The 42,340-nt window shown below is 60.1% G+C and carries 43 protein-coding genes and 1 tRNA gene (1 of these 44 only partly in view); 15 read left to right on the plus strand and 29 right to left on the minus strand.

Annotated elements, in window-relative coordinates; all coding sequences use genetic code 11:
- The 4 genes from HMPREF2785_RS09475 to HMPREF2785_RS09490 form a co-directional block, all read left to right on the plus strand.
- Nucleotides 1-1,644: the 3' portion of a pyruvate formate lyase family protein gene (locus tag HMPREF2785_RS09475; RefSeq protein WP_070615108.1), read on the plus strand. It extends 474 nt beyond the left edge of the window; the window shows 1,644 of its 2,118 coding nt (coding positions 475-2,118); the start codon falls outside the window, past its left edge; its stop codon occupies nt 1,642-1,644.
- A gap of 44 nt (nt 1,645-1,688) precedes the next feature.
- Complete coding sequence (gene grcA2, locus HMPREF2785_RS12285) at nt 1,689-1,940, plus strand: autonomous glycyl radical cofactor GrcA2 (RefSeq protein WP_034999039.1); 252 nt, start codon at nt 1,689-1,691, stop codon at nt 1,938-1,940.
- 3 nt (nt 1,941-1,943) lie between these two features.
- Nucleotides 1,944-2,819, plus strand: a complete 876-nt coding sequence (pflA, locus tag HMPREF2785_RS09485) for a pyruvate formate-lyase-activating protein (RefSeq protein ID WP_070615110.1) — start codon at nt 1,944-1,946, stop codon at nt 2,817-2,819.
- Between the two features lie 143 nt (nt 2,820-2,962).
- Nucleotides 2,963-4,036 (plus strand): magnesium and cobalt transport protein CorA, encoded by a 1,074-nt coding sequence (locus HMPREF2785_RS09490; RefSeq protein WP_070423200.1) that lies wholly within the window; start codon nt 2,963-2,965, stop codon nt 4,034-4,036.
- A 7-nt stretch (nt 4,037-4,043) separates the two neighbouring features.
- Here the strand turns inward: HMPREF2785_RS09490 and HMPREF2785_RS09495 are convergent, their stop codons facing one another.
- A complete protein-coding gene (locus HMPREF2785_RS09495) occupies nt 4,044-4,493 on the minus strand; it encodes a PaaI family thioesterase (RefSeq protein WP_070615113.1) in 450 nt (149 codons plus the stop codon).
- A gap of 50 nt (nt 4,494-4,543) precedes the next feature.
- On the opposite strand from HMPREF2785_RS09495, the gene gndA reads away from it, so the two are divergent.
- The 6 genes from gndA to HMPREF2785_RS09525 are packed head-to-tail and all read left to right on the plus strand — an operon-like array spanning nt 4,544 to nt 12,136.
- On the plus strand, nt 4,544-6,010 hold the full coding sequence (gene gndA / locus HMPREF2785_RS09500) for an NADP-dependent phosphogluconate dehydrogenase (protein WP_070451540.1): 1,467 nt from the start codon (nt 4,544-4,546) through the stop codon (nt 6,008-6,010).
- Nucleotides 6,011-6,037: 27 nt separating this feature from the next.
- Entirely contained in the window at nt 6,038-7,387 is a 1,350-nt protein-coding gene (locus HMPREF2785_RS09505; protein WP_070615116.1) for a DEAD/DEAH box helicase, read from the plus strand.
- 17 nt (nt 7,388-7,404) lie between these two features.
- A complete protein-coding gene (locus tag HMPREF2785_RS09510; RefSeq protein ID WP_070615119.1) occupies nt 7,405-8,778 on the plus strand; it encodes a hemolysin family protein in 1,374 nt (457 codons plus the stop codon).
- Nucleotides 8,775-9,827, plus strand: coding sequence for a hemolysin family protein (locus HMPREF2785_RS09515; protein ID WP_070484767.1), 1,053 nt, complete (start codon nt 8,775-8,777; stop codon nt 9,825-9,827). The genes HMPREF2785_RS09510 and HMPREF2785_RS09515 overlap by 4 nt, the downstream gene beginning before the upstream one ends.
- A gap of 11 nt (nt 9,828-9,838) precedes the next feature.
- A complete protein-coding gene (locus tag HMPREF2785_RS09520; RefSeq protein WP_070615122.1) occupies nt 9,839-10,702 on the plus strand; it encodes a 3-methyladenine DNA glycosylase in 864 nt (287 codons plus the stop codon).
- A 51-nt stretch (nt 10,703-10,753) separates the two neighbouring features.
- Nucleotides 10,754-12,136 (plus strand): vWA domain-containing protein, encoded by a 1,383-nt coding sequence (locus tag HMPREF2785_RS09525; protein ID WP_070615125.1) that lies wholly within the window; start codon nt 10,754-10,756, stop codon nt 12,134-12,136.
- Nucleotides 12,137-12,210: 74 nt separating this feature from the next.
- On the opposite strand, the gene HMPREF2785_RS09530 is transcribed toward HMPREF2785_RS09525, so the two are convergent.
- From HMPREF2785_RS09530 to secA2, 5 genes are all read right to left on the minus strand, one after another.
- On the minus strand, nt 12,211-12,786 hold the full coding sequence (locus HMPREF2785_RS09530; protein ID WP_070423253.1) for a MerR family transcriptional regulator: 576 nt from the start codon (nt 12,784-12,786) through the stop codon (nt 12,211-12,213).
- 128 nt (nt 12,787-12,914) lie between these two features.
- Complete coding sequence (locus HMPREF2785_RS09535) at nt 12,915-13,496, minus strand: bifunctional nuclease domain-containing protein (protein ID WP_070423208.1); 582 nt, start codon at nt 13,494-13,496, stop codon at nt 12,915-12,917.
- A gap of 5 nt (nt 13,497-13,501) precedes the next feature.
- Nucleotides 13,502-14,254: a transcriptional regulator FtsR gene (locus tag HMPREF2785_RS09540; RefSeq protein ID WP_070423209.1), complete on the minus strand. Its 753-nt coding sequence runs from the start codon at nt 14,252-14,254 to the stop codon at nt 13,502-13,504.
- 51 nt (nt 14,255-14,305) lie between these two features.
- The gene (odhI, locus tag HMPREF2785_RS09545) at nt 14,306-14,731 is read right to left on the minus strand and encodes an oxoglutarate dehydrogenase inhibitor Odhl (RefSeq protein ID WP_070423210.1); all 426 of its coding nucleotides are present in this window, start codon (nt 14,729-14,731) and stop codon (nt 14,306-14,308) included.
- 83 nt (nt 14,732-14,814) lie between these two features.
- Nucleotides 14,815-17,106, minus strand: a complete 2,292-nt coding sequence (gene secA2, locus HMPREF2785_RS09550; protein WP_070570269.1) for an accessory Sec system translocase SecA2 — start codon at nt 17,104-17,106, stop codon at nt 14,815-14,817.
- 116 nt (nt 17,107-17,222) lie between these two features.
- On the opposite strand from secA2, the gene HMPREF2785_RS09555 reads away from it, so the two are divergent.
- The 3 genes from HMPREF2785_RS09555 to HMPREF2785_RS09565 all read left to right on the plus strand — a co-directional run bounded on the left by HMPREF2785_RS09555 (nt 17,223) and on the right by HMPREF2785_RS09565 (nt 18,996).
- Nucleotides 17,223-18,449: a bifunctional alpha/beta hydrolase/OsmC family protein gene (locus HMPREF2785_RS09555; protein WP_083308964.1), complete on the plus strand. Its 1,227-nt coding sequence runs from the start codon at nt 17,223-17,225 to the stop codon at nt 18,447-18,449.
- A gap of 38 nt (nt 18,450-18,487) precedes the next feature.
- Nucleotides 18,488-18,856, plus strand: coding sequence for a YchJ family protein (locus HMPREF2785_RS09560; RefSeq protein WP_246819519.1), 369 nt, complete (start codon nt 18,488-18,490; stop codon nt 18,854-18,856).
- Between the two features lie 66 nt (nt 18,857-18,922).
- Nucleotides 18,923-18,996 (plus strand) — tRNA-Pro (locus HMPREF2785_RS09565).
- A 91-nt stretch (nt 18,997-19,087) separates the two neighbouring features.
- Here the strand turns inward: HMPREF2785_RS09565 and HMPREF2785_RS11650 are convergent.
- Together HMPREF2785_RS11650 and HMPREF2785_RS09575 are read right to left on the minus strand one after the other, a co-directional pair.
- The gene (locus HMPREF2785_RS11650; protein ID WP_083308957.1) at nt 19,088-20,497 is read right to left on the minus strand and encodes a zinc-ribbon domain-containing protein; all 1,410 of its coding nucleotides are present in this window, start codon (nt 20,495-20,497) and stop codon (nt 19,088-19,090) included.
- Nucleotides 20,498-20,905: 408 nt separating this feature from the next.
- Nucleotides 20,906-21,265 (minus strand): VOC family protein, encoded by a 360-nt coding sequence (locus HMPREF2785_RS09575; RefSeq protein ID WP_070615134.1) that lies wholly within the window; start codon nt 21,263-21,265, stop codon nt 20,906-20,908.
- 118 nt (nt 21,266-21,383) lie between these two features.
- On the opposite strand from HMPREF2785_RS09575, the gene HMPREF2785_RS09580 reads away from it, so the two are divergent.
- Nucleotides 21,384-21,665: a helix-turn-helix domain-containing protein gene (locus tag HMPREF2785_RS09580; RefSeq protein WP_070615137.1), complete on the plus strand. Its 282-nt coding sequence runs from the start codon at nt 21,384-21,386 to the stop codon at nt 21,663-21,665.
- Here HMPREF2785_RS09580 and HMPREF2785_RS09585 read toward each other — a convergent pair.
- The 3 genes from HMPREF2785_RS09585 to HMPREF2785_RS09595 form a co-directional block, all read right to left on the minus strand.
- Nucleotides 21,662-22,552: a 3-hydroxyacyl-CoA dehydrogenase gene (locus HMPREF2785_RS09585; protein WP_353887097.1), complete on the minus strand. Its 891-nt coding sequence runs from the start codon at nt 22,550-22,552 to the stop codon at nt 21,662-21,664. The two genes, HMPREF2785_RS09580 and HMPREF2785_RS09585, sit on opposite strands and share 4 nt — an antisense overlap.
- 46 nt (nt 22,553-22,598) lie before the next feature.
- Nucleotides 22,599-23,135 carry a gamma carbonic anhydrase family protein gene (locus HMPREF2785_RS09590; protein ID WP_070615189.1) on the minus strand — a complete coding sequence of 179 codons (537 nt, stop codon included), beginning with the start codon at nt 23,133-23,135 and terminating at the stop codon, nt 22,599-22,601.
- An 87-nt stretch (nt 23,136-23,222) separates the two neighbouring features.
- Entirely contained in the window at nt 23,223-24,167 is a 945-nt protein-coding gene (locus tag HMPREF2785_RS09595; RefSeq protein WP_083308959.1) for a CE1 family esterase, read from the minus strand.
- Between the two features lie 46 nt (nt 24,168-24,213).
- Between HMPREF2785_RS09595 and HMPREF2785_RS09600 the strand changes: the two genes are divergently transcribed.
- Nucleotides 24,214-24,996 (plus strand): class I SAM-dependent methyltransferase, encoded by a 783-nt coding sequence (locus tag HMPREF2785_RS09600; RefSeq protein ID WP_070615142.1) that lies wholly within the window; start codon nt 24,214-24,216, stop codon nt 24,994-24,996.
- 9 nt (nt 24,997-25,005) lie between these two features.
- On the opposite strand, the gene HMPREF2785_RS09605 is transcribed toward HMPREF2785_RS09600, so the two are convergent.
- From HMPREF2785_RS09605 to HMPREF2785_RS09685, 18 genes are all read right to left on the minus strand, one after another.
- The gene (locus tag HMPREF2785_RS09605) at nt 25,006-25,692 is read right to left on the minus strand and encodes a CE1 family esterase (protein ID WP_070451561.1); all 687 of its coding nucleotides are present in this window, start codon (nt 25,690-25,692) and stop codon (nt 25,006-25,008) included.
- 8 nt (nt 25,693-25,700) lie between these two features.
- On the minus strand, nt 25,701-27,299 hold the full coding sequence (gene der / locus HMPREF2785_RS09610; RefSeq protein ID WP_070615145.1) for a ribosome biogenesis GTPase Der: 1,599 nt from the start codon (nt 27,297-27,299) through the stop codon (nt 25,701-25,703).
- A complete protein-coding gene (gene cmk, locus HMPREF2785_RS09615) occupies nt 27,296-28,000 on the minus strand; it encodes a (d)CMP kinase (protein ID WP_070484761.1) in 705 nt (234 codons plus the stop codon). Before cmk ends, der begins: the two co-directional genes overlap by 4 nt.
- Nucleotides 28,000-28,929: a pseudouridine synthase gene (locus tag HMPREF2785_RS09620; protein WP_070423219.1), complete on the minus strand. Its 930-nt coding sequence runs from the start codon at nt 28,927-28,929 to the stop codon at nt 28,000-28,002. The genes cmk and HMPREF2785_RS09620 overlap by 1 nt, the downstream gene beginning before the upstream one ends.
- A gap of 45 nt (nt 28,930-28,974) precedes the next feature.
- Nucleotides 28,975-29,529 (minus strand): SMC-Scp complex subunit ScpB, encoded by a 555-nt coding sequence (gene scpB / locus HMPREF2785_RS09625; RefSeq protein WP_070615148.1) that lies wholly within the window; start codon nt 29,527-29,529, stop codon nt 28,975-28,977.
- 36 nt (nt 29,530-29,565) lie between these two features.
- Nucleotides 29,566-30,384 carry a segregation and condensation protein A gene (locus HMPREF2785_RS09630; RefSeq protein ID WP_070615151.1) on the minus strand — a complete coding sequence of 273 codons (819 nt, stop codon included), beginning with the start codon at nt 30,382-30,384 and terminating at the stop codon, nt 29,566-29,568.
- Nucleotides 30,384-31,253, minus strand: a complete 870-nt coding sequence (locus tag HMPREF2785_RS09635) for a ParA family protein (RefSeq protein ID WP_070615153.1) — start codon at nt 31,251-31,253, stop codon at nt 30,384-30,386. Before HMPREF2785_RS09635 ends, HMPREF2785_RS09630 begins: the two co-directional genes overlap by 1 nt.
- A gap of 61 nt (nt 31,254-31,314) precedes the next feature.
- Nucleotides 31,315-32,397 carry a hypothetical protein gene (locus HMPREF2785_RS09640; RefSeq protein WP_246821226.1) on the minus strand — a complete coding sequence of 361 codons (1,083 nt, stop codon included), beginning with the start codon at nt 32,395-32,397 and terminating at the stop codon, nt 31,315-31,317.
- 12 nt (nt 32,398-32,409) lie between these two features.
- The gene (gene xerD, locus HMPREF2785_RS09645; RefSeq protein WP_070423223.1) at nt 32,410-33,330 is read right to left on the minus strand and encodes a site-specific tyrosine recombinase XerD; all 921 of its coding nucleotides are present in this window, start codon (nt 33,328-33,330) and stop codon (nt 32,410-32,412) included.
- Nucleotides 33,331-33,978 (minus strand): NUDIX domain-containing protein, encoded by a 648-nt coding sequence (locus tag HMPREF2785_RS09650; RefSeq protein ID WP_070615156.1) that lies wholly within the window; start codon nt 33,976-33,978, stop codon nt 33,331-33,333. It lies immediately after the preceding gene.
- A complete protein-coding gene (locus tag HMPREF2785_RS09655) occupies nt 33,975-34,829 on the minus strand; it encodes a copper transporter (protein ID WP_083308960.1) in 855 nt (284 codons plus the stop codon). Before HMPREF2785_RS09655 ends, HMPREF2785_RS09650 begins: the two co-directional genes overlap by 4 nt.
- Nucleotides 34,830-34,832: 3 nt before the next feature.
- Complete coding sequence (steA, locus tag HMPREF2785_RS09660; RefSeq protein ID WP_092102479.1) at nt 34,833-36,041, minus strand: putative cytokinetic ring protein SteA; 1,209 nt, start codon at nt 36,039-36,041, stop codon at nt 34,833-34,835.
- A gap of 40 nt (nt 36,042-36,081) precedes the next feature.
- Entirely contained in the window at nt 36,082-37,812 is a 1,731-nt protein-coding gene (gene recN / locus HMPREF2785_RS09665; RefSeq protein ID WP_070615164.1) for a DNA repair protein RecN, read from the minus strand.
- Nucleotides 37,813-37,821: 9 nt separating this feature from the next.
- Complete coding sequence (locus HMPREF2785_RS09670; RefSeq protein ID WP_070451574.1) at nt 37,822-38,760, minus strand: NAD kinase; 939 nt, start codon at nt 38,758-38,760, stop codon at nt 37,822-37,824.
- Nucleotides 38,757-39,581: a TlyA family RNA methyltransferase gene (locus tag HMPREF2785_RS09675; RefSeq protein WP_070423228.1), complete on the minus strand. Its 825-nt coding sequence runs from the start codon at nt 39,579-39,581 to the stop codon at nt 38,757-38,759. Before HMPREF2785_RS09675 ends, HMPREF2785_RS09670 begins: the two co-directional genes overlap by 4 nt.
- Nucleotides 39,581-39,754 (minus strand): hypothetical protein, encoded by a 174-nt coding sequence (locus tag HMPREF2785_RS12000; protein ID WP_167594521.1) that lies wholly within the window; start codon nt 39,752-39,754, stop codon nt 39,581-39,583. Before HMPREF2785_RS12000 ends, HMPREF2785_RS09675 begins: the two co-directional genes overlap by 1 nt.
- 1 nt (nt 39,755) lies before the next feature.
- Nucleotides 39,756-40,739 carry an HAD-IIA family hydrolase gene (locus HMPREF2785_RS09680; RefSeq protein WP_070615166.1) on the minus strand — a complete coding sequence of 328 codons (984 nt, stop codon included), beginning with the start codon at nt 40,737-40,739 and terminating at the stop codon, nt 39,756-39,758.
- A 3-nt stretch (nt 40,740-40,742) separates the two neighbouring features.
- Nucleotides 40,743-41,723 (minus strand): tetratricopeptide repeat protein, encoded by a 981-nt coding sequence (locus HMPREF2785_RS09685; RefSeq protein WP_083308961.1) that lies wholly within the window; start codon nt 41,721-41,723, stop codon nt 40,743-40,745.
- Between the last annotated feature and the right edge of the window lie 617 nt (nt 41,724-42,340).

Consider the following 42,340-nt stretch of genomic DNA (forward strand, 5'->3'; position numbering starts at 1 on the left):
ATCCGCGCAGCACGCTCGTCCCACATCGTCACGGGCCTGCCGGACGCCTACGGCCGTGGACGCATCATCGGTGATTACCGTCGTGTGGCGCTATACGGCGTTGACTACCTCATCGAGCAAAAGCAGCTGGCCAAGGATGCGTCTTTGGAGAAGGGCTTCTCCGAGCACTGGGCCCGCTACCGCGAGGAACACGCCGAGCAGATCAAGGCGCTCAAGAAGCTCAAGAAGATGGCTGAAGACTACGGCTTCGACATCTCCGGCCCGGCAACCAACGCCAAGGAAGCCGTGCAGTGGACCTACTTCGGCTACCTTGCCTCCGTAAAGAGCCAGGACGGCGCCGCAATGTCCATTGGTCGCCTCTCCCCGTTCTTGGACGCATACTTCGAGCGTGACCTAGCCAACGGCACCTTGACCGAGGTTGAGGCGCAGGAGATCATCGACGCGCTCGTCATCAAGCTGCGCATCGTGCGCTTCCTCCGTACAGAGGACTACGACCAGATCTTCTCTGGTGACCCGTACTGGGCAACCTGGACCGACGCTGGTTTCTCTGAGGACGGCCGCCACCAGGTCACCAAGACCGCGTTCCGTCTGCTGCAGACGCTGCGCAACCTGGGTCCTGCTCCGGAGCCGAACATCACCATCTTCTGGGATCCGGCGCTGCCGGAGGGCTACAAGGAGTTCTGCGCCGCGATCTCCATCGAGACCTCTTCGTTGCAATACGAGTCTGACAAGCAGATCCGTGACCAGTGGGGCGACGACGCCGCTATTGCGTGCTGTGTCTCTCCGATGCAGGTTGGCAAGCAGATGCAGTTCTTCGGCGCACGCGTTAACGCTGCGAAGGCACTGCTCTACGCCATGAACGGTGGTCGTGACGAAGTTACCGGCAAGCAGATTACTGACGGTGACCACAAGCCGATCGAGGGCGATGGCCCACTCGACTTCGACGAGGTCTGGCAGAAGTACGAGGAGATGCTCGACTGGGTTATCGGTACCTACGTCGAGGCGCTGAACATCATCCACTACTGCCACGACCGCTACGCCTACGAATCCATCGAGATGGCACTGCACGACTCCGACATCGTCCGCACCATGGGCTGTGGCATCGCTGGCCTTTCAATCGTTGCTGACTCTCTGTCCGCGATTAAGTACGCGAAGGTCACACCGGTGCGCGACGAGACAGGCTTGATCGTCGACTACATCACCGAGGGCGACTTCCCGTTCTACGGCAACGACGATGACCGCGCGGACGACATTGCCGCAACCGTGGTCCACACCGTGATGCAGAAGATCAAAGCGATCCCGATGTACCGCGACGCTATTCCGACCCAGTCGGTACTGACCATTACCTCTAACGTGGTCTACGGCAAGGCAACTGGTTCGTTCCCGTCCGGGCACAAGGCCGGCACTCCGTTCGCCCCAGGTGCGAACCCGGAGAACGGCGCAGACAATCACGGCATGGTCGCTTCGATGCTGTCCGTGGGCAAGCTCGACTACAACGACGCATTGGACGGCATTTCGCTGACCAACACGATCACCCCGTCGGGCCTGGGCCGTAACAAGGAAGAGCAGATCACCAACCTGGTTGGTGTTCTCGACGCCGGCTTCATCATGGACAACGCCGATGCGGTAGTTAACCCCGCCTAATCAGACTTTCCCACTCACCTATTCACTCCGAAGGAGACGACATCATGACCACCCCTACTTTCGACGAGCGCCTCGCTTCCATGAAGGCTTCCCGTTCCGCGAACAACATGGACTCTGGCCTGTACCACGCCAACATCAACGTGCTTGACGAGTCCACACTTGAGGATGCAATGGAGCACCCAGAGAACTACCCGAACCTCACTGTTCGTGTCTCTGGCTACGCCGTGAACTTCGTGAAGCTGACCAAGGAGCAGCAGCGCGACGTCATCTCTCGTACCTTCCACCAGGGCGCGTAGTTTATGGCCCAAGACGGAACGAGCGGCGTCGTCACGCTATCGCCTGAAGCAGGCGAGCGCGTGCGCGGCGTCGCTGCCGGTTTAGGCGGACTTTCCACCGACGACCTTGAGATCACTCGCCCAGAGTTGTTTGAGGCTCGCCGTACTGGCGAGATCGGCCTCATCCACTCTTGGGAACTGGTCACTGCCGTCGACGGACCGGGCACCCGTATGACGATTTTCTTGTCGGGCTGCCCACTGCGGTGCAAGTACTGCCACAATCCGGACACGATGGAAATGAAGGAAGGCACACTCGAGCGTATCGACGACGTCGTGCGCCGCGTACTGCGATACAAGCCTGTCTTTAACGCTTCCGGTGGCGGGCTGACCCTTTCAGGCGGCGAACCACTGTTTCAGATCGCGTTTACACGACGACTGCTCAAGGCAGTGCATGACGCTGGTGTGCACACCACAATCGACACTTCTGGTTACCTTGGTGCACGCTTGACCGACGAGGACTTGGACAATATTGACCTGTTCCTTCTCGACGTTAAGTCCGGCGATCCGGACACGTACGAAAATGTCACCGCGCGCCAGCTGCAGCCGACAATCGATTTCGGTGACCGACTGCATGAGAAAGGCAAACCAGTTTGGATTCGCTTTGTCGTTGTCCCCGGCTTGACTGACGCCGAGGAAAACGTGCAAAAGGTTGCCGATATCGTTGCACGCTGGAAAGGCACCGTGGAGCGTGTGGAAGTGCTTCCTTTCCACAACATGGGTGCCGACAAGTGGGACAAGATTGGCCTCGACTACGAGTTGCAGGACGTCACTCCCCCATCTGCCGAATCTGTCGAGCATGTGCGAGAGGTCTTCCGCTCGCGGGGGTTGACGGTGTTTTAACCCTAGGATCACCCCCGTTAGACATTGGGGTGCGCACGCGTAATATCACCTTTGATATCCGTGCGCACCCATTTTTGTGTGCTCATTCATCCTGGGCTTTGCCGTGTTCGGCCTGCCCTACGACGTGAAAGGGGGCTAAAGCTATGCCGCCACGTATTTCAATTCCAGGACAGCGTCCTAAGAAGGTGCAGCCCCCGTCTGTGAACCAAATCCCGGTGCCTGTCGAGCGTCAGATCGACTTTTGCCGCGTTTTTGTCGACGGCAAACGCCAGCCGGGAAATGTGCGCATGACTCACGCACTTGAGGTGGCAGAACGCTACGACAACGCTTTCGTATGGCTGTCTCTGAAAGAGCCCACAACGGAGCAAATGGAACGCATCGCCGAGGTCTTCGATATTGAGGACCTGGTTGTGGACGATGTTGTCGCAGCACATCAGCGACCGAAGGTTGAACGCCACGACGAGCAGTTGTTCCTGGTTGTGCGTTCAGTGTCGTATCGTGACGACGAAGAGGTGTCGGACGCCCGTGAAATCATTTCCACCGGCGAAGTACAGATGATTATCGGCGAGAAGTTTGCCATCACGATTCGCCATAATGTCCGTCTCCCTGACCTCACCAACAAGCTCGAGGACGAAGAAGAGCTAGCGCTGCTCGGGCCTTCTGCTGTGGCGTGGGCGGTATCTGACTATCTGGTAGACAACTACCTGAAGGTCGCGGATTTCCTCGAAAGCGACGTCGACGAGCTGGAAAACGAAGTGTTTACGCCACGTCGCACGATCAACATTGACAAGATCTACACCTACAAGCGTGAGATTTTGGAGATGCGTCACGCGATCGACCCACTGTCGCCAGCGCTTCGCAACGGGTTGACGAACAACAAGGACTTTATGCGTAAGGCTCTGCGTACCTACTTCCGCGACGTCCAAGATAACTCCACGATCGTCAGCGACCGTCTTTCAGGCTTCGACGAACGTCTCACGTCCCTGCTGGACGCGTCGGTAGCGAAGATTACGATGCAGCAGAACTCTGACATGCGTACGATTTCGGCCGTTGTGGGCATGGCGGCGGTGCCGACGTTGGTTGCCGGAATCTACGGCATGAACTTCGAAGTCATGCCAGAGCTTGGCTGGCGTTACGGCTACCCCGCTGCACTTCTCGCAATGTTCATTGCTATCTCGGTGATGTGGTGGTGGTTCCGCAAGAACCACTGGCTTTAATCAGCCACTATTTGCTCAGGATCATCAGTTTGAGGTTGGTCACAGCGACCAACTTCTCCTCGCAGTACATGTTCACGCGCCACAGGTGGGTGCGGGCACCGATGTGGACCGGCTCCGCGGTGGCGTCGATACGCTGCCCCGCGCGCACGCTGCCCAGAAGGTCGGTGGAGTTGCTCATCCCCACTGCAGGCTGTGCGCTAGCTGCCACCGCCGCAATTGACCCCATGGTTTCACCGATTGCACAGTAGACACCGCCGTTGACGATGCCGGTTGGCTGCAGATGCTCCTCAGTTGCAACGAGGTGTGCATCCATCCGGTCTTTTGAGCAGTAATCCAGCACTAGCCCGAGTCGTTGGGCGAAATCAACGTTGAGGCTGTTGATCACAGCGAGTTCTTCTTCGCTCAACGGCGTGTCAAGCACTTCGTTGTACAGGCGAAAATCGAATTCTAGGTTCATGCTCGTCGATGATACGGATGATCTGTCCTCAGCCACGTAGAATTCGCACTATGACTGCAGATGCTTCAGAACCTCTTGCTCAAATCGGTGTCGTCGGTATGGCAGTAATGGGCTCAAACCTTGCCCGTAATTTTGCATCGAAGGGCCATACCGTCGCTATTTACAACCGCTCACCAGAGAAGACGCGGGCGGTTATCAACGAGTATGGCCATGAGGGAAACTTCATCGCCGCCGAGACCATCGAGGACTTTGTCGCATCTCTGCAGCGCCCCCGCAAGGCAGTGATCATGGTGCAGGCCGGTGCAGCAACTGATGCGGTCATCGAACAGCTCGCTGATGCGATGGAAGACGGTGACATCATCATCGACGGTGGCAATGCCCTGTTCACCGACACGATTCGCCGTGAACGTGAGATGGCCAAGCGCAATCGCCATTTTGTCGGCGCGGGTATTTCCGGCGGTGAAGAAGGTGCATTGCGTGGCCCGTCGATTATGCCGGGTGGCCCAGTCGAATCCTGGGAGACACTTGGACCACTCCTCGAAGACATTGCTGCAAAGGTCGATGGCACCCCGTGCGTGACCCACATTGGCCCGGACGGCGCTGGCCACTTTGTCAAGATGGTGCACAACGGCATCGAGTACGCCGACATGCAGGTCATCGGCGAGGCGTACCACCTGCTGCGTTACGCAGCAGGCCTGGAGCCTGCGGAGATCGCCGACATTTTCACTGAATGGAACAAGGGCGATCTGGATTCCTACCTCATCGAAATCACCGCGGAGGTGCTTCGCCAGGTCGACGCCCGCACCGGAAAACCGTTTATCGACGTCATCGTGGACGCTGCCGGCCAAAAAGGCACCGGACGGTGGACCGTCAAGGAGGCACTGGATCTTGGTGTACCGACCACAGCTATTGGCGAGGCAGTGTTTGCCCGCGCGCTGTCGTCGGCACTTGCACAGCGCGAGGCCACGACGGAAGCCGAACTTCCGGCGGGCGAGTTGAGTACCCTCGAAGCACTCGGCGTGGAGAAGACTGCGTTTATCGACGATGTCCGCCGAGCCCTGTACGCCTCCAAGTTGGTCGCCTACGCGCAAGGTTTCGACGAGATTAACGCTGGGTCCGCCGAGCACAACTGGGATATCAAACCGGGCGATCTCGCACGTATTTGGCGCGGTGGCTGCATCATTCGTGCGAAGTTCCTCGACCGCATTACCGAGGCCTACGAAAACGATCCGAATCTCCCGTCGTTGTTGCTCGATCCGTACTTCACCGGAGAACTGCAAAAGGGCCTGGTAGACGCATGGCGCCGTGTGGTTGTCGTCGCTACGCAGCTTGGACTCCCAGTGCCGGTGTTCGCTTCCTCGTTGTCCTACTACGACTCGCTGCGTGCCAAGCGGCTGCCAGCAGCACTGATCCAGGGACAGCGCGACTTCTTCGGTGCACACACCTACCGCCGCGTGGACATGGAAGGCACGTTCCACACCACCTGGTCCGGCGAGCGGGAAGAGTTGAGCTACTAAAACAACGACGCGCGTACACTGATCTGAATGACTACATTCGCCGACCTCGGCCTACCCCGTGAAATCGTCGCCACGCTGAAAAAGCAGGGCATCACGGAGCCCTTCCCTATCCAAGAGGCGGCTATCCCCGATGCCCTTGCGGGCCGTGATGTTCTCGGGCGGGGTCCAACAGGCTCGGGCAAAACGTTTACGTTCGGTTTGCCTATGCTTGCCCGTCTCGTTGGAGCCCCATCACGCCCGGGTCACCCGCGAGCGCTCGTGCTTGCGCCGACGCGTGAACTTGCAACGCAGATTCGCGAGCGTCTCGACGACTCCGCTGCCGCCCTCGGCCTACGCGTCCTCGATGTTGTCGGTGGCGTGAACATCAATAACCACATTCGTGCGTTGGCCTCCCCAGTCGATCTCCTTGTGGCCACCCCGGGCCGCGCCGAGGATCTCATCAACCAGAAGAAACTCTTCCTGGATCAGGTGGAGGTCACTGCTCTGGACGAGGCCGATCAGATGGCCGACATGGGTTTTTTGCCACAAGTTCGCAAGCTGCTCGACCGCACTCCCAAAAACGGCCAGCGTTTGCTGTTTTCCGCCACACTGGATGGCGACGTGCAAAAGCTCATCGACCGCTACATGCACAACCCAGTGACGCACTCCACTGCGCCGGTGGAGGCCGCTGTGGACACCATGGAGCATTTCCGACTTTTGGTCGGTGGCCGTGAGCAACGCAATGAGATCGCGATGCAGATCGCCGCACGTGACGGCAAGACCATCATGTTTATGCGCACGAAACACGGTGTTGACCGTCAGGTGAAGAAGCTGCGACGTGTCGGCATCAATGCCCAGGGGTTGCACGGCGATAAAACCCAAGGGGCGCGTACGCGTGCCTTAGACGGCTTCAGCGACGGCACCACCCCGGTGCTCGTCGCTACTGATATTGCTGCACGCGGTATCGATGTCGACGACGTCTCGCTTGTCGTCCACGTCGATCCGCCAGCCGAGCACAAGGCGTATTTGCACCGCGCAGGGCGCACCGCCCGTGCTGGCACGTCCGGCACAGTGGTCACGCTCGTCATGGACGAGCAAGCTAAGGAAGTCGCGCAACTGATGCGCAAGGCAGGCGTGAAGGCTCCGGAGGTCAGAGTGGCTCCAATGTCGGAGTCGTTGGTTACGATTACAGGAGCACGTGTCGCAGATGGAAAGCCACTGCCTCCGCCGGGGGCTCCGAAGCAGGCTCCTTGTGGTGGTGGCGGGCAAGGTTCCCGCGCTGGGCGTCGGTCGTCGCAACGATCGAGCCGCGCTGGACGTTCCCGTTCTACACGTGGGCAACGCGGCAACTCGCAGGGTCGTCGTGGAGAGAACAAACGAAGGAGTAACGGCCGCTAAGGCGCAGATCAACACACATGGACATATTCATATCCATACTTTCTCTTCTGGCGTTCGTATTGCTGACAGCCTCTACCGGGTTGTTCGTCGCAATCGAGTTCGCCATGACGGGGCTCGAGCGCTCCACAATCGATGCCCACGTTAAACAACGCGGGGATGCTACAGCCCGCGCTATCGCGCGTGATCACGCGAATCTTTCGTTCGTCCTCTCAGGCGCCCAGCTCGGCATTACGGTGACGACGCTGGCGGCAGGTTTCCTTGCCGAGCCTGTACTCGGTAAGTTCTTCACCCCTGCGTTGGAGGCCGTCGGACTTAGTGCGTCGGCCTCAACCACTGTCGCACTTATTTTGGCCCTTGTCATCGCAACGTTTTTGTCGATGGTTTTCGGCGAGCTTGTACCGAAAAACATGGCTATTACGGACCCGCTGGCGACAGCTCGCGTGGTCGTGCCACCGGTGCACTGGTTTAACACGGCGATGAAGCCGTTTATCAACCTTCTCAATACCTCCGCTAACTGGATTGTGCGCAAGATGGGTATCGAGCCTGCCGACGAGCTTGCCTCGGCCCGCTCTTCTCAAGAGCTTGGCGCCATGGTGCGCTCGTCGGCAGAGGCTGGTGGTTTGGATGCTGAGACCGCTGCAGTGATCGACCGATCACTGCGCTTCGGCGAGACCACAGCTGAAGAGGTGATGACGCCCCGTTCCACCATCGACTCCCTCGACGCGGAGGATACTGTTGTCGACCTGATCGCACTTGCTCGCGAAACTGGGCGTTCGCGTTTCCCAGTGCGGCGTGGCGATCTCGACGACACCCTCGGAGTCGTCCACATCAAGGACGCATTCTCCGTGCCACCCGACGAGCGTGCGACCACACAACTTGCCACGCTTGCCCGGCGTGTCCCAATCGTCCCGGGCACGCTGGACGGCGATTCCGTGCTGAACCGGGTGCGCTCTGCTGGTTCGCAGGTCGTACTTGTTGCCGATGAATACGGCGGCACCATGGGCCTGGTTACCATCGAAGACCTCGTTGAGGAGATTCTTGGCGAGGTGTACGACGAATACGATGACCGCGAAAGCGAAAAGGACTTTGTCCGTTACGGCACCTCATGGGAGGTTTCCGGGCTCGTGCGTCTCGACGAGCTCGAAGAGCACCTCGCCTACACAGCACCCGACGGCCCCTACGAGACGTTGGGCGGTCTGATCATGGCAACACTCGGTCGCATCCCGAAGGTTGGCGACGAGGTCGTCCTGCGCGAAACGTTCGGTTCGCTGCAGGAGGAGTTCCAATCGGCAGGCGCCGGATCATGGCTTGCCCAGGTCACCGCAATGGACGGCCGCCGTGTGGATAAAGCGATGCTGCGCCCGATTACCCCTGAGGAGGCCGACCGATGAGTATCTGGCTCGCTGTTGTCCTGATTGTCGCCCTCCTCGCTGCTAACGCATTCTTTGTTGGAGCCGAGTTCGCTCTCGTATCCTCGCGCCGCGACCGTCTCGAGTCACTCCAGGCCCAAGGCAAAACCAAAGCCCAGGACGTGATGTACGCAACCGAGCACCTTTCCATCTACTTGGCTGGTGCGCAGTTCGGCATTACTGTGGCCTCGCTGATATTGGGCAAGGTTGCCGAGCCGGCGATTGCAAAATATCTGGAGGAGCCGTTCCTCGCGCTGGGTGTACCGGCAGATATTCTGCATCCAATTTCGTTCGTTATTGCGCTTGCATTCATTTCTTTCCTGCACATTTTGTTCGGCGAGATGGTGCCGAAGAATATTGCCATCGCGGGGCCTGAGCAATCCGCAATGTGGCTGACCAGACCGATGACGGTTTGGATGAAGCTAACCCGCCCCGTGCTGGAAGCACTTAACTGGGTGGCTCGTAAGACATTAGCTGCGTTCGGTATCCAACAGCGCGACGAGTTGGATTCCACTGTCGACCAGGAGCAGTTAGCCACAATGATTCAGGAGTCTCGCAAAGAGGGGCTCCTGGATGCCGAGGAAACTGTCCGTTTGGCAAAGGCGTTGCGTCAGGATTCCCGCAGCCTCAACGAGGTGCTCATCCCGCTTGTAGAGGTAAAGACGATCCCCTACGACCCGCGCGGCATCCGTCTTTCGATCATCGAGCAGGCAGTGCAAGACACCGGTTTTTCACGCTTCCCGGTACTGATCAGCACTGGATCCCTGGCGGGCTACCTGCATGTGAAGGACATTCTGGACTTGATGGAGACAGATGAGAAGGATCCACGCGTGCCGCTTTCACGCATTCGACCGCTCATCACAGTCGACGGCCACGAGTCAATGGACGACGCTCTTACTTTGCTGCACCGACGTTCAGCGCACATGGCGGCAGTGCATGAGAACGGCCGCCTCGTCGGGATCGTCGCCCTCGAAGACCTCATCGAGGAATACGTGGGTACGGTGTCGGACTGGACACACGAAAACGAATAGTTAGCGTGCGTATGACCACAACCCTGCAACCTGAGGAATATCTCGCACGCATACACGAGCACGAGCAGCGTGCGGCTCCTTGGGCGGACGCCCGTGCGGCTCGGCGTGCGCATGGCGAGTACCACCCAGTATGGGACTTCCTCTTTGAGTACTACCCCGTTCGCCCATCGCATTTGAAGCGCTGGCATCCAGGGGTTGGGGTCGCTCTCGCGCAGGCTGCGGATACACCGCAAGCGTCTTGGCGCGACTACGTCACAGCACCTGACGGAACCGTGTCCTTGAATCTAGGCCTTTTCCTCCAGCATCGACGCAATGATGTGGAGATGGTTGGCCGGCTGCTGCGTGCCGTCGATACGCGTCCTGCTCACTTTGATTGCTTCGGCATGCACGAGTGGGCGATGGTGTATAAGACCGACCACCCACGTCACGATTTGCCACTTCGCCTTGGAGCAGAGGGCACCAACGGCGTGGTTGAGTCTCACCACATCAAGTGCTCACATTATGACGCGTTTCGTTTCTTCACCCCTGCAGCGCGTCCGCTGAATCTGACTGTTCTTACTCGCGAGTCTCAGCCTGATCACGACCAGGCTGGCTGTGTACATGTCAGCATGGATCTGTACAAGTGGGCGTTGAAGTTAGGACCGCTGGTACCTGGCGAGCTTTTCCTGGATTGCTTTGAGCTTGCGGCACGGGCTCGGCGCTTGGATATGGAAGCGTCGCCATACGACTGCAGAGAGTTGGGCTTTGATGTTGTCGCGGTAGAAACCGCTGAAGGTAAAGCGGAATACGTTGCGCGTCAACGGGCATTGTCTCAAGCCGCCGCTCCGCTGCGCGCCAGGCTTGTCGCGACCGTAGAAGCTGCGTTGGACAGCTAAGCTCGGAGCAGGTTTTCTCAATCGTTCGACGTTGAAGGGGCTACGACCACAATGGCTAGGCACGCAAGCGGTAAAAACAATTTCAGGCTAGCGGGTTGGCTTATCGCCCTGCTTGTCGCTCTCGCTGTGGCTGCAGTGCTTGCAGTGGTTTTGTGGCAGCGCGACGGCGCCGACTCGAGCGCTGCAGCTCCTGATTGCGTATCCGGTGATCTGGTTCTGCCGGTCGCCGCTTCCGATGAGAAAGTGGGCCGCGCGCTTATCGACGACTACGCAGCCGCCAACCCCGTTGTCCGGGACTACTGCATCAAGCCGCAGTATGTTGACTCGATCAAGGAAGCCGCAGTCTATATCGCTCCGAATACCTCGATTACGCATACTGCGTTGAAGTCGGCTGAGCGCACTGCAGCGGTTGCTGACCCCCAAGCTGTCCATAGTGAACCTGTAGGTGTCGCTGGCACCGAACAGGTGAAGTTGGAGGACGTGAAGACCGAGTCTGTGCTGTTCCCTGTTGAGGAAGAGCCTGAGGCTTCCGCGTTGGTGGCGGCAAAGATCGCCGGCAACGACAATGATGCTGTGAAGGCCCTCACCGATCAGCGTCTGGGTAGGCTGGCGGACTTCGCAGGAGCAGACGGCAAGCTTGTGGCGACTGCGGAGGACAGTGTTCCGGAAGGTCTTTCATTTACCTCAGTCGGCGCAGACATTGTTTACGCGGCGATCCCGTTGAACCAGAACGACGCAGTAAACGAGGATCAAGCGCGCGCTGGCCAGGACTTCGCACGTGCCGCAGCCGAGAAGTTCGATGGCTCCGAGAAAGATCAGCCGGTGATTTCGGATCTGGTCTGGGCTGCTGCCCTGCCTTCTGGTGGAGAGAAGCTCGGCGATCAAGCTGAGGCTGCAAAGGTGATCGAGCCGGTCAACACGTTGTTCCTGCTTGACACTTCTGAGGCAATGGCGCCGTTTATCGAGCCAGCCAAGGACGCGATTGGCAACACCGCGCTTGAACTTGCCGGTGCAGGGAAGGAAGTAGGTCTGTGGAACTACTCCTCACCGCTGACCCCTGGCGTGGTGAATGGTTTCCGCCAAAACATCTCCGTCTCCCCTGACGCGGAGTCGGTCAACGTGGCGGTGCGTCGCTTCCTTGTCGGCGGAGTCCCCCAGACCCGCGAAGCACTCCAGGCTGCGGCTGCTGCATACGGCAACGCAAATGCGCCAATGCGAATTGTGCTCGTTACCACCGGCACCGCTGATGCCGGAGATGACGCAGCATTTATTGACGGCTTCCGGCAGGCAGCGGGCACCAACCTGGACCTGACTGTGGTACGTGTCGGAGAAGGCGATCCGGATGCGGCACTCGAGCAGATCGCCAAAAAACAGGTCGATGCCAAGACTGCAGAGAACATCGCGGATGCGGTGAAGCAGGCCGCAGGGTTCTGACGGCTAACATCGGCAAGCAACAAAGGCCCGGACTGGAGGGAGTACCCAGCCCGGGCCGTTGTTGTGTGGCCTGTTTAGGAAGTCTTGCGACGACGGCGATCAGCCAGCTCGTCGAAACCAATGACGTTTGGAGCGTCGATCTCTTCTTCGACACGCTCGGACGGGAACGCAGAGATGGTGCCGGTGAGTTCCTTCATAATCTGCGGCACCGCGATGCCGAACACGCCCTGGCCGCCGCCAAGGAGGTCGATGATCTCTTCGTTGGAGCGGCACTCGTAGACGGTTACACCGTCGGAGACCAGGGTGATTTCCGCAATGTCGGAGACACCGCGGTCACGCAGCTTATCCACCGCGAGGCGAATGTTCTGCAGGGAAATGCCGGTGTCCAAAAGACCCTTGACGATCTTGAGCACCAAGATGTCCTTGAAGGAGTACAGACGCTGGGAACCAGAACCCTTTGCGCCACGGATCGACGGGCGAACGAGCCCAGTGCGTGCCCAGTAATCCAGCTGACGGTAGGTGATGCCTGCGACCTGGCATGCGATCGGTACGCGGTAGCCCACTTCGTCGGACGGGCCGACGTCGAAAAGCGATTCCTGCACCGCAGCCGAGGTGGTCTCCTGCTCGCCTACCTGGTTGAGATCGTTGATACTCACGTAATTACTCCCATGAAAGTTATATGAGGGCCTGCTGACTATTAAATGCCAAGCATAGGACCTGGGTCAAGAGTTTCACGCGCAACACGCCGAACTCTCAACCTCAACTTTACACTGAGACTTTATTTCGCCTCGTCTGCCCCATCGTCCCCATCAGTATCAGGAGTATCACCGGTGTCGAGGTCATCCACACCAAGATTGCGCATGAGCTCTTCAAAATCAGCGTCAGCCTGGGCGTCGCCGCTTGCTGAAACAGATTCCTGAGGATCAATGACCTTGAGTTCAGCACCAAGAAAACGCTGCGCGTCTTCCGGCGAAAGGTAGATCGATGCCTGGCTTGCTACGAGGTCATCAACGCTGAGTTCGTGGTCTAATTCAAGCGCAAGCAGAAGCGCGTCACTCGCCCGCAGGTCCAGTTCAGAGCCGTCCGCAAACGACACGGTTGCCATAAACATGCCCTCTAAGTACGAAGACAGCTCAATGGTTTCTACTGTTTTTCCGGTGTTGCGAATCAGATCCACAACGGCATCTATGGTGCGGGGGCGGATTGGCGACCAACCTGAAAGCCGGGCAGCCAATTCCCCACCCTCATGCGTTGGTACCCAGACAGGAATGCACCGGCCGTTAGAGGATCGCTGCAGCAATGCGCAAAGGTATTGCTCGGGACCGACGGGGTACACCCCGACCAGCTCGACTGCTTCCATAACGACTAGTTGCCGGACTGCTTGCGCAGTTCGTTCTTCACCAGCGAAGCGTGCAGCGAGACCACCAGCGCGGACATCTGCTGGCCAATCTCTTCTGCTTGCTGCTGCGCATTGACCTTGCCGGACTTTGCAACCGGTTCGGTGACCTGACCGATCATGTCAGCCTGACGAGCAGCAGCGGTACGCAGCGTCTTCAGATGACGCGAGTCCAAGCCGAACTCAGCCAGGGACATTGCGGTAGTGACAGTGCGGACATCGTCGACATTGAACAGCCCTGCCGCGTCTGGGGTGATGAGGCCTACCTTGATGTATTCCTCAACCGTGGACTGCGAAGCCTGAGCCTGTTCCGCAACATCCACGTCGGTCAGGCGCGTCGGTGCTGGGGCCCGGAAGTTCTCTGGAGAGATCATCGGCTCAGCATCGTTTGCAGTCAGGATCGCGGTGACCTGGCCGGAATCCATGGCCTCGAGCTGTTCGCGGATCACCTTCAGCGGGAGGTAGTTGTCACGTTGGGTGACCAGAATGTAGCGCAGGCGCTCCACGTCCTGATCAGTAAAACGGCGGTAGCCCGACGCCGTGCGCTGCGGTGTGATCAGTCCCTCGGATTCGAGGAAACGGATCTTGGAGACGGTCACGTCCGGAAACTCAGTCCGCAAACGCTCAAGCACAACACCAATCGACATGGTCTTTGCCGGTTTGTTGGGCTTGGCTTGCTTCGCGGCCGTCTGCTGCGGTGCGGTTTTGCGGATTGCGCTCACGTGATCGTGCTCTTCTTCTCGTGGGACGTCGGTCTAAGGATGAACGGAAGTTTAGGCTTCCGCGGTGATGAATACGAGTCGGAACTTGCCGATCTGGATTTCATCGCCATTGGTCAGCTGCTGCGTGTTTCGCGGCTCGCGGTTGACGTAGGTGCCGTTGAGCGATCCGACGTCGACAACCTCGTAGCCATCCTCGTTGGCGCGGAACTCGGCGTGACGACGAGACACGGTCACGTCATCGAGGAAGATATCCGCCTCTGGGTGGCGGCCTGCCGTGGTCGACTCCTGGTCGAGCAGGAAGCGTGCACCAGCGTTCGGGCCACGCTTGACGACGAGCAGCGCCGCACCTTCGGGGAGGTTTTCGGTTCCTGCTGCGGAATCCACAGATGCCGCGGCACCAGATTCCATCTCCTTGAGCAGGTCTGCTCGGAATACCGAGGTGGTTTCGACCTGGTTCTGCGGCGTGTTGTCGCTCATGACTAACTCCTTGACTATCGAGTCGAGATTGAGAACTTCTGCAATAGTACCGCCCAAGTCGGGATTGGGTGGTGTTTAGTGACTTAACGGAAAATATTGCCGATGCCACTAATGACCGAATTGCCTGACCCGGCAAGCGGATTATCCGAAACCATGTAGGTCCATGTGGCGCTTGGTCGCTTCCATCCTGCATCAGCAAGATGCGCCCCGGATTCATCGATATCCACGGTGTTAAAGGTTTCTACCGCTTGGTCAACCGCACGGTTGGCGAGGTCTTTGAACTCGCGCACAGCAATGCGGTGGTACTCATCGATCGGGGTCTCGCGTGCGATAGCTCGAAGGTGAATAGATTCACGGACATCGTCCATCAGCGCGAGGTGTTCGGACCACTCTGCGTCGAGATGGAACAGCATGATTTCGCGCGCTGCTTGGTCGAGAACCGGCTGCGGTAGGTGCGACAATTCGGCGGCGCGCTGCGGGGAGCGCTCAGAGAGTTCTCGCCACGCTGTGTCAGTATCCAAAATGGTGGCGCGACGCTCGTCGAGAATGTCGCGGTGGTCTGCGAGAAGCTTGTTGTACTTCCACGTCTGGGAGTGGATCTCCAACAGTTGGCCTTCGGTGACGCGCTGGCAGTGCTCAACGAACTGCTGGGCTCGATTGCCGGTGAGGCGCCCATCCGGTTCAGGCTGCGCGGAGAAGGATTCGTCGGCACCTCCGGTGGTGATGATGTCGTCGTCAAGGGAGACGAAGAACAAGCTCAAGCCTGGATCGCCCTGGCGCCCTGCACGGCCGCGAAGCTGGTTGTCCAAACGCGCGGTGCGGTGCCGCGCGGTGCCAATGACCGCAAGACCGCCGAGGGCGGCGACTTCGGCATGATCGTTCTCGTTCGCGCCGCCGAGACGGATGTCGGTACCGCGACCGGCCATCTGGGTCGAGACGGTGACACGCCCGATGTCGCCAGCTTCTGCGATAATGCGTGCCTCTTCTGCGTCGTTTTTCGCGTTGAGCACGTTGACGTCAATGCCACGCGCCTCGAGTGCTTCCGCGAGCGCTTCAGATTCGGCCACATCATGCGTACCCACGAGCACCGGCTGGCCAGTGTGGTGGATGTGCTCAATCTCGTCGACGATGGCCGCGTTTTTATCCGCCATGGTGGCGTAGATGCGGTCTGCCTCGTCGAAACGCTTGAGCTCGTTGGCTCGGTCGATAACGGAGACGTGCAGGCCGTAGAAACTTCGCAGCTGGTCGGTCGCCTCGACGGCGGTGCCGGTCATGCCGCACACGAGCGGGTAGCGGCGCATGAGCGCCTGCAGGGTGATCGAGTCCAGGATGCGCCCGCCCTCGGACACGTCGAGGCCTTCCTTTGCCTCAACCGCAGCCTGCAGCCCATCTGGCCAGCGCTGGAGTTCTGCGACTCGGCCACGTGAGGCGTCGACAAGTGCGACCTTGCCATCCTCGACGATGTAGTGGACGTCGCGGATCAGCAGCGCCTTAGCGTGGAGTGCCAAGTTCACGCGGACCAGTGTGGTGCCGATGTTCTCGTCGGAATACAGCGAGTCGATGCCCAGCAACTGCTCGATCTTCTGTGCACCTTCGTCGGTAAGAAACGCGTTGCGCCCATCCGAATCGATGGTGTAGTCCTTGTCCTCCACCAGGTGCGAGACAGCTTCGGTGATCTGCCCGGTGGCCTGCTGGGCTCCTTCGGAGCCGGCGAGGACGAGTGGAACCAGGGCTTCGTCGACAAGCACACTGTCCGCCTCGTCGACGAGTGCAACATCCGCCGGCGCCTGCACCGTCTGGTCGCGGGAAGTGATCTGGTTGTCGCGCAGGTGGTCGAAGCCGATCTCGGTCACTGGGGCGTAAATGACGTCGCAGCGGTAGGCAGCGATGCGCTCCTCGCGTGTCGACGACTCCGTCACCGCAGCCACCGACAACCCGAAAAACTCCACCAACGGACGCATCCACTCCGCGTCACGGGCCGCAAGGTAGTTGTTCACGGTAATCAGGTGGACGCGCTTGCCCTGCAGTGCGAAACCCGTGGCAGCCATCGCACCGACCAGGGTCTTGCCCTCGCCGGTAGCCATCTGGATCACGTCGCCCTCCAGCAGGCGAAGCACCGCCTGGTTCTGCACGTTAAACGGGGTCATGCCGAGCGTGCGTTGCGACGCAACGGACAACCCGGCGAGGAAACGAGACTTGTCCTTGACCTCCCCATCTGTGACGGCGGCGCGGACGGTTTCGGCGAGCGCGGTGTCGTCGAGAAGCGAAAGCTCCTCAATGAGCCCATGTGCGTCAGCGACGACAGCCTTGGACTTCTTGTTGTTGCGCTCCGCCGTGGAGCCCATGGCTTTCCAGAACCAGTCGAATTTGCCCATAAGGCTTAAGGATAATGCGGTTTGACGCAACGTTCCGCTGAAGGGGTGCGCCAACGTGCGAAATTGATGGTGACACGATTACGCTGATGGTCAAAATTAAGGAGGGAAGCCAAACCATGCTGTCTATGAACGTGAAAGTCCCCTCATCGAAGGGGCACATGATGGCCGGCACCATCGACCGACCAGACGGACCGGCGCAGGCATACGCGATCTTCGCCCACTGCTTCGCTGGTTCCCGCCACACGCCAGGTGCGTCGCGCATTTCCAAACGCCTGACTGAGCACGGCATTGCCACGCTTCGGTTCGACTTTCCAGGCCTCGGCCAATCTGAAGGCGAGTTCAAAGACACCTCGTTTTCGGAGAATGTCGACGACATCGTCGCCGCAGCGCAATGGCTGGAGGAAAACTACAAGGCCCCGCAACTGCTCATGGGCCACTCCCTCGGCGGCGCGGCTGCATTGAAGGCAGCAACCCGCCCTGAGCTGAAGAAGATGCTCAAGGCGGTGGCCACTGTGGGCGCGCCGTTCGACCCCGCCCACTCGGTGCTGCACTACGCACATTCCATCGGCGACGCCGACATGCACGGCTCCGTCCCTGTCACCCTTGGCGGGCGCGAACTGATCATCTCGCGCGAATTCCTCGAGGACCTCGCAGAGACCAACCCAGAGGAATATCTGCCGAAGTTGCGCAAGCCGTTGCTCATCGTGCACTCGCCTATCGACGTCACCGTCGGTATCGACAACGCGCAGAATATTTTCACCAAGGCACGCTACCCCAAGTCACTTATGACGCTGGACAAGGCAGACCACCTACTCACCCGCGAAGGCACTGCACAACGCGCTGCAGACATCATCGGGTCCTGGGCCGTGCAATACCTCCAGCCACTGTTCGTACCGGCAAAGACCACCGACGACAACGCGGTGTCCTACTCTGCCCGCGGCACGAAGTACGGCGACGTGGTGCGCACCTCTAACCGCGCCATCACCACGGACCGCTCGAAGAACACCGGAGGCAAGGGCCAGGGTGTCACCTCCACTGGCCTGTACATGTCCGCACTCGCCGTGTCCTGTTCCCAGGCAGTGCGCGAGGCAGCCAAGGGCATGTCGCTTGACGACGTCCGCGTGGAAGTCAACCACAACGGCGACGGCACCTTCACCCGCCTGATCACCCTCTACGGCGACCTGACCGACGACCAGGTGGAAACCTTGCGCACCGCCGGTGCCTCATCCACCGTGGACGGCTACGTGGCCAAGGGCGAGATCGAAACAACTGCGGAGACTGCCTCGCTTGAGCGCCGTCGTCGCCAGAACCAACTGCACCGCGCAGAACGGTTGGGCAAGTAATGGCTGACGCATCCGGGCTTTGGACTGACGTGCGGGGGTTGTGCCCTTGCGGGCAGGGCCTGCCGTACGAGGCGTGCTGCGGACGCTACATCGACGGTTCGTCCGCCGCGCCCACCGCTGAAGCGCTGATGCGCTCGCGATACACCGCCTACGTGCGCGGCGCGGGCGCCTATGTCGCGGAGACTTGGGCCGATGAGACCCGGCCCGCGGACTTGGCCGTGGATCCCTCCGGGGAGCCGTTTGCCCGGCTCCAGGTGCTCGATACCGCCGGCGGCGGACCTTTCGACGCCGAGGGCGTAGTCGAGTTCGCCGCCCACCACCCCGGCGGCGTGATGCGGGAACGCTCCCGCTTCGAGCGCCGCGCCGGGCGCTGGGTCTACGTCGACGGCGTGGCCGCTGACCCGTGACCTGCCGGTTTTGGGTCCGTGTGACAGTGCTGTAATATTTTCGCAGTTACCGTTTAGGTAGCGGATCGGGCTGTGGCGCAGTTTGGTAGCGCACCACACTGGGGGTGTGGGGGTCGCAGGTTCAAATCCTGTCAGTCCGACAAAGTCGAGCCAGTGATTGATTTTCAATCACTGGCTTTCGTCGTTTCCCCATTTCAGGGCGTGTTCCACGCTACTCATCTGAAGATGGTCTTAGGTTCTGGCGTAAGTCATCCAGCCGGGTACTGGGGCGCCTCTCAAGATCTTTCGGAGCTCCGCTTCGACCTCGCCCGGGCGCTCCAGCCAATCGCTTTCCCAGACAATGACTAGCCGGATGCTGTTGCTTTCGCACACAGTCTGTTTCCTCTCATGGCGGGTCCGAATCCGAGGATCCCGGGACTCGTCGTGCCAGTACTCGCCATTGAACTCGATCCCAAGCGCTAGTTCAGGGACGAAGATGTCCAATTCCATTCCAAGGGTGAACAGACTGGAGTCATTTTCCAGCACTTCGACACCGGGGGCGTGTTCAACGACGAATGCATAAACCTCTTTTTCTGCCAGCGACCAGGGTTTGCGACAGTACGGACAGTTTCTGCCGTCCCTTCGAGACTTAATCTGCGCTCGCCACTCGTGCCCTTCCTTGCAAATCCACCACGCCTTGGAATGGGATCCGGAAAGGATCCGATCCGGGGTGTTCTTGTTTTTGGGATGCCACTCGGCGGCAACTGCGGGTGCTACCGTGGCGAGATCATTAAATCCCATAAGCACACGGCGATTCGAGCAGTACGGGCATCCCCGCCCGTGGGTGCGGCTGTTGGGGAGCTGGGAGTACTCGTGCCCAAGCGGACACAACCACCAGTACTTAGTCATGCTGCCCTTGGAAACCTCACTTGGCTTCCTTTTGCCGTTTTTCGTCGGGTGCCACTCTGCGGCAATATCCGGATGCGTAGTCGCAAGATCGTTGTACCCTGCCAGAACAGCGTTGCCAGAGCAGTAGGGGCAACCATACCCCCTCAACCGATCGCCGCTTGTCGCCTGCCACTCGTGTCGTGGATCTGCATGGCACAGCCACCAAATACGGGTCTTTCCAGCCGGAGCGACCTCCGATGGAGCCAGCCCTACGTTCTTTGTAGGGTGCCATTCATCCACTAAGTGCGGGTGCACGGTCGCTAGGTCGTTGTACCCCGCTAGAACCCGCTGGTTCGAACAAAAAGGACACCCGTAACCGAATGCCCGGTCTTTAACGGTTGCCTCCCACTCGTGGCGCGGATCCTCGCTACAGACCCACCAGGCCCGGGAGTGGGAACGAGCTGTTACGTCCTCCGGAGTGGTCCCCTTGTTTTTCGTCGGGTGCCACTGTCTTGCCAGATCAGGATTTATGGTTGCAAGATCGTTGAATCCCACCAGCAACCGTTTCCTCCCCACCGGAGAGCAGTAGGGACACCCTGCCCCTCGGGCCCGGCTAGCCACGGTCGCCGCCCACTCGTGACCACAGGCCCCATTCCACCAGACCTTACGGCCCGATCCCGTGGTCACGTCCGCTGGTCCGAGATCCCCGTTCCGGAATTCATTCCACTGAGCAGCCAGCTCGGGTAGCGCGTCGCGTAGTACCGGGTTTGCCATGTTCTACAGATCCTAGCCTCGGGGTCGATTCGTTGTTTTGGGTCAACATCGAGATCCTCATCCATAACGCCACGAGTCCATCCGCAACAATGAGAACTACGAACTCCTCCATCGTGAATCCGATCCTTCTGGTGGCTTCAGGGATGCTCACCGTTTTCAACCGGTGAGACCTTCCCAGCGCTAGAACACGGTTTCGATAGGCCGCTCCTCCGGATGCGAATCATAGGAGGTTGCCTAGGCGCTCGCGAGGCAAACGTCTCAGTGCAAGGTGCGAATCAGGGTTAGAAACGAAACATAACGTCTCTGCCAGGCCTTTCTTCTTCTGTGGAATACCTCGGTTAATGGGGGCAGATCCTGCCAGTCGACAAAGTTCTTCTGGGGGTCGGTGGTTCTTCTTGCGCGGCGTTCCTAGTCGATAGGTGCGACTCGGATCTGGTTGTCGTCGGGGTCGGCGACGACAAACGTCGTTCCGAACACGTCCTGGTGCGGCTCTTTGATGACATGGACCCCCTTGTCAGACCAGGACTGGAACACGTCCATGACTTCTTCCCCGTTGACGTTGAGGCACACTTCGGTGGTGCGTGCCGGGGCGTCGGCAAGCGCCTCCGAGTTTCCGGTCCACAGTGCGAGGGCAACACCGTCCGCCAAAGCGAACGTCACGTAGCGGGGTGAAACAAAGTCAGTCTCCAGGTCCAGGAGGTCTGAGTAAAACTCGACCGATCTATCAATGTCGGTCACGTAAACGATGAAAACGATTTCGCGGTTCATGTGGGCACCCTCTTCTTTCAAATTGAATTGGAGTCTCCCATGGTACGCGTGCTGGCGCTCTAGCAACTTCCGCCCAACTACTCAAAAATGACAGAATATGGTTGTAAATGTGTCAAAAATGAGTAGCCGGAGAATCCCGCGCGCAGTCAAAGGCGGGCTAAGCGAGATCGGCGAAGCCTTGCAACGCTGGCGCCGCCTCAACCGGCTCACTATCGAACAGGCCGCGTACCGCGCCGACGTGAGCGTGTCTACGTTGCGCCGTTTGGAACAGGGACACGGCGCAACGTTGGAAAACTTTCTCCGGGTATGCCGTGCGTTTCAGCTACTCGACCGGGTGAAAGACGCTGTTGCTCCGATGGAGCACGGCCGCGGTCGCGCTTTGATTGAGCAGATGCTCTAAGAAACGATCTTGCCGTTCGCGTCGTAAGTGTAGAACCCCTGCCCAGCTTCCAGGCCGGTCCTACCTTCTGCGACCATCGGCTTCAGCGTCGTCTCAACGAAGTCCTTCTGCCACTGCGGGGCGTTGTCGTTGGACTCGATCACGGCGACCAGGGTGCGCACGCCAATAAGGTCCATGATCTCAATCGGCCCGCGCGGGGAGCCGGTGGAGTTGCACCAGTCACGGTCGATGTCGACGGGGTCAGCGATGTCGTGGTGCAGCAGGTACATGCCGGCACTGAGCAGCGGCACCAGCAGGGTGTTCAGCACGTAGCCGGGCTGCTCGCGCTTGAGCGGGACCGGTACCATGTTGATCTGCTCCGCAAACTCCACGAGTTGGTCCACATACTTCGGGTCAGTGCCCTCGTGAGGCATGATCTCGGCAGTGTTCTGAATCCAGATGTGGTTGGCAAAGTGCAGTGCCAAGAAGCGCTCCGGCGCACCCGTCGCGTCCGCGAACTTGCTCGGCATGAGCGTCGACGTGTTGGTGGCAAAAACGGTGGTCGCCGGGGCGTACTGCCCCACTTCGGCCCACACCTTGCGCTTGAGCTCGAGGTTCTCCGGGATCGCCTCGATGACCAGGTCCGCGTTCGCTAGCGCTTCCTTAAGGTCCGAGGTCTGGGTGAGGTTTTCGTGCGCCGCCGCGATGGTTTCGTCGTTAGCGGACTCGAGCTCCACCTTCATTTGCTCACCGATGGCGTCGAAACGCTGTTTGCCGGCCGCGAGGGCCTCCTCGTTAATGTCGTAGGACACTACCTTCTTTCCCGCGAACGCAGAGCAAAAAGCGATCTGCGCGCCCAGGACACCTGCACCAAGTACTGTTACGTTATTGAATGTCATGCCCGTCACGTTACTCCTGTTTATGTGACTTTCACAGCAGTTCTAGTGTGAAGTTTTACGCAAGCGACGCCCGGTCCACCGCCATGAGACCTGTCGCTGCCCGCCGGCCCAGCTCCACGTAATACGCCGCGTGCCTCAACCGCGCCTCAAAGGTGTCCGACTCGAGTGCGCGCTTGACCTTTGCCGGCACACCTGCTGCAAGAGAGAACTCCGGCAACTGCTGCCCCTCCAGTACCACTGCCCCGCCGGCAATGATGCTGCCCTTGCCGATGCACGACCGCGACAGCACCGTCGCATTCATCCCGATCAGGCAGCCTGGCTCGATATGGCAACCGTGGATCATCGCAAGGTGGCCAATCGTCACGTCCTCTTCCAGCACTGTCTCCCCATCCGTGTCCACGTGCACGACTGAGCCGTCCTGCACGTTCACACGTGCACCGATACGGATTGCGCCCACATCGCCACGGATGACCACGCCGGGCCAGATGTTGGCGTCCTCACCGATCTCTACGTCGCCGATAATCGTCGCCTCGTCAGAGATGTACGCCGATGGATGAATCTTGGGGGTTTTGCCCTCGAAGCTATAAATCATGCGTTCCAGTGTGCCGGAATTGCCCAACGCGTGGCACTGAAAAGTGCGTAACCGCGTCTGTACGGGTGGTCGTCGTCAAGCAGTGCGCTACTGCTGCGTCGCCCGGCCGAGCCGGAAGAACTTCAGCATGGCGTCGGTGGCGAAGCCTTTCGGCACCGTCCCAGATGAGTCACCGGCGCCGCCTGGCCACACGTGGGGGCCATTTTCGATGCGGTAGTGGGCAAGTTCAGCGTCGCAACCTGTCCACGCCTCGCGGATAACGCCAGGGGCTACCTCAATGTCTTCGTAGCGGGCGTCGCAGTGGTTGCGCGACGCGGACTCGTGAAGCATTTCCTCCACCGAGTTGTATGCCGTGGCGTGGCGTTGCCCGCCGTTGTAGGCAATGACATTGTCGCCCGTGCCGTGGAAATCGACGTGCATCATCGGGATCTGGGAACAGCCTGCAGAAACGCGTTGATAATAGGCGCCTGCAACCGTGGCAATGCCTGTGAATGCCTGTGGTCGTTGGCAACCCACAAACGCGGCGAAGCCCCCACCGTTTGAGAACCCCGCCGCAAAAATACGGGAGTGGTCGACCGAAAATTCGCCTTCGAGCGCGGCGAGGACGGCGTCGACAAACGCAAGGTCTTGTTGCCCAGAAGTCGAGGCGTACGGTGCAGGCGCCCAGGCAGAATCTTTGCCGTCGAGGTACGCCACAATGGCGTCTGCGGCATCGAGCCCGGAGTTTTTCCGGATCTTTTCGGCGTCTTCCTTATAGCCGTGGAACACGAAGATCACTGGCAGACGGTCACGCTGACGCGCTCCCGCAGGGGTAGAGACGATGTAGTCGCGCTTCAACCCACCTGCGGTGATGTTGCGATGTTCGCTGCCTGGTGGCCCCCATGGTTCGACCTCGCGCACGTCGTCCGCAGCGGGCAGTGCTTTGGTTGTTACCCCGGGTTCCTTGACGCTTCCGTCCCCTCCGGAGCAGCCGGTGAGTACGAGCAGGACTGTGGACAACGCCGCCGCGGTGACGGTTGAAACTTTGCCCATTACGTCTGCTGCTCCGGATAAAACACGACAGGTAGATTAGTGCATCATGCCAATAAGCGGAACACAGCCAGGTCCGAGCAAGAAGTCGCAGCCGACCTTTCGTGACCGCGCTCACCAACACACCGCGGCGAGTGCGTTTGTGCGCGATGCGGATCGCTACCACGACGCGCGTCCGTCGTATCCACCTGAGGTTGCCGAGTTGTTCGAAGGCGCCGATGTCGTGTGCGACGTCGGCGCCGGCACTGGGAAATTAACGCAGTTGCTTATCGACGACCACCGCACCGTCTACGCCTGCGACCCCTCCCCCGACATGACACGCGTACTCCATCACCAGTTGCCGGAGGTGCCTGTGTGGCGGGCGACGGCGGAAGCGACGGGGCTCGCGGACAATGCCGTCGATGCGATCGCGTGCGCACAGACCTGGCACTGGGTGGACCCGGCAGAGGCCAGCGCTGAGACAGACCGCGTCATCCGCGATGGCGGTTGCCTTGTCCTGTGTTGGAATACGCTCGCGGTACATCACCCTTGGGTGCTGCGGCTCAGCCGCATCATGCACTCGGGTGATGTGCAGCGCGAAGGCTTCTACCCCACCGTGCACGCCCCGTGGCAACTCGAGCGCGAGGTTCGCACCGAGTGGGTGGACCAGATCCCAGTCGAGCACTGCTTCGAGCTCATGGCAACACGCTCGTACTGGCTGAAAGCCTCCAAGCGCACCCGAGCAAAGATGGAGGCGAATCTGACGTGGTACCTCTACGAGCGCCTCGGGTTCGATGAGGGACAAATCATCCCGCTGCCCTACCGCACGGACGCGTTTGTGTACCGGCGATAGAGCGGGCTGCTAAAACAAATCGGTCCGCTTCTCAATCCCGAAGAAGTCGAAGATCTCCTCGGTCACGTCGATGCCACGATGCGCAGCCCACGGTCCGGTAGGCCACTCGTGGCCCATGCCCTCCACTCGGTGGTGCAGGGTACGAGCCTTGTCGCTGTTGCGACGCTCAAACGCGGCAACCACTTCGGGAGCGCCGAGAATGCCGTCCTCAGCGGGGCTTCCGTATCCCGGCCGGACCTCGCCGTTATATGGCACTACGTCGTCGTGGGTGCCGTGGATGTTGAGGTAGTCCACCGGCTCGGCTGCCTCGATCTGCGCCTCGGTGCAGCGCACAGCCGCAGACACAGAGGCAACACCCGCGAAGGTATCGCTGAGCGTAGACAAGTAGACCGCGAGACCGCCACCATTGGAGAAACCAACGGCGTAAATGCGTTCGGGGTCGATGTCGAAGTGTTCGCTGGTTTGGGCGATGATGTCGTCGATACGCGCCTTGTCCTGCTCAATCGTGTTCAGCGCGTACGGCGCAGGAGCCCACGCCAGACCGGCACCCGTCGGCGCAACGACCACTGCGTTGGCCTGCACGAGGCCGGTACCGCCGAGGAAGTTCCGCCCATTATCGCCACGACCGTGCAGCGCAACAATCAGGGGCAACGGCCCCTTCGGATCTGAGGGCGCGGAATAGACCGTCGAGTCCATAGTCCTGCCTACTTCTTTCCGCGACGCTCACGCACACGCACCGCGATGCGCACCGGAGTGCCGTGGTAGCCGAACTGCTCACGGAACTTGCGCTCAAGGTAGCGGCGGTAACCGCCATCGAGGAAGCCCGTGGTGAACAGAATGATTGTCGGCGGGCGCGTCGTCGCCATGGTGGCAAAGAGCAGCTTGGGCAGACGGTTGTTCTTCATCGGAGGCGGGTTCGCGGCAATCGCCTCACGCAGCCAGTTGTTGAGCTGGCCGGTAGAGATGCGCTTGTCCCAGTTCTCCAGCGCTTCCTTCATCGCTGGCTCCAGGCGGTGCAGACCACGACCGGTGTCCGCGGAAGTGTTGAGCTTGGTTACCCACTTCAACTGGCCCATGGTCAGGTCGAATTCGCGGTCGAACTCGTAACGACGATCCTCGTCCATCAGATCCCACTTGTTAAAGCAGATCACCATGGCCTTACCGGCTTCGAGCACCATCGAGATCACGCGCTGGTCCTGCTCGGAAATCTCCTGAGAAGCGTCGATGAGCACGACACAGACCTCGGCGGCCTCAATCGTGCCGCGAGTGCGCAGTGATGCGTAGTACTCGTGGCCCTGGGCGTTCTTAACTTTCTTCCGCAGGCCGGCGGTATCGATGAACGTCCAAAGGTCCTCGTCCAACTGCACCAACTCGTCGACCGGGTCGACGGTGGTGCCGGCGACGTTGTCCACGACAGAGCGATTGGACTTGGTCAGCTTGTTCAGCAGGCTGGACTTGCCCACGTTCGGGCGGCCCACAAGTGCAACACGTCGCGGGCCCTGAGTGACCGACGCGGCAGCACGCGGAACCTCGGGGAAGTTGCGCAGGATCTCATCGAGCACGTCGGCACCGCCGCGGCCGTGCAGCGCAGAGACCGGCCACGGATCGCCAAGACCCAGCGAATAGAACTCGGCGACCTCGCCCCACTGACTGTCGGACTCAAACTTGTTTGCAACGAGGATGACAGGCACCTCAGCGCGCTGCAGGTTGCGGGCCATCACCATGTCTGTCTCGGTCACGGTGGTCTTTGCGTCGACAACCATGACGATGACGTCCGAGGTCTCCATGGCTGCCTCGGACTGGCGCGCGATCGAGGCGTGGATGCCCTTTGCGTCCGGGTCCCAGCCACCGGTGTCCTGCACCCAGAAACGACGTCCGTTCCACTCCGCCATGTAGCTCACACGGTCGCGGGTCACGCCGGGATGGTCCTCCACAACTGCTTCACGACGACCCAAGAACCGGTTCACCAGCGAAGACTTACCTACATTCGGGCGGCCCACGATAGACACCGTCGGCAACGCTTCCTTTACCACGTCCGGGCGGATGATGCCGTATTCGGCTTCGATTTCGGCCCATTCTTCGTCGGTGTAGTCGTCGGTCTCGTCGCCAGCATCGGTATCGTCGCCGAAGTCGGCCTCGCTGAACTCCGACTCATCGAAGTCCTCGAGGTCGTCGTAGTACTCAGCGTCGTCCGCATCGACCTCATAGGCTTCCAGGTCGTCGTAGCCAGAGGCATCGATGCCGGGTTGGATGAATTGAGTCTCCGGCTCGAGACCGTCTTCAATGTTCTTCTTGTCGCTCATCGTGCGCTCCTTTCCACCACGGCAGTCAGCGCAGCGAGCACCTCGTCCGGGGTCATTTCAGACGTATCCACGATCTCGGCGTCGTCAGCGGGACGCAGCGGGCTGGTCTTGCGTGACGAGTCCGCCTCGTCGCGCCGCTTCACATCCGCCAACACTGCATCAAAGTCCACGTCACGGCCAGCGGCTACATCCTGATCGAAGCGACGCTTCGCACGTACTTCAGCGCTTGCCGTCATGTAGACCTTTGCCGGAGCATCCGGCAACACGACAGTGCCGATATCGCGGCCCTCCACGATCGCGCGGCCGGCCTCGCGGGCCAACTTGCGCTGCAGTTCCACAAGGTTCACGCGGACCTGCGGGATCGCAGAGACCGCAGAAACGTGCTGGGTGACTTCCGGTCCTCGGATCTCGCGGGCAACATCCTCACCTGCAAACAACACTGCGGTGGAATCCGGATCGTCGGATACCTCAAGCGGCAGATCAGCGGTCGCTTCGATCACCGCATCCGTATCAACCGGGTCGACACCAGCGCGCAAGACGGCCAGGGTGGCAACGCGGTACATCGCACCCGTATCCACATACTTCGCGTCGAGCTTCTTCGCTAACGCGCGACACATCGTGGATTTACCGGTGCCGGACGGGCCGTCCACTGCGAGAATCAGCCCGCCGTCAGCCAAGTTGGAAATCTTCTGGTCTGCCATTACATCCCCACCGCCTTGTACAGCGACGCAAGCTCGGAGGAATTGAGCGCACGCATCATGCCTGGCTTCATCTCGCCGAGCTGGACCGTGTGGAACTTGGTGCGAACCAGTCGTTGCACCGGGAAGCCAGCTTCCTTCAGCATGCGGCGCACAATGTGCTTACGGCCTTCGTGGAGCTCCACTCGGATGATCGACTGCCCATTGTGGACATCCACGATCTGAGCGTAGTCGGCCTTCGCGGGGCCGTCGTCAAGCTCAATGCCCTCCTTGAGCTGCTTGACCAGCGCATTGTTCGCCTCACCCAGGACAGTGGCCATGTAGGTCTTCGACACCTCGTACTTCGGGTGCATCAGACGATTCGCCAGTTCACCGTCGTTGGTCAACAGCAACAGACCCTCCGTGTTGGCGTCGAGGCGTCCCACGTGGAACAGACGCTGACCCGCGGCGGTGCGCTCCGAAAGGTAGGAGCCGACCGAGGTGCGGTCAAGCTCATCCTTCATCGTCGAGTGCACGCCACGCGGCTTGTTAAACACGAAGTATTCGTGCTCCTCGTTGACGTTGATGCGCTCCCCGTCCACGCGAATGATGTCCACGTTCGGGTTAACACGCATGCCTTGCACGTTGACGATCTTGCCGTTGACCTCAATGCGGCCCTGGTCGATCATGGCCTCTGCGTGACGACGAGACGCCACACCTGCCTGCGCCAACACCTTCTGCAGACGGATCCCCTCAGTTTTGCGGGTCTTATCCTGCGGGTTGTCGTCCCACCAGTTGTCATCCAGCGGGTGGGGCTCATTCTTCGCGGCATTTGCGCGTCGCTTGTCCAAACGGACATTCTGCTTCTTTGCCGGCTTCGCGTACGAGATGTAGAACGTTTCGTCCTTCTCGGGCTTGTCCGGTGTGCCGTCTCGGCGAGCGGGAGGAGTCATGTTTCCTCAATTCCTTTTCAGTCGTATGCGGTTTTTGGGCCGATCCTACCAGGCATCTTCGATTGCATCGATGTCCGGAAGCAGTGGCGCAAGGTCAGGAAGGCGCTCAAGCGAGTCAATGCCCAGAAGTTCGAGGAACAGCTCCGTCGTCACATAGCGGTGTGCGCCAGATTCTTGCTCAGGATCAACCTCCGCAATCAAGCCGCGCAGCGCAAGGGTGCGCATGACGCCATCAACATTGACCCCGCGCACTCCGGCAACCTGCGAGCGCGTCACCGGCTGGCGGTAAGCAATCACTGCGAGCGTCTCCATTGCCGCGCGCGAGAGTTTCTTCTGCGTGCCGTCGAGCAAGAACGCCTCGACCGCATCGGCATTTTCGGGCCGGGTATACAGCCGCCAGCCCTCTGCGGTCTCACGCAAATCAATGCCACTGCCACGGGTGTCGAGTTCTCGCGACCACGCGCGAAGGTGATCCGACACTTCCGCAGTCGTTGCTCCGAGCGCACCCGCGAGGTCCTCCACGGACACCGGCGTATCGACGACCAACAGCACCGACTCAATCCGCGAACGCAACTGCGCAACCATCGGCATGTCTTCCATACCGCAGGAGTCTAGCTGCCCGTACTTGTTCAGTGACTAGTTCCAGTTCGATGCCGCAACGACCGCCGGATCGACCTCAAGGCCGGTCCATGACACATCAAGTTGGCCAAGCGCTTCGGGCTGCTCTGTTTCCACCGCGCGGGCCTTGTACAACTCCAGCAGGGCGAGGAACCGGCCGACCACCTCCATGGACCTCGTGCAATCGCGTGTCAGTGCGGCGAACGTCATCCAGGTACCTGAGCCGGCGAGCTTGAGTGTATCCAGGATCTTGCCCGCCTGCTCAGGCACGGACACAGCAACGGCGTGCAGGTGGTCAGTGCGTACTTCCTCCGGCGGCTTAGGCCGGAAAACACTGGCCGCAAGTTCCGCGAAACTCGCCGCTGTATGGCCGAGTTCCACCGGAGGCAAAAGGTCCACGAACCGGGGCTCCATGGATACGGCACGCGGGTGTCGTCGATTAGCAGATGCTTGCCACATAGCAAACTGGTCAGCAACCTTCTGATATGCGCGGTACTGCAGAAGACGTGCGAACAGGAGGTCCCGGGCCTCCAGAAGGTCGTAGTCTTCCTCCAGGTCATGATCACCACGTGGCAACAGCCGCGCAGTCTTCATGTCCAACAAGGTGGCCGCGACCACGAGGAACTCAGTGACCTCGTCAAGCGACTCCGTCTGCCCCAACGCACGGGTATACGCAATGAACTCGTCGGTCACCTCGGCGAGCGCAACCTCGGTCACGTCGAGTTTCTTCGCCTGAATCAAGCTGAGCAGCAGATCAAACGGCCCCTCGAAGTTATTCAGCGCGAGGGTAAAGACCGTGATCTCCGGCTGGGGGTACTGCTCAGGTGCCTGGGCCACTAGCTAGTGCGCTCCAACACCTCAAGGGCCAGATTGCGGTACTGTTCCGCACCTTGCGAGTTGGGAGCCCACGTAATAATCGGCTCACCCGCGACCGATGTCTCCGGGAAACGCACGGTACGGGTAATCACGGTGTCGAAGACGCGGTCGCCGAACACCTCAACTACACGATCCATGACCTCACGGGCGTGGGTCGTGCGACGATCAAACATAGTGACAAGGAGGCCCACGATGTCCAGGTCGAAGTTGATGCGGTCGCGCACCTTTTCCACGGTATCGGTGAGCAGCGCGAGACCTCGGAGCGAGAAGTACTCACACTCCATGGGGATGATCACGCCCTGCGAGCACGCCAACGCATTCACAGTGAGCAAACCGAGCGACGGGCCACAGTCCAGGATGATGAAGTCGTACTCCCCGCGCACCGGGCGCAGCGCACGAGCTAGCGTGTGCTCGCGGCCGACTTCGTTGACCAGTTGGATTTCAGCCGCAGACAGGTCAATATTCGCGGGTACCAGATCAAGCCCGGACACGTTTGAGCGCTTGATCGCCGCGTGAATGCTGGCAGTGTTGTCAAACAGCAAGTCGTAGACCGTGACCTGATCCTCCTCATAGGACACACCAAGGCCAGCGGAGAGTGCACCCTGCGGGTCGAGGTCTACCAGTAGCACCTTGCGCCCTTGCTCTGCCAAGCATGCACCGAGATTGATAGTGGACGTGGTCTTACCCACGCCGCCCTTTTGGTTCACCATCGAGATGATGGTTGCGGGACCGTGCCGCTCAAGCTCCTTCGGCTTGGCAAACTCACGCCACGGCCGACCCGTCAAAAACGTCTTCTGGTCAGCCGCGTCAAACAGCGCCTCGTCCGCCATGGCCGATCCTTCCCTCGATCACGTCTAAACCCTTGACTGCAGTCATCTTACAACGCTGTGATTAGACCTGCCCACGGCTTCGCTTCCGAAGGAAGATAATCAGCAGCGCAAGTGCCGCGATAAGCGCACCACCACCAATGATGAGCGGGACAAGATCACCTACCGACGAACCCGAGTCAACGCTATCGCCTTGACCTTTGTTGTCTGCTCCCGCATACGGGTTTTCTTCATCCGTTTCGGCAGCCTGCTCAACCGGAGCATTCGTCGACGTAATCACCGCGACAAACGTCGCCGCGCCGTTCTCCACGACCTCCATAATGAACGGGTTGTCAGGCGTCTCGCCTTCCGGGTACGTCAGCGTCAACGTGCGCCCCGCGACGTTCACGTCACGCTTGACCCCTTCGATGATGTTGCCGTTGACATCGAGGTAACGCAGTTTCGCATTCGACGAGTCGTAGTTGGCGTATTTCATCAAATCGCGCGCCTTACTCAACGGCACCTTGACCACGATCTCGTTGCCGTGAATCTCTCCCTCGAAATCGAGGCGCTTCGCATCCGCGGTGTCCGCCTTTTCCGCTGGCTTACGCTCAGGGCGATTGACGGCGCCGCTGCCACTGCCTGCACCCGCACCGGATCCGCCGTTCGAGGCTTCACCGTTTGCGTCGCCACCGCCGTTTGCGCCACCACCGTTGTCTTCGGCGTGGCCTCCACCACCGTGGTGCTCGGTGTTTTCTCCAGCGCCACCGCCCGCAATTTCGTCTGCATCAGTTGCCTGTCCGCCGCCCACAGCGACGAGGTTAACTGTCGCCGTGTAACCGCCGGCGCTCGCAGGCACTGCTGCGGTCGCGCCCTCTTCCGCTGGAGCGGTCACCGACACCGACGTGCCATTGGATGTGACCACCCAGCCGCCTGCGGAGTAATTCACATCCACCGGCACGCCCACATCAACCGTCGTCGTCTGCCCCGCAGGCACGGTGATCTCCGAGGGAATCATGTTCGCCACTGCATCCGGACTTAGCCCGCCCGGGATCTGCGCCGAGGCAGGGTGTGCTCCCACACCTCCGCCAAGCCCCACGGCAAGCAGCAGGGCTGCCGGCACCGTAAGTGTTGCGCGACGTGCTCGTGCAAATGTGTACTCACTCATAAGCGCAAAAGCTTACGCACGTGGATGCGAACTACGCCAAACCTCGCGCAGGCTATCTGCTGTGACGTGTGTGTAAATCTGCGTAGTCGTCACTGAAGCGTGCCCCAACAATTCCTGCACGGAGCGCACATCTGCGCCACCTTCCAGCAGATGCGTGGCAAACGAGTGCCGGAGCGTGTGCGGGGAGATCTCTTTGTCTATCCCCGCACGCTCCGCAGCCTGCTTGATTACAGTCCAGGCGCTCTGGCGAGTTAAGGCTCCACCGCGCCTATTCAAGAACAACGCGTGTGACTTCCCGGTGGCGAATACGGGTCTGCCTCGCACGAGATACGCCTCGATCGCATCTTGTGCATGCCGGCCGAGCGGGACGAGGCGCTGCTTACTTCCCTTGCCAGTCACGGTCAGAATGCCTTCAGTATCTATTGCGGCTGTCGCATCATCGACGCTCAAATCAAGCACCTCAGAAACTCGCGCACCTGTGGCATACAGCGTTTCCAACAGCGCCTTGTCGCGTAGGCCGAGGGGCTGTTCGGTCGGGCAGGCATCGAGAAGCGTCGCCACCTCCCCAATGCTCAAAGTGTCGGGTAGCTTCTCGCCAGCTGACGGTGGGGAAACTTCGGCAGCGGTATCTGCCGGCAATACGCCTTCTTCTACGCCAAAACGGTGCAAGCCTCGGGCGACAGTCAGCGCACGCGCAGCCGAAGATGCCGCGAGGGGGCGTGCGCCGTCCACCCCGCGGCGCAAGTCAGCAACGTACGCCTCTACATCGGTGGCACTGACTGTTGCCAAGTCGCTTTTCCCAGCGGCTGCCAACCATCGTGTGTACCGGTTGACGTCGCGGGTGTAGTTACTCAACGTGTGAGGGGAGACTCCCCGCTCAACAGCGAGATGCTGCAACCAGCGCGCAGCTAGTTCGTCGGCTTTTACCGCCATCTAGATGCGCTTCATATCCGGCACGATGCCACGCTCGGCTCGCCGCTTCGGCAGCGATTGCGGGCGCAACTCGAATGGCTCCGACACATCACGTGACTGCGCTTTACCCTCTGCGACGCGGCAAGCAGCCAAAATGCCGCCCACGGCGATTGAGTTCACAATCTCGCCTCGAAGCACCATTTGTGCGGCCTCGCTCAGTGGCACCCACCGAAAGTCCATGTCGGCTTCTTCGTCCTCGGCGTCCGGGCGTTCCACCTCGCGCAGTTGCTTTGCGACGAATACCCGCACCGCCTCTTCCGCAAATCCCGGAGACGTCACCAAATCCACCAGCACGCCCCACTGCTCAGCCTCGAGACCGGCTTCCTCAACCAGTTCGCGCTTCGCACATACCAACTCGTCTTCTTCGTACATGTCCAGAAGCCCCGCAGGCAGTTCAAGCAGCCGCTTGCCTACGCTGTGCCGGTACTGCTCGACGAGCGCGACGCGCCCGTCGTCGTCAAGTGCAACTACTGCCACTGCGCCGAAATGCTCGACGATCTCACGGTTAGCTGGCTTGCCACCAGGCATGACCACACTGTCGCGGCGCACAGCGATGATTGGGGCTTCGATCAGTGCCTCGGAGGACTCGACGGTAAATTCGTGGCTCACTCTGCCACCGCCAGCACTGAAGAAATCCTGCCGGACTCGTAGCTCACGTTGCCTACCGTAGTCACGCCGCGCAGTTCCTTTGGCGCGATGTCTTGACTCGTCAGCACGGTTTTGCCTGCATGGCCAAGTGCTTCCGCAAGGTCCTGCACCAGCTTCGCACCGAAGTCTCCGCCGGCGTCACCGGAGGCGCCATCCACAATCACGACAGCCTCCGCGGGCACGATCTCACCTTTCGTCTCGACGAAACCGGATTGTTGCAGCGTGTCAATTACGATTTTGCGATCCGAAGCCTGTGCCGGCGCTTCCTTCGTCTCAGGGTCGATCAACATAATCGACGCCAACGACTCACCCGCATGGGTGCCCGGTGAACGGTTCTCCACGCTCAACTGCGCACCGGACGGCAACGTCGACGCAATCACCGTGGACAACTCGTCGGCAGAGTTTTGCGACGTAAACTTCTCTGTCAGTTTCAATTCACCAGCATCGGAAGCGCCCGCCGCGTTGAGCAGCCACCGCACGGAATCGACATCGATATCGGCGGCTGTATGCGTACGCACGATAGCGACCGGCACCTCTTTGAGCGCTCCAGAGACGATGGACACCGACTCACTGCCCAGAAGAGCATCGGCAGCATCAAGCCGCTGCTGCGCTTCGCTGCTTTCCTTTGTCGGCTCCTCGGCTCCATCACCATTCGCGTTCCGGTCGACGTCGCTGAGAAACGCACCATTGAACAGATCCGGGCCGCCAGGAATAGCCGGCGCGAGTACCGACGCCCCCAACACCACGCCGAAAGCTAACCCCCAACACAGACCAGCAGTGACAAGCCCACCCGTCCCTTTTTGCTTTCCCACGGTTTACTCCCCTTCCCCTGCCGGAATCCAGCCGCGCACCGTGTTGGCAACTGTGTCCCAGGTATTGACCAGGTTGTCGGCGAACGTCCCATTTCCGCCAAGCCCAACGACGAGAATGACGGCGGCAGCAGCGACCAGCAGGCCGAGTAACGCCCAGGCCCATGCGACACCGCTGGTGGATTCGACTGCGTAAAGATTCTCAATAACCGTAGAATCAACAACCTTGCGGCCGGCCTTCAAGCGAGCAAGCAACGCAGCCGGATCGGCATTCGCCGGGTCCGTGAGCATCCCGTCCAACTCCACCGGCTCGCCTACGGTGACAATCGTCTCCGCATCATGGAACGCAGCAAGCAAGATCGCGAGGTCTGTCGGCGAATCAGTCGCTGTTGGGAACGTCATCGCACCCACACCCAAATCTTGGATACGCTCCAAGCCAGGCGCATAACCGTCTGGGTCAGCCGGCAGAATCACCCGTGCTTCAGAACGCAAGTTCTCCGACGCGACATCCGCGGGGTCACCGACAATGAAATCAGCGGCATAACCCATCTCTGCCAGCGTGTTCGCGGCGCTTCCCACACCAATGATGACCGGGGTGTACTCCCGCATAAAGTTGCGGATGCCTGTCAGACGGCGCCGCGTGTCATCTCCTGGAGAGACAACAACGACCTTGCGGTCCGCCATCGCGTCGCCAAGTTCGGGTGCGCCGACACCGTCGATAAGCAACGGCGCTTCCGAGTGGATGAACTCAATGGTGTTGCCGAAATAGGCTTCCATGTTCTCCACGAGACCTTGCTGTGCCTCAGCGAAGGAGTTGTCCACCTGCTCACGTGTGACACGCTGTGCAACACCGACGTCTTTCCTTCCGACGGTGATCGTCCCCTCTGGCGTGACCGTGACCTTCTTGCCGTCGCGGATCTTCTCGCGAACAGCGGCGTCGGCCACTTCGAAGATCGGAACGTTGGCGTCGAGAAGCAAATGCGGACCGAACGTCGGTAAGGATCCAGTGCTGTACGGCGCAAGATTGATCACCGCAGCAGGACGGCGGGCAATGAGCTGCTCTGCTAAACGACGCTGCATGTCCGGCGCATCCACAATCGCAATATCGCCCTCATGCAGGCGAGCAAGGCCTTTGCCCCGCGGTGTGCAGTCGCGCAGCGTACCGCGCAATTCCTGCGCGGGCGCTTCCCCAGTTCCAACAGTCATAGCGACCATTGTGCAACGTTGACCTGCCAGAACTGTGGAGGCGCGCGGGCTACGCCCGCATTTCCTCCACTTCGCGCTGCGCACGCTTGAACAATTCTGCCGCGTGGGCACGCCCTGTATCCGAATCATCAAGGCCCGCCATCATGCGCGCGAGCTCCTCAATCCGCTGCTCGTCAGTCAGATTGCCCACACCCGACGTCACCGCCTCGTCGCCCACGTCCTTTGACACATGCAGGTGCGTGTTCGCATACGCCGCAACCTGGGGCAAGTGCGTAACGACGATGACCTGATGCCTCAACGCCAACCTCGCCAAACGGCGCCCAATCTCCACCGCAGCACGTCCACCGACACCAGCGTCCACCTCATCAAAGACCAGCGTGCCGCCCGCCGACGACTCCGAAAGGATCACCTCAAGTGCCAGCATGACTCGTGAGAGCTCACCACCAGATGCGCTCGTGGCCAACGGCTTTGGCTCCAACGCGCTGTTCGGTGCGAGCGTGATCTCCACAGCGTCCGCACCATCGCGGCCAAACTTGGCCTCCGCCAGCTCGACGCGCAGCTGCGCCTTCGGCATGGCAAGCCCGTGAAGCTCTTCCGTCACCGCCTCCCCGAGGTTTTTGGCAGCCTTGTTGCGTGCCTTGGTCAACGCTGCCGCTCGCTTTTTTAGTTCGGCTTCAAGATCAGCAACGCGGCGCTTCAGCTCGTCGATAGCTTCTTCTGACGTATCAATCTTGCTCAGCCGTTTCCCGGCCTTCTCTCGCCACGCCAACACACCCGCGATGTCCGGAGCATATTTTCGTGTGAGCCCCTTGAGTTCCTGTTGGCGCTGCAGAAGGCGCTCTAGCTCATCCGGGTCGGTCGGAAGATCTGCGGTGAAACTACCGAGTTCCGCAGACACATCCGCAAGCACACCGGCGACCTCCCCGAGGCGCACACCAAGCTCCCGTAACTCCTCGTCACTAGCTCCTACCAACGCCGCCTGCGCCCTGCCAACAAGGTCTGATGCAGCTTCTTCCGCCTCTGCGCTGTAGCCGCCGACGGCTTCAGCACCATCAATTGCCACCAGCGCGGTCTGGGCGGCCTCACGCAGCGCATCAACATCCTGAAGACGGTTAATGGTTGCAACGAGATCGGCATCTTCGCCGTCTACGGGTGCAACTGCGTCGATTTCCTCAATTGCAAACCGCAGCCGGTCCATCTCCTGTGCCAACTCAAGGCGTTTCTCGGTGCGGTCCTTCAGATCTTTCGCTGCCTCGCGCCACTGGACATAAACATCGCGATAGGAGGAGAGCTTCTGAGCGATCGCCGGTTCGAACCGGTCCAACGCCGCCAGCTGCTGTTCCGGCGCGAGAAGCCTCAACTGGTCGTTCTGGCCATGAATCGTGAGCAGATGCCCAGCAAGATCACCCAGTGTCGCGGCCGGAACCTTTCGGCCTCCTAGGTGAGCGCTCGATCGCCCCGTCGCTTTCACAGCACGTGAGACGACGTATTCGCCGTTTTCATCAGGCCCTGCACCAGCGCCCTCTGCAATCGCATGCACGGCGGACAATGTCGATTCCGGCAGATCTGCGATGCTGAGCGCGCCTTCCACCACAGCTTCCTGCGCCCCGGTTCGAACTCGGGAGGCATCAGCGCGGCCTCCTGTCAGCAGCCGCAAGCCAGTTACAACCATGGTCTTACCTGCACCGGTTTCACCGGTGAGCACCGTCAACCCAGGAGCAAGCTCCGCCGAGGCATGACGGATCACGCCCAAGTTCGAAATCGCGATCTCTGCGAGCACTCTGCCTCCTTACGCATCAACGCCGCGTACACCACGACCCGTCCGCGGGCCGCGCCAGCCGGACACCGGCAGCCGGAACTTATCCACCAGCCTGTCGGTGAACGGTTTGTCGTCCAAGCGTACCCACCGCACCGGACGCGACCCCCTACTTACTTCAACCCTCGAACCAGGAGGCACCGGGATGCGACGGAACCCATCCATTACCGCCATGGCACTCGACGTCGTGTGTTCTGACTCCACAGCAACCGTCGAGCGCGGCGAGACAACAAGTGGCTTTGCAAACAACGCATGTGCGTTATTCGGCACCACCAGCAACGCATCGAGTTCTGGCCACATCACCGGACCGCCAGCAGAAAACGCATAGGCTGTGGATCCGGTCGGTGTGGCCACCAGTACGCCATCGCAGCCAAACGACGACACAGGCCGAAAATCAACCTCCAACGTGGCATCAAGCACCCGTGTACGATCCAGATTCTCCACGCTGCATTCATTCAGCGCCCAATCCGTCCCGACGACCTGCCCCTCTTGGTCGATGACTGCCACGTCGATGGTCATTCTGTCGACAACGCGGTACGTCTTATCGACGACCTGCCTCACCGACTCCTCAAGACTCTCCGCGTCACCTTCTGCGAGGAACCCGACATGTCCGAGGTTGACTCCCAACACCGGAATATCCTGCGCCCGGGCATGCTCTGCGGCGCGCAGAAATGTTCCATCTCCGCCGAGCACCAGCACCAGCTCGCAGCCAAGCGCCGCATTGTCGTCAGCAGCGGCACGTGTCAGCCCACTGAGCACCGGATGCGTCTCAATCGCATCCATCTGTTCCTGTTCAAGCAACCGCACCGTAATGCCGGCTTCCTGGAGCATCTCCGCAGCCCTCGCTGCGGACGCGATATTCGACTCGCGGAACAAGTGCGGAACCAACAAGATCTCACGCTCAGCCGTCATTGCGGCCCCTCCTTCACGGCCTTTTGGACTGCGGCGGCGAGGGAATCGTCGTCAAGCATTGCCTCGCCTCCATCCTTTACAAGCCACAGGAAGTACTCCACGTTACCGCTCGGCCCTGGCAGAGGCGACGCAGCCACCCCACGCACGCTGAGCCCCAGCCCCTGTGCGAACTGGGCGACATCCACAGTGACTTCTTCGCGCAACTCCTGTGAACGGACAACGCCACCAGAGCCTAAACGGTCCTTGCCAACCTCAAATTGAGGCTTGACCATCGGCAACAAGTCAGCGCCATCCTCAAGACATTCCACCAGTGCCGGCAACACCAGCTTCAACGAGATGAAAGACAGGTCGCCGACCATCAGGTCCGCGAGTCCACCCATCATGTCCGGCGTCAGGTTTCGGATATTCGTCCGATCGAGCACCCGCACCCGCGGATCGTTCTGCAAGCGCCACACGAGCTGACCGTAGCCAACGTCCACGGCAACAACCTCACGTGCGCCGTTTCTGAGCAACACGTCTGTAAACCCACCTGTCGACGCGCCAGCATCCAGCGCCCTACGCCCTTCGACGCTCAGGCCACGTGGCCCGAAGGCTTCCAACGCTCCAAGTAACTTGTGCGCGCCACGAGACGCCCAGTCATCAATGTCCTCGACATTGACGCGTATCGACGCCTCTGGCTCTACCACCGTCGCAGGCTTCGACGCCACAAACCCACCGACCTCGACACGGCCCTCCTTGATCCACGTTTGAGCCTGCTCGCGCGAACGTGCAATCTTGCGGCGCACAAGCTCTGCATCCAAACGCCTCCGTTTGGGCGGCATTAGCTGTTCCTTTCTTGCAACGCATGCCCCAGTACCGCATGCGCGCGCGTCAGTGCGTCAACCTCATCGGCAAGCGATTCAGTATCTTCCGCGAGAATCGCTTCAAACTGTGACGTGACCTCCTCAGGCGTCGTATGCGGCGCCCGCGGATCCCTGGGCATGGGTGGCTTCATGTCACCACCACTGAGCTGTAGCAGCTTCAGCAGCCTCTGAGTTGGGCCGCACAAACTCCGGTGGAGTCTCCATATGCCACGCGACCTCCAAAACCGTGCGCAAGGCCTGAATCGGTGTCGCACCATCCTTGCCGTAGCTCAAAATGATGTCGTTACTGTCGATTCGCGCAGCGAAACCGCCCTGCGGTCCCGGGAGCAAAACCTCTGGGTTCTCGTTGAGTCCGCGCATATCCTCCGCAATAAACGTCGGTCGCTGCTCCTTGGGCGCCTCCATGAGCGCCAACGGGCCAGAAACACCGGTAAGCACGTGCAGCGACGGAATCCCCGCCGCAACGCCACCTGCAATATCAGTATCTAGCCTGTCTCCCACGGCAAGCGGACGCTTCGCATTCATGCGTTCAGAAGCCTGAATGAACATCGCCGGCCCCGGCTTGCCCGCGCTTTCCGGAGTCACACCTGTCGCCGATGTCACCGCAGCAACCATCGAACCATTGCCGATCATCAGCCCACGCTCCATCGGCAAAGACGTATCCAGGTTTGACGCAAGATAGATTGCGCCCCGCTGAATTGCCAACGCAGCTTCCGACAACTGCGCCCAACCGGTCTCCGGGTTGTGGCCGTGCAGCACCGCCTTCGGATTCGCATCTGCACTTTCGACGACGACGTAACCCGCATCGTCGACAAGCTGCTTAAACGACGGCGCGCCAACCACAAGAACAGGATCTCCGGGGGCGAGGTGCGCCTCAGCCATCGACAACGCAGCCTGTGCTGAAGTGATCACGTCTTCGGTCTTCGTATCGAGGCCAATCTTGCCCAGCATCGCAGCCACATCCGCTGCGCTACGCGACGCATTGTTCGTCACATACATAGCCGGAATCCCCGACGCCGTAATGGCCTCTACAGCGTTTGGAATCGCCACTCCGCCATTCCACACAGTGCCGTCGAGGTCAAGCAGGAGAGCGTCGTAGTTATCCTTCAGCGCCATTGTCTAGTCCAATTCTGCGGCGCGCTCCGCCGCATCCGTGAAACCATCCGTATCAATCTTCGCAGCGTGTTCAAACCACGTCTTGGCCTCACCACGCTGGCCAGTCGCAAGAAGGGCATCAGCATATGCGTAGGAAAGACGCACTTGCTCAAATCCCTGCGAATCCAAAGAAGGATTCATGCGCTGCAGCGTCGCAAGTGCAGAATCGTGCTGACCGAGATCATGGCGTGCGCCGGCAAGCACAATCGCCAATTCGGTCTTCCCCGCTTCGTCCAATTCATTAGCTTCAGGGCTACGACCAAGTTCAAGCGCCTTCTGAGGTCGGCCCAAGCCACGCTCCGCATCAGCCATCACAGCTAGCAGCCCCGGGCCACCAGACATCCGCCGCGCCGCACGAAGTTCTGAAAGCGCTTCCTTCCACTCACCAGCGCGATATGCAACTACGCCAGCAGTCTCACGGACAACGCCGACACGACCAGCACGGTTCTTCGCGGCGCGGGCGTGCTCAAGTGCGAGCTTCGGATCGTCTTCCAGGAGATCAGTAGCCATCAGCATGTGCTGTGCAACGCGTTCCGCATTGTCCTTGGAAAGCACCTTGAGGTCCTGCAGCACAGACGGGTCAAGGTCGTTAATATCCAGGCCCGACGGCAAGTCAGGTTCGCGCTCCTTCTGCGCCATCCGTTCCTCGCGGTATCCCTCACGATATGGGTTCGAGCGATCGTGGCGGACACGGTTGTCCTGCCCGCCGTGGCCCGGGTGGCCGCCCTTACCGTGGGGCTTGCCACGGCCGCGGCCACCACCGTGACCGCCGCGTTTATTGTCGCCGCGTGCTCCACCGTAGCGATCCTCGCGACGTCCGCGCTCTCCGTCGCCAAATTCACGACGACCACGAGACTGCCCGCGGTTATTCCTACCGCGACGGTCTCCGCCACCACCATAAGAACGTTGACGTCCCTGGTTATCTCCGTTGCCGGCCTCTGCCATGGAATCCCTCCAATTCGTATCCAAGCCATTATAGGGATGCTCAACACAGTTATGCTGATCCCCCTCAGCCGAGCGGACTTGGCGAGCATTCGACTCCGTAATGGGCTATCAAGGATTCGTTCTCCGCATTGCGGTTACGTCCCTCTCCTGGCTGTGCTGTATGCAAAACCCGACGTCATATCTTTCGCTGACTTGGGCAGAGTGTAAAACGCTGCGGCCGTGAAGCTTCATTTTGCATTTACGACTGTGTGCTGGTGGCTTTAGTCGAGTCTTCGGTGGCGTGAAGTCGCTTCGCTCCGCATTGCGGACAAGTGGGTAGACACCAACTATTTCCTTGTATCGGCTGGGCTACTTTTCCAAGAGCGCTGACAAGAGCGCCGCCGCTGGCATCGACTCCGTGCTCCACATTGCGGACTAATGGGTGTACGCCAACTATGCAGTGGCATAGTCAGGCACGCAATGTTTCTGACTCTGTATTGCGGGCTGGTGGGTGTGCACCACTGTTGCTGTTGTCGGCGACAACAATCATGTGGGTATGCGCAAAAACACCCGTAGGTGAAACCGGTTGGGTTTAGTTTCGTCTACGGGTGTTTGTGTGTGAAGTTGTTGGGTCGGCG

Origin of the sequence: Corynebacterium sp. HMSC067D03, assembly GCF_001811185.1 — a bacterium.
GTDB classification, from domain to species: Bacteria; Actinomycetota; Actinomycetes; order Mycobacteriales; family Mycobacteriaceae; genus Corynebacterium; species Corynebacterium coyleae.

What these genes read in the sequence shown, in the direction of transcription:
- HMPREF2785_RS09580 (WP_070615137.1), top strand. Translation starts at nt 21,384, where the DNA reads ATGAGTAGCCGGAGAATCCCGCGCGCAGTCAAAGGCGGGCTAAGCGAG.
- HMPREF2785_RS09490 (WP_070423200.1), top strand. Translation starts at nt 2,963, where the DNA reads ATGCCGCCACGTATTTCAATTCCAGGACAGCGTCCTAAGAAGGTGCAG.
- HMPREF2785_RS09685 (WP_083308961.1), bottom strand. Translation starts at nt 41,723, where the DNA reads ATGGCAGAGGCCGGCAACGGAGATAACCAGGGACGTCAACGTTCTTAT.
- HMPREF2785_RS09620 (WP_070423219.1), bottom strand. Translation starts at nt 28,929, where the DNA reads ATGACTCCTCCCGCTCGCCGAGACGGCACACCGGACAAGCCCGAGAAG.
- HMPREF2785_RS09600 (WP_070615142.1), top strand. Translation starts at nt 24,214, where the DNA reads ATGCCAATAAGCGGAACACAGCCAGGTCCGAGCAAGAAGTCGCAGCCG.
- HMPREF2785_RS09575 (WP_070615134.1), bottom strand. Translation starts at nt 21,265, where the DNA reads ATGAACCGCGAAATCGTTTTCATCGTTTACGTGACCGACATTGATAGA.
- secA2 (WP_070570269.1), bottom strand. Translation starts at nt 17,106, where the DNA reads ATGGGCAAATTCGACTGGTTCTGGAAAGCCATGGGCTCCACGGCGGAG.
- scpB (WP_070615148.1), bottom strand. Translation starts at nt 29,529, where the DNA reads ATGGAAGACATGCCGATGGTTGCGCAGTTGCGTTCGCGGATTGAGTCG.
- HMPREF2785_RS09520 (WP_070615122.1), top strand. Translation starts at nt 9,839, where the DNA reads ATGACCACAACCCTGCAACCTGAGGAATATCTCGCACGCATACACGAG.
- odhI (WP_070423210.1), bottom strand. Translation starts at nt 14,731, where the DNA reads ATGAGCGACAACACGCCGCAGAACCAGGTCGAAACCACCTCGGTATTC.
- HMPREF2785_RS09635 (WP_070615153.1), bottom strand. Translation starts at nt 31,253, where the DNA reads ATGGCGGACGAGGCGCTGTTTGACGCGGCTGACCAGAAGACGTTTTTG.
- HMPREF2785_RS09495 (WP_070615113.1), bottom strand. Translation starts at nt 4,493, where the DNA reads ATGAACCTAGAATTCGATTTTCGCCTGTACAACGAAGTGCTTGACACG.
- HMPREF2785_RS09525 (WP_070615125.1), top strand. Translation starts at nt 10,754, where the DNA reads ATGGCTAGGCACGCAAGCGGTAAAAACAATTTCAGGCTAGCGGGTTGG.
- HMPREF2785_RS09555 (WP_083308964.1), top strand. Translation starts at nt 17,223, where the DNA reads ATGCTGTCTATGAACGTGAAAGTCCCCTCATCGAAGGGGCACATGATG.
- HMPREF2785_RS09675 (WP_070423228.1), bottom strand. Translation starts at nt 39,581, where the DNA reads ATGCCGCCCAAACGGAGGCGTTTGGATGCAGAGCTTGTGCGCCGCAAG.
- grcA2 (WP_034999039.1), top strand. Translation starts at nt 1,689, where the DNA reads ATGACCACCCCTACTTTCGACGAGCGCCTCGCTTCCATGAAGGCTTCC.
- HMPREF2785_RS09640 (WP_246821226.1), bottom strand. Translation starts at nt 32,397, where the DNA reads ATGAGTGAGTACACATTTGCACGAGCACGTCGCGCAACACTTACGGTG.
- HMPREF2785_RS09605 (WP_070451561.1), bottom strand. Translation starts at nt 25,692, where the DNA reads ATGGACTCGACGGTCTATTCCGCGCCCTCAGATCCGAAGGGGCCGTTG.
- HMPREF2785_RS09595 (WP_083308959.1), bottom strand. Translation starts at nt 24,167, where the DNA reads ATGGGCAAAGTTTCAACCGTCACCGCGGCGGCGTTGTCCACAGTCCTG.
- HMPREF2785_RS09590 (WP_070615189.1), bottom strand. Translation starts at nt 23,135, where the DNA reads ATGATTTATAGCTTCGAGGGCAAAACCCCCAAGATTCATCCATCGGCG.
- HMPREF2785_RS12000 (WP_167594521.1), bottom strand. Translation starts at nt 39,754, where the DNA reads ATGAAGCCACCCATGCCCAGGGATCCGCGGGCGCCGCATACGACGCCT.
- xerD (WP_070423223.1), bottom strand. Translation starts at nt 33,330, where the DNA reads ATGGCGGTAAAAGCCGACGAACTAGCTGCGCGCTGGTTGCAGCATCTC.
- HMPREF2785_RS11650 (WP_083308957.1), bottom strand. Translation starts at nt 20,497, where the DNA reads ATGGCAAACCCGGTACTACGCGACGCGCTACCCGAGCTGGCTGCTCAG.
- cmk (WP_070484761.1), bottom strand. Translation starts at nt 28,000, where the DNA reads ATGGCAGACCAGAAGATTTCCAACTTGGCTGACGGCGGGCTGATTCTC.
- HMPREF2785_RS09670 (WP_070451574.1), bottom strand. Translation starts at nt 38,760, where the DNA reads ATGACGGCTGAGCGTGAGATCTTGTTGGTTCCGCACTTGTTCCGCGAG.
- HMPREF2785_RS09510 (WP_070615119.1), top strand. Translation starts at nt 7,405, where the DNA reads ATGGACATATTCATATCCATACTTTCTCTTCTGGCGTTCGTATTGCTG.
- HMPREF2785_RS09535 (WP_070423208.1), bottom strand. Translation starts at nt 13,496, where the DNA reads ATGGAAGCAGTCGAGCTGGTCGGGGTGTACCCCGTCGGTCCCGAGCAA.
- pflA (WP_070615110.1), top strand. Translation starts at nt 1,944, where the DNA reads ATGGCCCAAGACGGAACGAGCGGCGTCGTCACGCTATCGCCTGAAGCA.
- HMPREF2785_RS09515 (WP_070484767.1), top strand. Translation starts at nt 8,775, where the DNA reads ATGAGTATCTGGCTCGCTGTTGTCCTGATTGTCGCCCTCCTCGCTGCT.
- HMPREF2785_RS09680 (WP_070615166.1), bottom strand. Translation starts at nt 40,739, where the DNA reads ATGGCGCTGAAGGATAACTACGACGCTCTCCTGCTTGACCTCGACGGC.
- gndA (WP_070451540.1), top strand. Translation starts at nt 4,544, where the DNA reads ATGACTGCAGATGCTTCAGAACCTCTTGCTCAAATCGGTGTCGTCGGT.
- der (WP_070615145.1), bottom strand. Translation starts at nt 27,299, where the DNA reads ATGAGCGACAAGAAGAACATTGAAGACGGTCTCGAGCCGGAGACTCAA.
- HMPREF2785_RS09505 (WP_070615116.1), top strand. Translation starts at nt 6,038, where the DNA reads ATGACTACATTCGCCGACCTCGGCCTACCCCGTGAAATCGTCGCCACG.
- steA (WP_092102479.1), bottom strand. Translation starts at nt 36,041, where the DNA reads ATGGTCGCTATGACTGTTGGAACTGGGGAAGCGCCCGCGCAGGAATTG.